The 55759-nt window shown below is 64.2% G+C and carries 53 protein-coding genes, 1 tRNA gene and 1 pseudogene (2 of these 55 only partly in view); 22 read left to right on the top strand and 33 right to left on the bottom strand.

Translation table 11 applies throughout. The annotated features are described in order from the left end of the window. The 4 genes from ACZ1JW_RS09965 to ACZ1JW_RS09950 form a co-directional block, all read left to right on the top strand. Window positions 1–415 carry the 3' portion of a Crp/Fnr family transcriptional regulator gene (locus ACZ1JW_RS09965; RefSeq protein WP_465140452.1) on the top strand. Its footprint begins 281 nt before the window's first position, so the window shows 415 of its 696 coding nt (coding positions 282–696); its start codon lies beyond the left edge, outside the window; its stop codon occupies window positions 413–415. Between the two features lie 93 nt (window positions 416–508). After that, complete coding sequence (locus tag ACZ1JW_RS09960) at window positions 509–700, top strand: YgaP family membrane protein (RefSeq protein WP_465123722.1); 192 nt, start codon at window positions 509–511, stop codon at window positions 698–700. 42 nt (window positions 701–742) lie between these two features. Then, window positions 743–2023, top strand: coding sequence for a serine--tRNA ligase (serS, locus tag ACZ1JW_RS09955; RefSeq protein ID WP_465123723.1), 1281 nt, complete (start codon window positions 743–745; stop codon window positions 2021–2023). Then, a complete protein-coding gene (locus tag ACZ1JW_RS09950; protein ID WP_465123724.1) occupies window positions 2023–2784 on the top strand; it encodes a peptidoglycan DD-metalloendopeptidase family protein in 762 nt (253 codons plus the stop codon). Before serS ends, ACZ1JW_RS09950 begins: the two co-directional genes overlap by 1 nt. Before the next feature lie 10 nt (window positions 2785–2794). Here ACZ1JW_RS09950 and ACZ1JW_RS09945 read toward each other — a convergent pair whose 3' ends face one another. Continuing rightward, a complete protein-coding gene (locus tag ACZ1JW_RS09945; protein ID WP_246415479.1) occupies window positions 2795–3223 on the bottom strand; it encodes a DUF1761 domain-containing protein in 429 nt (142 codons plus the stop codon). An 88-nt stretch (window positions 3224–3311) separates the two neighbouring features. On the opposite strand from ACZ1JW_RS09945, the gene rimO reads away from it, so the two are divergent. Continuing rightward, entirely contained in the window at window positions 3312–4718 is a 1407-nt protein-coding gene (gene rimO, locus ACZ1JW_RS09940) for a 30S ribosomal protein S12 methylthiotransferase RimO (RefSeq protein ID WP_465140451.1), read from the top strand. Here rimO and ACZ1JW_RS09935 read toward each other — a convergent pair. The 3 genes from ACZ1JW_RS09935 to ACZ1JW_RS09925 all read right to left on the bottom strand — a co-directional run bounded on the left by ACZ1JW_RS09935 (window position 4715) and on the right by ACZ1JW_RS09925 (window position 8854). After that, window positions 4715–6007: an HD-GYP domain-containing protein gene (locus tag ACZ1JW_RS09935; RefSeq protein WP_465140450.1), complete on the bottom strand. Its 1293-nt coding sequence runs from the start codon at window positions 6005–6007 to the stop codon at window positions 4715–4717. The genes rimO and ACZ1JW_RS09935 overlap by 4 nt on opposite strands. Before the next feature lie 130 nt (window positions 6008–6137). Continuing rightward, window positions 6138–7757 carry a M20/M25/M40 family metallo-hydrolase gene (locus tag ACZ1JW_RS09930; protein ID WP_465123727.1) on the bottom strand — a complete coding sequence of 540 codons (1620 nt, stop codon included), beginning with the start codon at window positions 7755–7757 and terminating at the stop codon, window positions 6138–6140. A 74-nt stretch (window positions 7758–7831) separates the two neighbouring features. Beyond that, window positions 7832–8854 (bottom strand): SAM-dependent methyltransferase, encoded by a 1023-nt coding sequence (locus tag ACZ1JW_RS09925; protein WP_465140449.1) that lies wholly within the window; start codon window positions 8852–8854, stop codon window positions 7832–7834. A 155-nt stretch (window positions 8855–9009) separates the two neighbouring features. Here ACZ1JW_RS09925 and ACZ1JW_RS09920 point away from each other — a divergent pair, with 155 nt between their 5' ends. Then, window positions 9010–10311, top strand: coding sequence for an NAD(P)/FAD-dependent oxidoreductase (locus ACZ1JW_RS09920; protein ID WP_465140448.1), 1302 nt, complete (start codon window positions 9010–9012; stop codon window positions 10309–10311). Continuing rightward, window positions 10311–11069 (top strand): DUF1365 domain-containing protein, encoded by a 759-nt coding sequence (locus ACZ1JW_RS09915; RefSeq protein ID WP_465140447.1) that lies wholly within the window; start codon window positions 10311–10313, stop codon window positions 11067–11069. Before ACZ1JW_RS09920 ends, ACZ1JW_RS09915 begins: the two co-directional genes overlap by 1 nt. Here the strand turns inward: ACZ1JW_RS09915 and ACZ1JW_RS09910 are convergent, their stop codons facing one another. From ACZ1JW_RS09910 to ACZ1JW_RS09900, 3 genes are all read right to left on the bottom strand, one after another. After that, window positions 11070–12068, bottom strand: coding sequence for an anion permease (locus ACZ1JW_RS09910; protein ID WP_465140446.1), 999 nt, complete (start codon window positions 12066–12068; stop codon window positions 11070–11072). It lies immediately after the preceding gene. Between the two features lie 24 nt (window positions 12069–12092). Further along, window positions 12093–12740, bottom strand: coding sequence for a DUF47 domain-containing protein (locus ACZ1JW_RS09905; protein ID WP_465140445.1), 648 nt, complete (start codon window positions 12738–12740; stop codon window positions 12093–12095). Between the two features lie 129 nt (window positions 12741–12869). Beyond that, a complete protein-coding gene (locus tag ACZ1JW_RS09900) occupies window positions 12870–13844 on the bottom strand; it encodes a magnesium and cobalt transport protein CorA (RefSeq protein WP_465140444.1) in 975 nt (324 codons plus the stop codon). 173 nt (window positions 13845–14017) lie between these two features. On the opposite strand from ACZ1JW_RS09900, the gene ACZ1JW_RS09895 reads away from it, so the two are divergent. The 4 genes from ACZ1JW_RS09895 to ACZ1JW_RS09880 are packed head-to-tail and all read left to right on the top strand — an operon-like array spanning window position 14018 to window position 17507. Then, window positions 14018–15457, top strand: a complete 1440-nt coding sequence (locus ACZ1JW_RS09895) for a flavin-containing monooxygenase (RefSeq protein WP_465142757.1) — start codon at window positions 14018–14020, stop codon at window positions 15455–15457. Between the two features lie 40 nt (window positions 15458–15497). Continuing rightward, entirely contained in the window at window positions 15498–16259 is a 762-nt protein-coding gene (locus ACZ1JW_RS09890) for a competence/damage-inducible protein A (protein WP_465140443.1), read from the top strand. 2 nt (window positions 16260–16261) lie between these two features. Continuing rightward, window positions 16262–16960, top strand: a complete 699-nt coding sequence (locus tag ACZ1JW_RS09885) for a peptidylprolyl isomerase (RefSeq protein WP_465140442.1) — start codon at window positions 16262–16264, stop codon at window positions 16958–16960. Between the two features lie 13 nt (window positions 16961–16973). Then, window positions 16974–17507, top strand: a complete 534-nt coding sequence (locus ACZ1JW_RS09880; protein WP_465140441.1) for a hypothetical protein — start codon at window positions 16974–16976, stop codon at window positions 17505–17507. On the opposite strand, the gene ACZ1JW_RS09875 is transcribed toward ACZ1JW_RS09880, so the two are convergent. The 3 genes from ACZ1JW_RS09875 to rplK form a co-directional block, all read right to left on the bottom strand. Continuing rightward, the gene (locus ACZ1JW_RS09875; protein WP_465140440.1) at window positions 17488–17670 is read right to left on the bottom strand and encodes a hypothetical protein; all 183 of its coding nucleotides are present in this window, start codon (window positions 17668–17670) and stop codon (window positions 17488–17490) included. The two genes, ACZ1JW_RS09880 and ACZ1JW_RS09875, sit on opposite strands and share 20 nt — an antisense overlap. Before the next feature lie 91 nt (window positions 17671–17761). Then, entirely contained in the window at window positions 17762–18463 is a 702-nt protein-coding gene (gene rplA / locus ACZ1JW_RS09870; protein ID WP_465123739.1) for a 50S ribosomal protein L1, read from the bottom strand. Between the two features lie 4 nt (window positions 18464–18467). Further along, window positions 18468–18899 carry a 50S ribosomal protein L11 gene (gene rplK / locus ACZ1JW_RS09865; RefSeq protein ID WP_039331852.1) on the bottom strand — a complete coding sequence of 144 codons (432 nt, stop codon included), beginning with the start codon at window positions 18897–18899 and terminating at the stop codon, window positions 18468–18470. A gap of 197 nt (window positions 18900–19096) precedes the next feature. Here rplK and ACZ1JW_RS09860 point away from each other — a divergent pair, with 197 nt between their 5' ends. Then, on the top strand, window positions 19097–20584 hold the full coding sequence (locus ACZ1JW_RS09860; protein ID WP_465140439.1) for a S41 family peptidase: 1488 nt from the start codon (window positions 19097–19099) through the stop codon (window positions 20582–20584). Between the two features lie 28 nt (window positions 20585–20612). Here the strand turns inward: ACZ1JW_RS09860 and nusG are convergent, their stop codons facing one another. The 3 genes from nusG to ACZ1JW_RS09845 all read right to left on the bottom strand — a co-directional run bounded on the left by nusG (window position 20613) and on the right by ACZ1JW_RS09845 (window position 22091). After that, complete coding sequence (gene nusG / locus ACZ1JW_RS09855) at window positions 20613–21152, bottom strand: transcription termination/antitermination protein NusG (RefSeq protein WP_465123742.1); 540 nt, start codon at window positions 21150–21152, stop codon at window positions 20613–20615. A 35-nt stretch (window positions 21153–21187) separates the two neighbouring features. After that, window positions 21188–21382, bottom strand: a complete 195-nt coding sequence (gene secE, locus ACZ1JW_RS09850; protein WP_144905279.1) for a preprotein translocase subunit SecE — start codon at window positions 21380–21382, stop codon at window positions 21188–21190. Between the two features lie 633 nt (window positions 21383–22015). Further along, window positions 22016–22091, bottom strand: a tRNA-Trp gene (locus ACZ1JW_RS09845). A 68-nt stretch (window positions 22092–22159) separates the two neighbouring features. On the opposite strand from ACZ1JW_RS09845, the gene aat reads away from it, so the two are divergent. Continuing rightward, complete coding sequence (gene aat / locus ACZ1JW_RS09840; protein ID WP_465140438.1) at window positions 22160–22936, top strand: leucyl/phenylalanyl-tRNA--protein transferase; 777 nt, start codon at window positions 22160–22162, stop codon at window positions 22934–22936. A gap of 35 nt (window positions 22937–22971) precedes the next feature. Here aat and ACZ1JW_RS09835 read toward each other — a convergent pair. From ACZ1JW_RS09835 to ACZ1JW_RS09820, 4 genes and pseudogenes are all read right to left on the bottom strand, one after another. Beyond that, window positions 22972–23388: pseudogene (locus tag ACZ1JW_RS09835) on the bottom strand (DUF2155 domain-containing protein); the annotation flags it as partial. Continuing rightward, window positions 23388–23801 carry an NADH:ubiquinone oxidoreductase subunit NDUFA12 gene (locus ACZ1JW_RS09830; RefSeq protein WP_144905271.1) on the bottom strand — a complete coding sequence of 138 codons (414 nt, stop codon included), beginning with the start codon at window positions 23799–23801 and terminating at the stop codon, window positions 23388–23390. The gene ACZ1JW_RS09830 and the pseudogene ACZ1JW_RS09835, both read right to left, overlap by 1 nt. 79 nt (window positions 23802–23880) lie before the next feature. After that, complete coding sequence (locus tag ACZ1JW_RS09825) at window positions 23881–24378, bottom strand: DUF192 domain-containing protein (protein ID WP_465140437.1); 498 nt, start codon at window positions 24376–24378, stop codon at window positions 23881–23883. After that, complete coding sequence (locus tag ACZ1JW_RS09820) at window positions 24362–24949, bottom strand: regulatory protein RecX (protein WP_465140436.1); 588 nt, start codon at window positions 24947–24949, stop codon at window positions 24362–24364. The genes ACZ1JW_RS09825 and ACZ1JW_RS09820 overlap by 17 nt, the downstream gene beginning before the upstream one ends. Before the next feature lie 164 nt (window positions 24950–25113). On the opposite strand from ACZ1JW_RS09820, the gene ACZ1JW_RS09815 reads away from it, so the two are divergent. The 3 genes from ACZ1JW_RS09815 (at window position 25114) to ACZ1JW_RS09805 (ending at window position 29253) form a co-directional block, all read left to right on the top strand. Then, entirely contained in the window at window positions 25114–26871 is a 1758-nt protein-coding gene (locus ACZ1JW_RS09815) for a fatty acyl-AMP ligase (protein ID WP_465140435.1), read from the top strand. A 91-nt stretch (window positions 26872–26962) separates the two neighbouring features. Then, on the top strand, window positions 26963–27229 hold the full coding sequence (locus ACZ1JW_RS09810) for a hypothetical protein (protein ID WP_465140434.1): 267 nt from the start codon (window positions 26963–26965) through the stop codon (window positions 27227–27229). A gap of 86 nt (window positions 27230–27315) precedes the next feature. Next, window positions 27316–29253, top strand: a complete 1938-nt coding sequence (locus ACZ1JW_RS09805) for an alkyl/aryl-sulfatase (RefSeq protein ID WP_465140433.1) — start codon at window positions 27316–27318, stop codon at window positions 29251–29253. Between the two features lie 9 nt (window positions 29254–29262). Here ACZ1JW_RS09805 and ACZ1JW_RS09800 read toward each other — a convergent pair whose 3' ends face one another. Next, entirely contained in the window at window positions 29263–29652 is a 390-nt protein-coding gene (locus ACZ1JW_RS09800) for a c-type cytochrome (RefSeq protein WP_465123750.1), read from the bottom strand. A 164-nt stretch (window positions 29653–29816) separates the two neighbouring features. Here ACZ1JW_RS09800 and ACZ1JW_RS09795 point away from each other — a divergent pair, with 164 nt between their 5' ends. Next, on the top strand, window positions 29817–31220 hold the full coding sequence (locus tag ACZ1JW_RS09795; RefSeq protein WP_465140432.1) for an FAD-binding oxidoreductase: 1404 nt from the start codon (window positions 29817–29819) through the stop codon (window positions 31218–31220). Window positions 31221–31880: 660 nt separating this feature from the next. Here ACZ1JW_RS09795 and ACZ1JW_RS09790 read toward each other — a convergent pair. From ACZ1JW_RS09790 to ACZ1JW_RS09765, 6 genes are all read right to left on the bottom strand, one after another. Then, entirely contained in the window at window positions 31881–33902 is a 2022-nt protein-coding gene (locus ACZ1JW_RS09790) for an ATP-binding protein (protein ID WP_465140431.1), read from the bottom strand. Window positions 33903–33922: 20 nt separating this feature from the next. Then, window positions 33923–35206 carry an O-acetylhomoserine aminocarboxypropyltransferase gene (locus ACZ1JW_RS09785; RefSeq protein WP_465140430.1) on the bottom strand — a complete coding sequence of 428 codons (1284 nt, stop codon included), beginning with the start codon at window positions 35204–35206 and terminating at the stop codon, window positions 33923–33925. A 35-nt stretch (window positions 35207–35241) separates the two neighbouring features. Beyond that, window positions 35242–37383 carry a methylmalonyl-CoA mutase gene (scpA, locus tag ACZ1JW_RS09780; RefSeq protein ID WP_465140429.1) on the bottom strand — a complete coding sequence of 714 codons (2142 nt, stop codon included), beginning with the start codon at window positions 37381–37383 and terminating at the stop codon, window positions 35242–35244. 124 nt (window positions 37384–37507) lie between these two features. Further along, the gene (mce, locus tag ACZ1JW_RS09775) at window positions 37508–37948 is read right to left on the bottom strand and encodes a methylmalonyl-CoA epimerase (protein WP_465123755.1); all 441 of its coding nucleotides are present in this window, start codon (window positions 37946–37948) and stop codon (window positions 37508–37510) included. Between the two features lies 1 nt (window position 37949). Beyond that, entirely contained in the window at window positions 37950–39128 is a 1179-nt protein-coding gene (locus ACZ1JW_RS09770) for an acetyl-CoA C-acyltransferase family protein (protein WP_465140428.1), read from the bottom strand. Window positions 39129–39155: 27 nt separating this feature from the next. After that, a complete protein-coding gene (locus ACZ1JW_RS09765) occupies window positions 39156–40682 on the bottom strand; it encodes an acyl-CoA carboxylase subunit beta (RefSeq protein WP_465123757.1) in 1527 nt (508 codons plus the stop codon). Window positions 40683–40895: 213 nt separating this feature from the next. On the opposite strand from ACZ1JW_RS09765, the gene ACZ1JW_RS09760 reads away from it, so the two are divergent. Next, entirely contained in the window at window positions 40896–42305 is a 1410-nt protein-coding gene (locus ACZ1JW_RS09760) for a helix-turn-helix domain-containing protein (RefSeq protein ID WP_465140427.1), read from the top strand. 114 nt (window positions 42306–42419) lie between these two features. Here ACZ1JW_RS09760 and ACZ1JW_RS09755 read toward each other — a convergent pair whose 3' ends face one another. The 4 genes from ACZ1JW_RS09755 to ACZ1JW_RS09740 all read right to left on the bottom strand — a co-directional run bounded on the left by ACZ1JW_RS09755 (window position 42420) and on the right by ACZ1JW_RS09740 (window position 46040). Further along, window positions 42420–42800 (bottom strand): VOC family protein, encoded by a 381-nt coding sequence (locus ACZ1JW_RS09755; RefSeq protein WP_465123759.1) that lies wholly within the window; start codon window positions 42798–42800, stop codon window positions 42420–42422. A gap of 92 nt (window positions 42801–42892) precedes the next feature. Then, a complete protein-coding gene (locus ACZ1JW_RS09750) occupies window positions 42893–44041 on the bottom strand; it encodes a dipeptidase (RefSeq protein ID WP_465140426.1) in 1149 nt (382 codons plus the stop codon). 141 nt (window positions 44042–44182) lie between these two features. Further along, complete coding sequence (locus ACZ1JW_RS09745; protein ID WP_465140425.1) at window positions 44183–45520, bottom strand: MFS transporter; 1338 nt, start codon at window positions 45518–45520, stop codon at window positions 44183–44185. Between the two features lie 46 nt (window positions 45521–45566). Continuing rightward, complete coding sequence (locus tag ACZ1JW_RS09740; RefSeq protein WP_465123762.1) at window positions 45567–46040, bottom strand: MarR family winged helix-turn-helix transcriptional regulator; 474 nt, start codon at window positions 46038–46040, stop codon at window positions 45567–45569. Window positions 46041–46108: 68 nt separating this feature from the next. Between ACZ1JW_RS09740 and ACZ1JW_RS09735 the strand changes: the two genes are divergently transcribed. Both ACZ1JW_RS09735 and ACZ1JW_RS09730 read left to right on the top strand, forming a co-directional pair. Further along, window positions 46109–47593 carry a carotenoid oxygenase family protein gene (locus ACZ1JW_RS09735; protein ID WP_465140424.1) on the top strand — a complete coding sequence of 495 codons (1485 nt, stop codon included), beginning with the start codon at window positions 46109–46111 and terminating at the stop codon, window positions 47591–47593. Continuing rightward, window positions 47590–48051, top strand: coding sequence for a DUF3237 domain-containing protein (locus ACZ1JW_RS09730; protein WP_465140423.1), 462 nt, complete (start codon window positions 47590–47592; stop codon window positions 48049–48051). The genes ACZ1JW_RS09735 and ACZ1JW_RS09730 overlap by 4 nt, the downstream gene beginning before the upstream one ends. 99 nt (window positions 48052–48150) lie before the next feature. On the opposite strand, the gene ACZ1JW_RS09725 is transcribed toward ACZ1JW_RS09730, so the two are convergent. The 5 genes from ACZ1JW_RS09725 to ACZ1JW_RS09705 all read right to left on the bottom strand — a co-directional run bounded on the left by ACZ1JW_RS09725 (window position 48151) and on the right by ACZ1JW_RS09705 (window position 54612). After that, window positions 48151–49731, bottom strand: coding sequence for an MFS transporter (locus ACZ1JW_RS09725; RefSeq protein ID WP_465140422.1), 1581 nt, complete (start codon window positions 49729–49731; stop codon window positions 48151–48153). A gap of 22 nt (window positions 49732–49753) precedes the next feature. Next, on the bottom strand, window positions 49754–50809 hold the full coding sequence (locus ACZ1JW_RS09720) for an amidohydrolase family protein (protein WP_465140421.1): 1056 nt from the start codon (window positions 50807–50809) through the stop codon (window positions 49754–49756). 98 nt (window positions 50810–50907) lie between these two features. Continuing rightward, window positions 50908–52338: an NAD-dependent succinate-semialdehyde dehydrogenase gene (locus tag ACZ1JW_RS09715; protein ID WP_465140420.1), complete on the bottom strand. Its 1431-nt coding sequence runs from the start codon at window positions 52336–52338 to the stop codon at window positions 50908–50910. Between the two features lie 57 nt (window positions 52339–52395). Further along, window positions 52396–53136: a nuclear transport factor 2 family protein gene (locus ACZ1JW_RS09710; RefSeq protein ID WP_465123768.1), complete on the bottom strand. Its 741-nt coding sequence runs from the start codon at window positions 53134–53136 to the stop codon at window positions 52396–52398. A 72-nt stretch (window positions 53137–53208) separates the two neighbouring features. Next, complete coding sequence (locus ACZ1JW_RS09705) at window positions 53209–54612, bottom strand: MFS transporter (RefSeq protein WP_465140419.1); 1404 nt, start codon at window positions 54610–54612, stop codon at window positions 53209–53211. A 159-nt stretch (window positions 54613–54771) separates the two neighbouring features. Here ACZ1JW_RS09705 and ACZ1JW_RS09700 point away from each other — a divergent pair, with 159 nt between their 5' ends. Further along, window positions 54772–55692, top strand: coding sequence for an SDR family NAD(P)-dependent oxidoreductase (locus ACZ1JW_RS09700; protein WP_465140418.1), 921 nt, complete (start codon window positions 54772–54774; stop codon window positions 55690–55692). Further along, window positions 55689–55759: the beginning of an SDR family NAD(P)-dependent oxidoreductase gene (locus ACZ1JW_RS09695; protein ID WP_465140417.1), read on the top strand. Its footprint extends 850 nt past the window's final position; the window shows 71 of its 921 coding nt (coding positions 1–71); its start codon is at window positions 55689–55691; its stop codon lies off the right edge, out of view. The genes ACZ1JW_RS09700 and ACZ1JW_RS09695 overlap by 4 nt, the downstream gene beginning before the upstream one ends.

The raw sequence follows: 55759 nt of genomic DNA, 5'->3' as shown, positions 1-55759 counted from the left end.
CGGCCCGCGCCTCGTCACCGCCGTATGCGTTGAGCCAGCCGTTCTGCTGGAGCTGACCGAGACCGCAATCGAGCGCGTGGCCGCCGTGCATCCCGAAGTCTGGCGGGCTATTGCCGATTTCACGTATGCCAACGTCAGCCGGGTTCTGCGCATGGCAGCCGAGGCGATCTGCCTTGGGCCCCGCCAGCGCATAGCAGCGCGGCTTGTCGCAGCAGCCGAAGCCCAGGGCTTTGCAGGTCCAGCCGACATGACGATCCGCCTAAGTCAGGAACTGCTGGGCGAGATGACCGGACTGACGCGCAAGTCGGTCAACGGTCACCTGTCGGCGCTGGAGCGCGATGGGATCATCGACGTTCTCTATGGACGCATCCGCGTGATCGATCTTGAGCGGCTGAAGCAGGTGATCGAGAGCTGACATTTGCAAAGATCGATGATGGTTTGCGCGAAATCAAGGAAGTTCTAATATAAGGGGGTATGGTGGTCTTGTTCACCAGAAGGGACCAGACCCATGTTCAATACCAATGTCGGCGGAATAGACCGCGTGCTTCGCATCGTTGTCGGCCTCGTGCTGATTGCGCTCGTCTTCGTGGGACCGCAGACGCCGCTGGGATGGATCGGGATCGTGCCGCTGCTGACCGGCCTGTTGCGAACGTGCCCGCTTTATTCGCTGATCGGGCTCAATACCTGCCCCCGCAAGTAAGCCCGCTTGCCACTCGCGGGTCGAGGCGGCATAGCGCGGCCCATGCATGATATCCGCCTGATCCGCGAAAACCCCGCCGCTTTTGACGCTGCCCTTGCCCGCCGGGGCGTGGAGCCTGCGGCTGAATCGATCCTTGCGCTCGATGCGCGCCGCCGCGAGATCGCGACGCGGATGCAGGAGGTACAGGCTCGCCGCAACGAGGCGTCGAAGGCCATCGGTGCGGCCATGGGCAAGGGCGACACGGACACCGCCGAAGCCCTGAAAGCAGAAGTCGCAGCGCTGAAGGTGGAACTGCCTTCGCTTGAAGAGGAAGAGCGGCAGCTTACTGCGCAGCAGAATGCAGCGCTCAGCGCCTATCCCAATGCGCCTGCTGCAGACGTGCCCGACGGCGCGGACGAGAGCGAGAATGCCGAAGTGCTGCGCTGGGGCACCCCGCGCGAGTTTGCCTTCACGCCCAAGGAACACGCCGATCTTGGCCCAGTTCTCGGCCTCGATTTCGAGACGGGGGCGCTGATTGCAGGCGCGCGGTTCACCTTCCTCAAGGGCGGCATGGCGCGCCTGCACCGCGCGCTGGCTCAGTTCATGCTGGACCGGCAGACCGGCGAGAACGGCTACCTCGAATGCATCCCGCCGCTGCTGGTCAAGGACGAGGCGGTGTTCGGGACGGGGCAGTTGCCCAAGTTCTCGGAAGACCTGTTCAAGACCACTGACGGGCGCTGGATGATCCCCACCGCCGAAGTGAGCCTGACCAACGCCGTGCAGGGACAGATCTTGGGCGAAGCGCAACTGCCCTTGCGCATGACGGCCCTCACCCCATGCTTCCGTTCGGAGGCGGGCGCAGCCGGGCGCGATACGCGCGGGTTCATTCGCCAGCACCAGTTCGAGAAGGTAGAACTGGTCTCGATCACGCGGCCCGAAGACTCGGAAGCCGAGCATGAGCGGATGACCGCCTGTGCCGAGGGCGTGCTGCAGGCGCTGGGCCTGCCCTATCGCAAGGTGCTGCTGTGCACCGGCGACATGGGCTTTACCGCGCGCAAGACTTACGACCTTGAAGTCTGGCTGCCCGGACAGGGTGCTTATCGCGAGATCTCGTCTTGCTCCAACTGCGGCGATTTTCAGGCACGGCGGATGAACGCACGCTATCGCCCGGAAGGCGCAAAAGGCACCGAGTTCGTTCATACTCTTAATGGTTCGGGCCTTGCCGTGGGCCGCACGCTGGTGGCAGTCTTGGAAAACTACCAGCAGGAGGACGGATCGGTGGACGTGCCTGAAGTGCTGCACCCCTACATGGGCGGGCTGACACGCCTGATGCCGCCGGCTTGATGAAGCGGATCGCGGCCGCGCTGGCGCTGCTGGCCGCCGCGCCGCTTTGTGCGCAAGGCACGTCGCGCCCGCCGATCGTGGCGTGGAGCTACACCGTGCAGGCGGGCGATACGTTCTCTGACATCGCACGGCGCTGGGGCGTGGACATCGCGTCGTTGGGTGAAGCGAACGGAATTCCCAGCCCTTACGTGATCCGCATCGGCCAGGTGCTGAAAAGGCCCGAATTGTCCGGTACGCCATTGCCCGGCACGCCCAAGCCGCGAGCGAGCGCTACGCCGACAACGCCGGTCGAAACGCCAAAGGCCGTGCCCCGCCCTGCCCCGACCCTGCGCCCGGCCCCTCCGCCGCGCCCCGCGATTGCGCCGCGCGAATCCGATGCACCGCGGCTGCAATGGCCTACGGCGGGTGCCATCGTCAGCCACTTCCGCGACCGGGTATCGGGCATACCGTCAAACGGGATCGACCTCATTGCACACCCCGGCCAGAAGGTCCGCGCCGCTGCCACCGGCACCGTGCTCTATGCCGGAAAGGAACCGGAGCGCTTCGGCCAGCTGATCCTGATCGACCATGGTGGCGGCTTCGTCACCGCCTATGCCTATCTCGGCACGATGACGGTCAAGGAAGGCCAGAAGGTCATTGCCGGGGAGCGCATCGCACTGGTCGGCAAGAGCGGCGAGGCGAAGCGGCCGACGGTCCACTTCGAACTGCGCCGCAACAACGTTCCGCGCGATCCTGAATTGTACCTGCCACCGCGACTCTGAAGCGCCTTGTTCAGCCGAGCAGGAAGAAGGCGAGACCCATCGACAGGTAGGCGAAGAGCCAGAAGCCGCCATCGATCAGCGCCAGCCGCGTGCTGATGCGCTGCTGGCTGTAGCTGATCCACAGCGACGGAATCACGAAGGCGATGGCGAGGCCTCCAGACATCATGAAGTAGAGCCACCACTTCACATCCAGTGTCGCTTCGCCGACGCGGGCGAACATGTGGCCCATCATCGTTGCGGTGATCAGCAGGAGCGCTGCGGTGATCGCGGCCGTGCGTCCGGGCGAGCGGCGAATGCCCAATTTGCCGGGGCCGACTTCCTCCAGACGCGCACGACCGAACAGCGGCCCGTACCACAAGGTGGAGAAACCCAGCGCAACCAGAGTTGCAACAATGACGCCTATCCAGTTGACCGGGCCCATCTTTTCCTTCTTTTCCAAGCCCCCGCTGCAGATCTGTTGCTACGCCCCTGACCGACGCATTGCAACGCCACTCCCGCCACAGGTGACGCGGCGTGCATTTTAGCCTATGGGCCGCGCCATAATGGCAACCCAGACTCCCCCTCTCGAGATTCCCGAAGCCCCCAAGGTCGGCATGGTCAGCCTCGGCTGTCCCAAGGCGCTGGTGGATTCGGAACGCATCCTCACCCGCCTGCGCGCCGATGGCTATGCCATGAGCGCCGACTATGCAGGCGCCGACGTGGTGCTGGTCAACACTTGCGGCTTTCTCGATTCCGCCAAGGAGGAAAGCCTTGCCGCAATTGGCGAGGCGATTGCCGAGAATGGCCGCGTGATCGTGACCGGCTGCATGGGCAACGAAGCCGACGCGATCCGCGCCAAGTTCCCCCAGGTCCTCGCGGTGACAGGTGCGCATCAGTACGAAGCGGTGGTCGAGGCCGTGCACGAAGCCGCTCCGCCGAGCATGGGGCCGTACATCGACCTGATCCCGCAGGCCGAACCGGGCGACGTCAAACTGACCCCGCGCCACTATGGCTACCTCAAGATTTCAGAAGGCTGCAACCACGCCTGCGCCTTCTGCATCATCCCGAGCCTGCGCGGAAAGCTTGCCAGCCGCCGGATCGATGCCGTGCTGCGCGAGGCCGAGAAGCTGGTGGCGGGAGGCACCAAGGAACTGCTGGTGATCAGCCAGGACACCTCGGCCTATGGCGTGGACGTGCGGCATGAAGAGCGGATGTGGAAGGGCCAGCCGGTCCGCACCCACATGACCGATCTTGCCCGCGAACTGGGCAAGCTGCGCACGCCGGAAGGCGAGACGCCGTGGGTGCGCCTGCACTACGTCTATCCCTACCCCCACGTCGATGCCGTGATCCCCCTCATGGCCGAAGGGCTGGTGACGCCCTATCTCGACATTCCGTTCCAGCACGCCAGCCCCAGCGTGCTGCGCGCGATGAAGCGCCCGGCCAACGAGGCCAAGGTGCTGGACCGGATCAAGGCATGGCGCGAAGTGTGCCCGGACATCACCATCCGTTCGAGCTTCGTGGTCGGCTTCCCCGGCGAGACCGAGGCCGATTTCGAATACCTGCTCGAATGGCTCGAGGAAGCGCAACTGGATCGCGTCGGCGGGTTCCGCTTCGAGCCGGTGGCGGGGGCCGCTGCCAATGATCTGCCCAACCCGGTGCCTGAAGCGGTCAAGGAAGAGCGCTACGCCCGCCTGATGGAGAAGACCGAGGCGATCAGCGCGGCAAAGCTTGCCGCCAAGGTCGGCCGGACGATCAAGGTGATCATCGACGAGGTAGGCGAGCCCGACGAGGACGGCGATATCGGCGCGACGGCCCGGTCACAGGCAGACGCGCCCGAGATCGACGGCGCGGTCTATCTGCGCAACGTTCCTGCATCGCTGAAAGCCGGCGACTTTGCGCAAGTGCTGGTCGAGGATGCGGATGCACACGACCTCTATGGCGTGATCGAAGGCTAACAGGCCTCCTTGCAGGCCGTGGCGAACAGGGTCTCGCGCAGCTTGCCGACATCCGGCAAGTCGAGGCCCGAGAGGTCGGCAATGCCCTCGATGGCGTCGTCGCCGTAGCAGTGCGCCAGAGCGACTGTCTCGCCCTTGAGCCGTTTGCCTAACGGGATCGACCAGAAGGTGCGCACGGTCGGAAGCGCGGCATCGGCAGGGTCCTCATCGACCACCATCGCCAGCCGGTCAGACCTCAGACGGACAAACGAGCCGATCGGATAGACGCCCACCGTCTCGACGAAGCGCTCCAGGATGTCCGGATCGAACTTTTCGGGCTGGCCGCGAAGTTCGCGGATGACTTCGGCCGGGTCGAGCCTGCCTTCTGCATCGCCGCATGCGATTCGGGAATCGTAGACGTCGCAGATCGCCGCCATGCGGCTCAGCGTGTCGATCTCCGCACCGCCGATCCCTTGCGGATAGCCGCTGCCGTCGAGCCGTTCATGATGATGCAGAATGACGCGCAGCACTTGCGGGGGAATGTCGCCCGCCGCCTTGAGGAAGGAATACCCCAGCACGACGTGCTGTTCCCGCAAATCGGGACGCAACAAGGTATAGTCGCCACCAACCGACGTCAGATCGACTGGCATCTGCCCTACCCCGACATCCATCAACAATCCTGCCATTCCGGCATCGCGGATGTCGATAGGGGACATCCTCATATGCTTGGCCAAGGCGATCATCAGTGCGCTCACGGCAAGCGAGTGGCGATAGACCGGTTCGTTGTCGGTCTGGCAGCGCAGCAGGCCATTGAAGGCATAGAGGTTGCGCTGGACCGAAGCATAGACCGCATCGATCACCGGCTCGACATCATGTGTGCGAATGGCCTTGCCCAAACGCACCTGGATGAACGCTTTGCTGACGACCCGAAGTGCATCCCCGGCAGCACGTTTGGCACGGCCGAACTCTCGGGCAACAGGCATTGCGGCGGGTGGGCGGGCGAAACCTGCGCGTTGCGGGACCGGCGCCACTTCCGGCCGTCTGGCAAGAAATGGAACTGGCGCGGGCTCACCGGCATTGCGAGGCCCGGAGATGATCTGTGCGGCTCGATCGGGCAAATCGCCCGCAGACTTTCCCCGGCTGGTATCGATGACCACCCCGTCCACCGCACTGTCGCGCAGGATTTCGAGCATGGCCGGATCATCAAGCAGGAAGCGCCGCTTCCAGAAGGGATGCTTGAACCAGCTCCCTTCCAGCTTGTGGATGAACATCCCGAGTTCGATTTCACCGGTAGAAATACGCTTCAGCATGGCTTGCCCGTTCGAGTGACGGAATAGCCTAGGTTAGCAAGCGTATGTCTGGTCCGGACAAGGCCATCCGGAAAAACGCGTAGAGGACACGTTCCCCGCCCGAATCAGGTCGGACGGGGAACGCCGTGCCTTACTGATTGGGGTCCTGCACCTTGAACGGATCGGTCGCATCCGGCTTGGTCGGCAATGGCGAGCGCGGCAGTTCCTTGTCGCTCATCGCGGCCTGCAGCAGCATGCCTGCAAGGATCACCGAAGCCTGACGCATGTCGTCCGCGCGCATGTGGTCGAGCGTGTCGAGGCTCGAGTGGTGCACGCGACTATCGTAGTCGAGCGGGTCCTGGATGAACTGGTAACCGGGCAGGCCGATGGCCTGGAGATAGACGTGGTCGGTGCCCCCGGTCTTGCTCATCACCACCTTGTCGGCGCCCAGCGAATTGAACGGAGCAAGCCATTCGCGCAGCGTGGAAGCCGCACCGATGTTGCCCTCGGCATAGATGCCGCGGAACTTGCCCGAGCCATTGTCCATGTTGAAGTAGGCCTTGAGCTGCGAATACTCCGGCTTGGGCGTGATCGGGTAGGCATTGCGCCAGGCCGCATAGCTGTCGATCCCCTTCAGACTGGGGTCGACCGGGCGTGTGGCGAGGTGTTGCTCGATGTAGGCCTTGGAACCCAGCAGCCCCTGCTCTTCCCCGCTCCACAGCGCAAAGCGGATCGTGCGCTTCGGCTTCACGCCCAGCTTCGACAGAAGCCGTGCAGCCTCGATCACGGCAACGCTGCCCGCGCCGTTGTCCGAAGCGCCATCGCCCGCGATCCAGCTGTCGAAGTGCGCACCAGCCATGACATAGCCCGCCTTGGGATCGCTGCCGGGGATTTCGGCGATGACGTTGTCGGCCATCAGATCCTTGTCATCGAAGCTGGCATCGATCGAGAGCGAGAGTTGCGGCGCGACTCCGGTCTTCTCGAGGCGGACAAGGCGGCGATAGTCCTCCTGCGCCATGTCCATCGCCGGGATCGCGAGCGTCTGGCCGGGGATGAAATCATAGCCTTCGCCATGAACCAGCTTGCCGTCGCGATAGGTCATGCGGACCATCGCCAATGCGCCTTCGGCCTTGAGAAACTCGGAAAGCTTGCGCGCAAAGCCACGGCGAGCGGTCTGCATGGCGAGACCCTCGGGATCGTGGCGCGGCAGGGTGTACTTGTCGAGCTTGCCGATGTCCTCGCCCGAGAGGCGCTCGAACACCGGGTCTTTGGATTCGCTGGTTTCGCCGGGCAGGCTGACGAGCACGATCTTGCCCGCAAGTTTGCCCTTCCACGCATCGAAATTCTCGACCTTGCTCATCGGCGCGACGATGACCGGAGCGGTGATCGTGCCGCCCGTGGCAGGCGACCATGCCACCGGGAGGACGGTAAGCGGCAGGCTGCGCGGCGCAGTCATCGTGGCGGAGTAGCTCCTGAGGTTCCACCCCAGACCAAATTCGAACGGTTCGCGGTGGATGTTCTTCAGCCCGAAGGACGCGAACTTGGCGGTGGCCCATTCCTCGGCCTTGCGGTGGTTTTCCGAATTGGTCAGACGTGGGCCGATACGATCCATCAGTTCGGAAGCGGTCTCCATCACGTCGGAGCGATTGAGGCCTTCATCGAGCAACTGGGCAATAAGCTTGTCTTCGGCAGGACCTGCAAGAACGGGTGCTGCGGTGGCGCAAAGCGCAATGGCCGCAACGCCAATGGCGATGCGCGAACGGACGGTCATGTCTGGAAAGCTCCCCTGGGCAAGTTTCTATCGCAACCAGTCTTGCCGCTATGGCGCGGATTGCCAAGTGCTTTTTACGCCGGTTTGAGCAGCCAGTGACTGACTCCCCATTCCTTGCCGCCGCGATGGCCGAACAGGCCGGCGGTGGCGAGATAGAACAGACGCCATCTGCGGAGCCAAAGCGGGGTTTGCGCGCCATAGACATCGCGAAGCACCGGCTCGATCTCTGCGACTTTCGCATCGAACAGCGCCAGCCAGTCGAGCGCGGTCTTCTCGTAATGGGTGCCCTCCCACCACCAGTCCTTTTCCAGTGCGAACAGATCGGAAAACTGCCCGATCAGGCCGTGGCTGGGCATGATGCCGCCAGTGAAGAAGTACTGCGCGATCCAGCTCGACTTGTCGGCGGTGTCGAAACGGTACGGATACTGGCGGTGACTGAACACGTGGAGGAACAGACGACCGTCAGGCCTGAGCCAGCTTTTCACCCGTCCCAGCAGTTCACGCCAGTTGGCCATGTGCTCGAACATCTCGACCGAGACGACGCGATCGAACCGGCTTTCAGGCGCAAAAGCGTTCATGTCGGCTGTCAGGACGGTGAGATTGGTGATCCCCCGCGCTGCTGCCTTCGCCCGGATGTGCTCGCCTTGCGGGCGTGAATTGGACACGGCGGTGATCCGCGCGTTCGGGAAGCGCGCGGCCATGTAGAGGCTGAGCGAGCCCCAGCCGCAGCCGAGTTCGAGAATGTCCTGACCATCCTCGAGAGCAGCATGCTCGACCGTGGCAGCCAGCGCCGCCCGTTCAGCCTGCTCCAGCGTTTCGGTGCCGGTGGGATAGAGACAGCAGGAATACTTGGCGTTTGGCCCGAGGCTCAGCTCGAAAAAGCGCGGCGGGAGTTCGTAGTGCTGCTCGTTTGCGGCATCTGTGTGCTCGGCAACGGGGCGCTGTGCCATCCATGCAGCAAACCTGCCGTCCGTCGGCCGTTCCGTCAGCAGCGCTCGCAGGCGCTTCTCGCACATGAAGGTAACGCCCGCGCGAGTAAGTGCGTCGGGCAGCGGGGCTCGCTCGACGAGCGATATCACGGGGGCAAGCAGGCTCACGCAGCGGAACTAGCCATCCGGGTGTGACTTGTGTCAACCTGTCACGACGGGAGCGCTCTATAACAGATGATGGACGGGTAAGGACGCTACGGTATCGTTGCCGTGCGCGATGGGGATCTTGGGTTGTGAAGAGCCGTGGTGGCGTGCCGGGGGGCATGCTTGATATTGCCGTGGTCGGGAGCGGGATCTCCGGACTTTCTGCCGCGTGGCTGCTGTCGCAGCGACATCGCGTCACCCTGTTCGAGGCCGCGGACCGGCTCGGCGGGCATAGCAACACGGTCGAGGCTGATGGCGTGCCGGTGGATACCGGCTTCATCGTTTACAACGAGCGCACTTATCCCAACCTCACCGCGCTCTTTTCCCATCTCGGCGTGCCGACCCGCGAGACAGTGATGAGCTTTGGCGTCACGCTTGATCAGGGACGGCTTGAGTATTCCGGCGATCTGCGAGGTCTGTTCGCGCAGCGGCGCAATCTCGTCTCCCCACGCTTCTGGTCGATGCTGCGCGACCTGGCGCGGTTCTACAAGGCGGCCCCGCGCGACCTGCCGGACCTCGGCGATCTGGGCCTGGGTGCCTATCTCGATGGCCTCGGCTGCGGGCCTGCCTTTCGCGACGATCATCTCTACCCCATGGCCGCCGCGATCTGGTCGACTCCGGTGCGCGATATCCCGCACCACCCGGCCGCAGCCTTCATCCGCTTCTTCGAAAACCATGGATTGCTCCAGTTCCGCGAACGGCCGCGCTGGCGCACGGTCGATGGCGGCAGTCGGGAGTATGTGAAGCGTATCAGCGCTGACTTTGCCGAGCGCGTGCGGCTTTCATCGCCCGTGCGACAGGTTCGCCGCTTGTCTGATGGCGTGGACATCGAGGCCGGACGCGGATGGGAGCGCTTCGACCACGTCGTTCTCGCCTCGCACGCCGACCAGTCGCTCGCCATGCTGTCCGATGCCGACGCCGAGGAGCAGCGTCTGCTCGGTGCCTTCCCCTATCGCCACAACGAAGCCGTCCTTCACGCCGACCCGCGCCTCATGCCACGCCGACGCAAGGTGTGGTCGGCATGGAACTACGCGGCTGAGCGCGGTGCAGACGCGCACCAGCTTTCCGTGACCTACTGGATGAACCGCCTGCAGCACTTGCCGACAGACAAGGACCTGTTCGTCACCCTGAACCCGCTGGTCGAGCCGGACCCATCGCTGGTTTACCGGCGCGAGAGCTACGATCACCCGGTGTTCGACGTTGCGGCCGGCGCCGCGCAGAAGCAGCTCTGGTCACTGCAGGGCCGCCGCCGCACGTGGTTCTGCGGCGCATGGTTTGGTGCCGGCTTCCACGAGGACGGGCTGCAGTCGGGCCTGGCCGTGGCCGAGCAGCTTGGTGGTGTGCGTCGTCCGTGGAACGTCGAGGAAGAATCCGGGCGCATCCATGTGACGCATCAGGCGCGGGTACCGGAACTGGCGTGATGGAAGATGCGGCGCTCTATCACGGCCACGTCCTCCACCGCCGTCTGCGCCCAGCCGTTCACGTCCTGCGCTACCGCGTCCTTCACCTGCTGCTCGACATCGACAGGCTGGACGATCTCTCGGCGCGAATGCGCCTGTTCTCGCGCGGGCGCTTCAACCTGTTCTCGTTCCACGACCGGGATTGCGGCGACGGCATGGACCTGCGTGCCCATGCCGAACGCCTGCTGAGCTCTGCCGGGATCGAGCCGGACGGAGGGCGCATCCTGCTCCTGACCATGCCGCGCATGCTTGGCTATGCCTTCAATCCGCTCAGCACCTGGTTTTGCCATGGCGAAGACGGCGCGTTGCGCGCAGTGATCTACGAGGTCTCGAACACCTTCGGCGAACGGCACAACTACGTCATTCGCGCGGAGTCCGGCTCAAAAGCGCTGCATCAGCACGCTGCCAAGAGCTTCCATGTCTCACCCTTCCTGCCGATGGACATGGCCTACGCATTCCGGGTCTCGCCGCCCGGCGAAAGAGTGGCGATCGGCATCACCGTATCCGACGCTGCAGGACCGGTACTCGCGGCGGTCCACACAGCGCGGCGCGAGACATTGAGCGACGCCGCCCTGCTGCGCGCCGCGCTTGCCTATCCGCTCATGACGCTCAAGGTTACGGCAGGAATACACTGGGAAGCGCTCAAGCTGTGGCTCAAGCGCGTGCCGCTGTTTCGCAAGCCTCCGCCGCCGGTCCAGCCGGTGACAATCGGCCGCTGATCAGAACAGGCGGGTCAGCAGGTAGAAGGTCGCTCCCACGGTCGCACTCGCCGGGATGGTAATGAACCATGCCGTGACCACACGCTGCGCCACGCCCCAGCGTACCGCACTGGCGCGGCGAGCAGCGCCGGTGCCGATGACGCTGCCGGTGATCGCATGGGTGGTCGAAACCGGAATGCCCATCGCGCTCGCCCCGAACACCACGATCGAGCCTGCTGTCGACGCGCAGAAACCCGTATGGTGGTTCAGACGCGTGATCTTGGTGCCCATCGTCTTGATGATCTTCCACCCGCCCGACATCGTGCCTAGCGAAATCGCGGCGTAGCACGACAGCACGACCCATTCCGGGATGTGGAATTCGCCCTTCAGATATCCGGTCGAATAGAGCAGCACCGTGATGATGCCCATCGTCTTCTGGGCATCGTTGCCGCCATGGCTGATGGAATAGGCAGCAGACGAGATCAGGTGCAGGCCCTTGAACACGCCTTCCGCCCGGCGCGGCTGGAAGCCCTTGAACAGCCAGCTCGTGACCAGCACAAAGAACATCGCCAGCACGAAGCCGATCGTGGGCGAAAGGAAGATCGCGACGAATGTCTCGATGGTCTTCTTGGATTCGATCGCGTCAAACCCGCCATGCATCACGCCCGCGCCGAGCAGGCCGCCGATCAGGGCATGGCTCGACGAGGAGGGAATACCTTTGACCCAGGTGACGATGTTCCAGAACATCGCGCCGACCAGTGCTCCGAACACGACGGCGGGCGTCACGATGTCCTTGTCGATGATACCCTTGCCGATGGTATCGGCCACATGCAGCCCGACCAGCCAATAGGCGGCAAAGTTGCCGGCAGCGGCAAAAACAACCGCGGCGACAGGCGATAGCAGCCGCGTCGAGACAACCGTGGCGATGGAATTGGCCGCATCGTGCAGCCCGTTGAGGAAGTCGAAGGCCAGCGCCAGTGCGATGAGGCCGACCAGCAGCGGAAAGGCTAGCTCGTGCATCGGATCAGCTCCTGTCCCGCGCCGTCAGGCGTGGTCGATGACGAGCGCGTCGATCTCGTTCGCGACGTCCTCGAAGGCATCGGCGATCTTCTCGAGATGCTTGAATATCTCGCGCGAAACGATGAATGCGATGTGGTCGCCGTCGGTGCGGTGACGCAGGAAGTTGGCCTTGAGCCCTGCCTGATGGATCAGGTCCACCTCGCCCTCAAGCTTGACGATCCGCTCGGTCAGCGCGTGGAGGCGCCCGCCATTGCGCTCGATGTCGCGCAGCAGCGGCATGGCTTCGGCGATCAGGCCAACGGCTTCGACGATCTTGTCGGCCATTGCCTGCATCTCGGGCTCGAAGGCAGCAATCTCGTAGAGTTCGATGGCAGAGGCTGCTGCCTGCATCTCGTCGATGGTATCGTCCATCGCGCCGATCAGCGACGTGATCGCGCCGCGGTCAAACGGGGTCAGGAACGTGCGGCGCACTGTAAACAGGACTTCGCGGATCACGTCGTCCGCCGCATGTTCGCGGTCGCGGATCTTCCCCACCCACTGCGCGGCATCGCCTTGCGAGCGGGTGAGCTTTGCCAAGGCATCGGCTGCATCGACGCAGGCCGCCGCGTGGCGTTCGAACATGCCGAAGAAATCGCCCATCTTGGGCAGGAGACGCTGGAACCAGCCGAACATCGCTACGCTTCCCGAATTGCCGTCACGCACTAGGCGAAACGACTCGTTCCCGCCCACCGCGGCACTAGGCCAGTCACGGTTCAGTCACAATTGCCGAGCGCAGAATTGTCCACACCAGCGGCGCGGAACTCACAGCCAGCCGATGCTGCGGAACCGGATCCACAACCCGCCGCATATTGCTACAATCGCGCCCCACACTGCGAAGTAGCCGTAGTGCCACTTCAACTCGGGCAGATACTCGAAGTTCATGCCGTAGATTCCGGCAATCGCGGTCGGCACTGCCAGAATCGCTGCCCATGCCGCGAGCTGACGAGTCATCTCGCCCTGCCGATGCTGTTCGAGCAGGCTCGCGGTCTCGACAATCGCCGCCAGCGTTTCCTTCAGCCCTCGCATCCGCGCCATCGCCCGGCGCACATGGTCAAGCACGTCGCGAAACCAGATTCGTGCGGCTGGATCGATGCACGGCAGGTCAGCCACGACCAGGCGCTCGCAAACTTCCTCCATCGGCCCGATCACCCGTTCGAATCGACGCAAATGGCGGCGCAGGCGGAAGATGCGGCGGATCACGGATTGTTCGGGGAAAACGTCGATCGCTGCCTCTTCCATCTCCTGCGCCACTTCCTCGAGCTTCTCGAGCAGCGGCAGGTAACCGTCCACAATGAAGTCGAGCACGGCATGGAGAATGTAGTCCGGCCCTTCCGACAACCTGTCACCCTGTGCTTCCAGCTCCTCGCGCAAGGTCAGGTGCGCGCGCGTGCTGCCGAAACGGACACTGATCAGGAATCCGGGCCCGACGAAGAACGCGGTCTGTCCGTAGGCGATCTCCTCCCCCGCCTGCAGTTCCGCAGTGCGCGCCACAACGAACAGCGTCTTGCCGTAAACCTCAACCTTCGGCAGCTGGCGCGGATTGAGCGCATCCTCGACCGCAAGGGGGTGCAGGCAATACTGCCGCCGCACGAGGTCCATCTCCGCTGCGTCCGGCTCGCACAATCCGATCCAGTCGAAGGTGTGTGGTGGCAGCTCCGGCGCAGGTTCGCCGGTCAGATCGAGCACTTCCTCATTGGCAGTGCCATTGCTGTAGCGGCGGGCGGCGATCACGGTCATGCCAGCATCACTGGCAAACCTTGGAGCCACTGGCAATCGCGCGCGAGTGTGCTAACATCCCTGTAAATAGACAGGCATGGAGAGAGTGCGTGGGTGCAGAGCAGTCCACTTTTGCGGCAGGCAAGCCAGACGTCGACGTCCTGATCGTCGGTGCCGGCATTTCCGGCATCGGCATGGCCGCCCACATGAAAATGCTTTGTCCCGACCGCAGCTTCGCGATCATCGAGCGTCGCGCGCAGATCGGCGGAACGTGGGATCTCTTCCGCTATCCCGGCGTACGCTCCGATTCGGACATGCACACGCTGGGCTTCATCTTCGAGCCATGGAAGCACGAGAAGTCCATCGCAGACGGTCCGGCCATTCTCGAATACCTGAACCGCATCGTCGACGAACGCGACATCCGCCGCAACATCCGTTTCGAGAGCAAGGTCGTCAGCGCCGATTTCGACTGCGAAGCAGCGCACTGGGTGGTCACCCTCGAAGGCAACGACGGCCAGCGGAGCCGAGTGACAGCGGGCTGGATGTACCTCGGTTCAGGCTACTACGATTACGACAAGCCTTACGAAGCGCAGTTCGAAGGCCGCGAGGACTTCAAGGGCGAGATCATCCACCCCCAGTTCTGGCCAGAGAATCTCGATTATACCGGCAAGCGCGTGGTGGTGATCGGTTCGGGCGCAACCGCCGTCACCATCGTCCCTTCTATGGCTGCCAAGGCTGCGCATGTGACTATGCTCCAGCGCACGCCGACCTGGTATGGCATTCGCCCCGCGCGCGATGCCATTGCCAACTTCCTGCGCAAGATCCTGCCCGAGGAACTCGCCTATCGCATCACCCGCTGGAAGAACGTGCGGCTGCAGAACCTCGTGTTCAAGCGGGCAAAGACCAAACCCGAGCAGGTCAAGCAGTTCCTGACCAAGCGGATCAAGGAAGCTCTGGGCGACAAATACGACGAGAAGGCATTCACCCCGCCCTACGATCCCTGGGACCAGCGCCTGTGCCTGGTGCCCGACGCCGACCTGTTCGAGGCAATCAAGGCCGGAAAGGCCAGCGTCGTCACCGATCATATCGACCGCTTCGGCGCGACGGGTATCAAGCTCAAGTCCGGCAAGCACCTTGAAGCCGATATCATCATCACCGCAACAGGCCTCAAGATGGTCATGGCAGGCAAGATCACGATCAGCGTCGATGGCGTGCCGGTCGATTTTGCTGACCGCTACTACTACAAGGGCGTGATGTTCTCGAACGTGCCGAACCTTGCGACCGTGTTCGGCTATCTCAACGCCTCCTGGACACTGCGAGCCGACATCAACGCCCGCTACATCTGCAACGTGCTCAATGCGATGAAGGCGCGAAGGATGGAAGTGGCCGTCCCGAAGCTCGCCCCCAACCACCATCTCGACGACGACGACATCTACGCCCTGTCCTCTGGCTATATCGAGCGGGCCCGCCACCTCCTGCCCAAGTCGACCAGCGACATGCGCTGGCGCCTGAACCAGGACTACTTGCGCGACGTGGCATGGATGCGCGCGGATCCGGTCGAGGACGGCGTGCTGCAATTCGGCCATCCGCGTCCGGCAACCGTGCACAAGGAGCACATGGAAGCGGCGGAATAGCGCTTTTGCGGGGACAGGCCATGCGGTATCCCTCCCGCCCATGACCGACGAATCCCGCATCTGGACCGCCGCGCTTGTCGTGGTCGGAGACGAAATCCTCTCCGGCCGCACGCAGGACAAGAACATCGCGCAAGTCGCGACCTGGCTCGGCGTGCAGGGCATCCGCCTGCGCGAGGTTCGGGTCGTGCCTGACGACATGGTGGCGATCATCGAAGCGGTGAACGCGCTGCGCGCCCGCAACGACTATCTGTTCACCACCGGCGGCATCGGCCCCACGCACGACGATATCACTGTGGACGCGGTTGCCGAGGCCCTCGGCGTCGACGTCGTCATCCACCCCAAGGCCCGCGCCATTCTCGAAAGCTACTACGCCACACGCGGTGGCCTCAACGACGCTCGCCTACGCATGGCACGCGTTCCCGATGGCGCAGACCTGATCGAGAACCGCGTATCGGGTGCGCCGGGCATCCGCGTAGGCAACGTCTTCCTCATGGCAGGCGTCCCAGGCATCACCGCGCAGATGCTCGATGGCTTGACCGGCCAGCTCGAAGGCGGATTGCCCCTCCTGTCGACCACCGTCGGCTGCTGGGTCGCCGAAAGCGAGATTGCCGATCTTTTGCGCGAGACCGAACTGGCGTTCGATGGCGTGCAGATCGGCAGCTATCCGTTCTTCCGTGAGGGCAAGACCGGCGCGAACTTCGTGATCCGCTCCGTCAGCGAAAGCCAGCTCAAGGCATGTGCCCACAAGCTGGAAGAGGGCCTTGCTGCGATTGGGCGCTTCCCGGTCGCGGGCGGAATCTGAGCATGCTGACACGCCGCTTCGCCCTGCTGGCCCCGCTCGCCATCCTGTTGATTGCCGCGGCACCAGCAAAGAAGCGGGTGGCATCGCCTCGACCGCCTGCGCCAGCCTATCCTGCGCCCTCGACAGCCCCGTTGCCCGAAAAAGTTCGCGTCGCTCTGGATACCGAAGCAGGCCGCATCGTGGTCGAGCTGGACGTGAAGCGCGCTCCTGCCAGCGCCACGAACTTCGTCCGTTATGCCGAGACGAAGCGCTTCGACGGCACGGTCTTCTATCGCGCGATGCACCTGCCTTGGGGAGAGCAACCCAACGGCCTGATCCAGGCTGGCACGCGCGGCGATTCAAAGCGCAACATGCCACCCATCGCGCATGAGCCCACCGACGTGACCGGCATCCTGCACAAGGCCGGCACGCTTTCCATGGCGCGCTACGCGCCGGGTACGGCCACCGGCGATTTCTCGATCATGGTCTCCGACCAGCCTGGCCTCGATGCCCAGCCGGATTCCGCCGACCCTGAAGCCAAGGCCGGATACGCTGCCTTCGGACAGGTGGTCGAAGGCATGAACGTGGTGAAGGCGATCTTCACCGCCCCGATCTCGGAGACCGAAGGCGAAGGCATCATGCGCGGACAGATCCTCGCCAAGCCGGTCAAGATCCTGACGGCGCGCCGCCTTCCAGAGACTGCGCCTGCCCCTGCGCCCTGAACCTGCGCTTGCAATGGTTGCCTTGCTGCTGGCCGGATGCGCCGGATCGGCAGGCAGGTCGGGTCTGGAGCGAACGCTGGCGGCCAATGACAGTGCGACCGTGGCCCTTGGTCAATGGTGCGCAGCCAGACATATCGCCGATCCGCCAACCATCCGCGCCCTCGCGGACCGGTCGAAACGACTTCCGGCACCCCCGCAAGTCCGGACGGTCCTCGGCGTCGGCCCCGATGAACCGGTAGCCTATCGCCATGTCCGGCTGGCCTGTGGCGACACCGTCCTGTCGGTCGCCCACAACTGGTACGTGCAAGCCCGCCTGACCCCGGCGATGAACCAGATGCTCGAGAGCACCGACGTCCCGTTCGGCAAGGTCGTTGCGCCGCTGGGCTTTCGTCGCGAGCGCTTGGCGGGGATGCGCGGGGGCATGACGGAATGTCCCCCCGGCACGATCCTGTCGCATCGCGCCGTGCTCCGCCTGGCCGATGGCCGCGCGATCAGCCTTGTCGTCGAATGCTATACCCGCGAAAACATCAATCCCGCGAAGGGTTGACCGTCCAGTCGCCCACCGCGCCTTCCATGGCGGCTTCGGCATAGGCCTCTAGTTCGCGCCAATGCCGGTCCCAGCCGGGTCCGCGCTTTTCCGGCGGGATCAACGCCTCCACTTGGTGGCGGGCGACGGTTACCGGGTTTTGCGAGGCTTCAGATGCGGACATACCCCGCTCCTAGACGCCTTCCGCGAACAGAAAAAGGGCCGGAGAGGTTTCCCTCCCCGGCCTTCTTTTTCTTTGCCTAAGGCAGCTGAAATCAGCCGCCGTGGACCTGTGCCACGTCGACCTTGAGGCCGGGGCCCATCGACGAGGAAAGACCGATCTTGCGAACGTACTTGCCCTTGGCGCCGGCAGGCTTCGCCTTGACGATCGCATCGACGAAAGCGTCGAAGTTAGCGCGCAGCGCTTCGTCCGAGAACGAGAGCTTGCCGATGCCGCCGTGGATGATGCCGGCCTTCTCGACGCGGAATTCGATCTGGCCGCTCTTGGCTGCCTTGACCGCATCGGCGACGTTCGGGGTGACGGTGCCGAGCTTCGGGTTCGGCATCAGGCCCTTGGGACCCAGCACCTTGCCGAGGCGGCCGACGATGCCCATCATGTCGGGCGTCGCGATCACGCGGCCATAGTCGAGGTTGCCGTTCTGCATGTCCTCGAGCAGGTCTTCGGCACCAACCTTGTCGGCACCGGCTGCGAGAGCGGCTTCAGCCTTGTCGCCACGAGCGAACACGGCAACCTTGACATCCTTGCCGGTGCCCGAAGGCAGCACGACCATGCCACGGACCATCTGGTCGGCGTGGCGCGGATCGACGCCGAGGTTCAGCGAGACTTCAAGGCTCTCGTCGAACTTGGCGCTCTTGAGGTCCTTGAGCAGCGCGATGGCTTCATCGACGCCATAGAGCTTCTGGTTGTCGCCCAGCTTGGTGGCCAGGGCCTTCTGCTTCTTGGTCTGCTTGGCCATGGGATCAGCCCTCCACCACGGTGAGGCCCATCGCGCGCGCGGAGCCTTCGATGATCTTCGTTGCGGCGTCGATGTCGTTCGCGTTCAGGTCCTTCATCTTGGCCTGGGCGATTTCCGCCAGCTGCGAACGCTTGATCGAACCGGCCGAAGCCTTGCCCGGGGTCTTCGAACCCGACTTGATGCCAGCGGCCTTCTTGATGAAGAAGGTGGCGGGCGGGGTCTTGGTCACGAAGGTGAACGAGCGGTCAGCATAGACGGTGATCACGGTCGGAAGCGGCGTGCCCTTCTCGACTTCCTGCGTGGCAGCGTTGAACTGCTTGCAGAATTCCATGATGTTGACGCCACGCTGGCCGAGCGCGGGACCGATCGGCGGAGCGGGCTTTGCTTCACCGGCTGCAACCTGCAGCTTGATATAGCCTTCAATCTTCTTGGCCACAATGGGCCTCCTTTCTTCCTGTTGGCCGCGCCTGTTCAGCCCGGACCTCAGAGTGAGCGGTCAGACGCCCCGGAACCGGGACTCCCGCACGGACCTTTTGGACGGATTCGCCCGCAAGAGTGCGCGCCCTTAGCGGCAATGGCCCGCAAAGCCAAGCCCCGGCGGTTTTCTGCTGCAAATCGCATGCGGCGCTGGCGGTGAAGCGTGATAGCTTTCCCGCCATGAAGATCGACCGCCGCACGCTGCTAGCAACCGCCCCTGCCCTTGCCGCAACCCGCGCCTTCCCCGCCACTGGCCCCACTGCCGCAGTGTCATCTGCAGCGGTCCGACGGGATTTTGCCGTCTTCGCCGAGGCCTACGACCGGCTGCATCCGGGGCTGGATCGATACCTCGGGCGCACGCGGTTCCAAACCCTTGTCTCGCAGGAAGTAGCCCGCCTCACCAATGGGCCCTGCACGGTGCAGGATCAGTTCCTGACGCTCGCAAGGATCACCGCAGCCGTCAGGTGCGGGCACAGTTATCCCAATCCGGCCAACCAGTCGAAAGCGGTCGTGACGGACGTCGTGGGCACCAGTGCGCCCGTTCCCTTCGCTTTCCGCTGGATCGACGGGCAGATGGTGGTGACCGGAACTCTGCGCGACGACGTTCCCCTCGCCCCGGGCACCGTCGTCACCGCCGTCGATGGCACGGCCGCGCCCACGCTTCTGCGCCGCCTGATGCCATTGGCGCGTGCCGATGGTGGCAACGATGCCAAGCGACTGGCACTGCTTGGCATCGAGAACCAGTCGTGGCCCAATCCCTTTGACGTCTATCGCCCGCTGATCGCCCCGCGCGGAAAGCCAGACCGTGTACAGCTTGCGCTTGCCGACGGGCGCACGCTCGATCTTCCGGCCTTCAAGCGCGCCAACGGCGGTGGAGGGTCGCGGCGTACCGATCCTGCCAGCAGCGGTTGGCGCTTTGACATCAGCAAAGGCGTCGGGAGCCTGCGCATGGACACTTGGGCACTCTACGACGCCAAGTGGGACTGGAAGGCATGGCTGGACGCCGCATTTGACCGCCTGATCGCAGAAAAGGCGCAAGGCCTCGTCATCGACTTGCGCGCCAACGAAGGCGGCGTTGATTGCGGCGATGATGTGCTTGCCCGCCTGATTGAGCGTCCCATGCCTGTTGCGGTGATGGAGCGGCATGTGCGCTACAGGCGCATCTCCGATGCCCTGCGCCCCGTGCTCGACACCTGGGATCGCAGCTTCGACGACTGGGGAGATGCCGCAAGGCCATCGCCGCGCAAGGGGATGTTCCGACTGGTGCGCGGCGATTTCGATCTGCCCGGCGCAAAGATCGAACCTTCAGGGCAACGCTTTGGCGGCAAGGTCGCGGTGCTGGTCGGGCCTACCTGTTCGTCGGCGACCTTCCAGTTTGCCGAAACCATCAAGCGCAGCGGCATCGCCCGGCTCGTGGGTGAACCAACCGGCGGAAACCTGCGCGGCATCAATGGGGGCGCATTCTACTTCCTGCGCCTGCCCGAAACAGGGCTGGAAGTCGACCTGCCACTGATCGGCTATTTCCCCTCGACGCCGCAGCCGGACGCAGGCGTGCTGCCCGACGTAGCGGTCCGCACCACAGCGCTGGACCTCGCCTCCGGTCGCGATCCCGCAATGGAAAAGGCGCGCCAGCTGGTGAGCTGACGCGCCATTGCGAAGTGCTTTAAGCCGTTCAGCCGCGAACGAGTTCGACTTCCTCGAAGCCCAGTTCCACCGGCGTTGCGCGCCCGAAGATTGAGACCGAGACCTTCACGCGGCTCTTGTCGAAGTCCAGTTCCTCGACGATGCCGTTGAACGAGGCAAACGGGCCGGCGTTGACCTTGACCGAATCGCCGATCTCGTAATCGACCACCACGCTCTTGCGCGGCTCGGCAGCAGCCTGCTCGCGCGCGCCGAAATAGCGGGCGGCTTCCTTGTCGGAAATCGGCTGCGGCTTGTTGTTGGTGCCAAGGAAGCCCGTCACCTTCGGAGTGTTCTTCACGAGGTGATAGATGTCGTCGTTCATCGAAAGCTTGGCGAGGACGTAGCCCGGCATGAACTTGCGCTCGACCTGGACCTTCTTGCCGCGCTTCACTTCGGTGACGGTCTCGGTCGGCACTTCGACCGCCTCGACCAGCTGCGAAAGACCGATGCGCTCGGCTTCGGAAATGATCGCTTCCTTCACCTTGTTCTCGAAACCGGAATAGGCGTGAATGATGTACCAGCGGGCCATATCTTTGTTCTCTTTGGTCCTGGAGGTTGGTCTGATCAGGCGAGCGAAAGCAGGAAGCGGACGATTGCGCTGAACAGCGAATCGATGCCGAGGAAGAACACCGCGAGGATCAGCATCATGATGCCAACGAAGATCGCCGTCGTCGTCGTCTCCTGACGGGTCGGCCATACGACCTTGCGCGCTTCCGCCTTCACCTGGTTGAAGAACTCGCCGGGGCTGGTCTTGGCCATTGCTCTGGTGCCTTGCTTGTTGCGGGGAAATTCCGCGTGAAAACTCGTTTCTTCCAGCTAGGGGGCATCGCCACCCCGGACAAGTCCGGGAGGGGCTGGCGATTTTCCGATGTCGGAAGTTCCGTTCATTTAGTCCGCATGGGCCGCGATGGCAAGGGCACGCGTGGGATGGGGCGCTCCGCGTTCCCGACAGACGGACGTCTCTCACAGGAACGCCAGTCACCGGAATGGGTCACGCCAGTGGCGGACTTGGCAGCATAAGCCGAAACTGAAGCGCTTCGCCGCCAGGTGGCACGACAGGAGAGGCCCTCGCGGTTCGTCCCTTTTTGTGCCGAGTTCGTCGGCAGATCATCGGATCGACTGGCATTGCCGGATCGCAGTGATAGTCTTTGCACACATCTCAGGCGAACCAGACGCATGAGACGAACTCGGGGCGAGCGCCAAGGCTTTCGCCTCTTTTTTTGCGTCCGGTTTCCACAGGCGGACGAGCTCGCGCCTCGAACACCTTCTTGAAGAGAGCATGGCAGCAGGCATCAACCGCCATGTCACGCTCGCAGAAACTGCATCTGATGGAAATACGAAGCGCGGCGGAAGAAATCCGATCTGGCGCTTATGACTCGCCCTTGCGGCGAGTGGCAGGAGTGGGGGGACTCGAACCCACGGCCCTCGGTTTTGGAGACCGATGCTCTACCAACTGAGCTACACTCCTGTACTCTGACCGGCCCCTTAAAGGCTTGACGCCGGGAGCGCAACCGACCGAAACACATTATTGTCATCATGGCCCGAAATGATCCCCACACCATCCCGCCCGAGCTTCTGCTCAAGGCCTATCGCGCGGGCATCTTCCCGATGGCGGACAGCCGTGACGATCCCGAAGTCTTCTGGGTTGAGCCGCGCATGCGGGCGATCCTGCCGCTCGATGGCTTCCACCTGTCGAAATCGCTGGCGCGCACGCTACGACGCGGCAAATTCACGGTCACCTGCAACGCCGCCTTCGAGGCGGTGATCGATGCCTGCGCCGCCCCGCGACCGGGGGCCGACGAAAGCTGGATCAGCACCCGGATCCGCGAAAGCTACATCGGCCTGCATGAACACGGCCACGCCCATTCGATCGAATGCTGGAGCGAGGGACGCCTCGTCGGAGGCCTATACGGTGTAGGCTTTGCCCGGGTCTTCTGCGGCGAATCGATGTTCAGCCGCAAGACCGACGCGTCAAAGGTCGCGCTGGCCTGGCTGGTGGCGGCATTGCGGCGAATCGGGGCGGAACTGCTCGATTGCCAGTTCACCACCTCGCACCTCGCCTCGCTGGGCGCAGTGGAAATTCCTCAGAGCCAGTACCTGCAACTCCTGTCGCAGGCGCAGCGGCCTTATTCCTCGGGCGAAGTGTCGGCGGCGCGGGCGCTGGCCGACGCAGTGGGCGACGGGCTTGCGACGGGCGCAGGCGAAGCGGCCTCGCTCGGGCTGCCCGCAGGATTCGCCGCGTTGCGCGCCGATGCCAGCGGCTCTTCCTCGCCAGGGAACCTCATCGCGCAGTCCTTGACCCAGACGTCATAGACCGGATGCTCGACGACGTTGAGCGACGGCGCATTCCTGAACAGCCAGCCCGAAAAGACCTTGTGCCAGGCCAGCGGCTGCTCGGTGGTCGCGCGTTCTTCCACGAACAACTGGACGAAGGCCCCGATCTCCGGCGGGTCCTCCCACGGCGCGGTCTTCTCGCAGGTGGCAAGCTTGACGATGGCATTGCCGATCCGACGCGATTCGCCGCTCTTGAGGACGATGTCCTGCGTGATGTTGTTGCGCTTGTTGAGAAAGCCCAGCGTCGCCACGCGGTCCTTGATCGGCGTGCCGAACTCGCTTTCCACGGCCGCACCCGATGCGCTGGCGATGGCAGAGCCGGTCTCGGTCGCCTCGGGCGGTGGTGGGGGAGCCTTGTCGTCGCAACCGGCAAGCGCCAGCAGGCCCGCAAATGCGAGCGCCTTACTGGCCGCCGATGCGACCGATGGCATCAGGCTTCCGGAACCCAGGCTTCGTAGTCGCCCGTTGCCGCAGCGCGCTTGCCGCCACGCTCCAGTGCGCCTTGCGGGCGATAGGCGTTGACCGTGCCGGTGGCGTTGGGGGTGTAGTCCACTTCCCAGATGCGGGCAGGGGGCAGGTTGCTTTCGGGCACACCGTCAAAACTGCCGTGCAGCCAGCCGTGCCATTCCGAAGGAACGCGGCTCGCATCGTTTGCGCCGTTGTAGATCACCCAGCGGCGCTCGCGCCCGGCAAAGGGGTGGCCCTTGGGATAGGGCTTCTTCGCGCGGAAGTACTTGTTGCCTTGCGCGTCGGTGCCCACCTGCTCGCCGTTCAGCGCGCTGAACAGCATGGTGGTGACGGTGGCGCCATTCCACCATGTGAAGATCTTGCCGAGGATGCTCATGGTACCTGCCTTGGATATTGGGCGCGCTTAGCCGCTGATGGGGGGAGTCGGCAAGCGCGTTGATGCGCCTGCCTGTCGGTTACCATTCAACCTTGTCGCCCGCCTTGATCCCGAGCTTGGCCGCAAGCCCGCCATTGATCTCCAGCACGGCCAGCGTCGGCCCCGCGGCCGGAAGCGGCGTCTCGTCATAGGGCACCGCATTGGCGGCGATGTTCAGGATACGATGGTCGGTGCCGATGAAGATGATGTCGAGCGGGATCACCGTGTTGCGCATCCAGAATGCCGCGATGTCGGGCGGATTGCGCAGGAAGATCATGCCTTCGTCATCGCCGATCGCAGTGCGGAACATCAGCCCCTTGGCCTGCTCGGCAGACGTGCGCGCGACTTCCGACTTGAAGACGTGGGCGATCTTGCCGCTCGTCACCGTCACCGGCTGCACCTGCAGGCCCGAAACCGGATGAACCGCAGGCGTTGCCGTCTGCGCTGGAGCCTTCGCCCCGGCGTCTGCCGCACCGGGCGAGCAGCCCGCGATCAGCGCGAGGGCGGCAAATGCAATGATTCTAGTCACCTGCTTCATCGGTCCACTCTTCCAGAGCCTCTTGGCTCAACGCATTCACCACCTCGCGCGCATGCGCAAGGGGGTGTCCCGCCCTAAGCATGGCTGCGACCTGCTTTTCGCGCACCGCCGGGTCAAGCCTACCCCCGGTGCCGAACGGGCCGAACAGCCGCTTGCGCGCCATGACCAGAGCCGCACGCCGACGCTCCGCCTCGCTGCCACGCGCATCTTCCCGCAAGGGCTCGGCTATGCCTGCCGCACCCAGAGCCTGATCGATCCGCCGCGCGCCATAGCCCCGCCGCAGCAGCCCTTGCGCCTTGCCGCGCGCAAACATGGCATCGTCTATGTATCCGAGTTCCACGAACCGCGCGACGATTCCGGCAATGTCGGCCTGGCCCTCGCCTTCCCAGCCCCGCTCGCGCAGCTTGCGCCGCAGATAGTCCGAAAGCTTGCCCGCACTCGTCGCAAATCGCGCGACATAATGCAGCGCCAGATCATCCAGACGCCGCGCATCAAGGGGCTTGGGCACCCTGCGCTCCCGACTCGGGCGCTCCCGGCGTTCTCCGCCACGATCTGGGGAATTGCGATCCATTCGCCACATTCGTGCCACAGTCGCGACTAAATGAGAACGTCCGTACCGTGGTGGCGTTGTTTTCGCGTCACGGACCAGTAATGGGCCGTCCGAAGCTAATGGACCGTTCATCGGCGGGCACGCAAAGGCCCGCAGGACGAATGAAAAGAACATCGGGGTATCGCATGACTGTTTCGAACGCTGTCGCTGAAAAGGCGGCTCTCGTTCCCACACCCAATCTCGACGTGCAGCCACGTCGGTATTCGGAGTTCGACACGTTCTGTGATGCGCTGGACTACGCCGCAAAGGGCGTGCTCGGCTTCAACTTCCACGATCCGCGCGGCACCCTTTCCCGCGTCTATCCCTATTCCGAACTGCGGTCCGATGCGCTCGTCGCCGCCCGCCGCCTCGTCGACATGGGCGTTGCTCCCGGCGATCGCGTTGCCCTCGTGGCAGAGACCGGGCCTGAGTTTGCCGCGATCTTCTGCGGGGCGATGTACGCTGGCGCATGGCCGGTCCCGCTCCCTCTGCCCACCAGCTTCGGCGGCAAGGAAAGCTATATCGACCAACTCGCCGTGCAGCTCGGCAGCTCGGACCCGAAGATGCTCGTCTATCCCGGCGAGATTGCCGAGATGGCCGGTGCCGCCGCCGCCCGCCAGGGCTGCAAGGGCCTGTCATGGGCCGAATTCGACGCAGGCGAACTGTCGGACGCGCCGCTGCCCACGCCCGACCCAGACGCGATCAGCTACCTGCAATACTCGAGCGGCTCGACCCGCTTCCCGCACGGCGTCGCCGTCACCCACCGTGCCCTGCTCGCCAATCTTGCTGGCCACGCCCACGGCATGAATATCGCCGATCCTGACCGCGCGGTCTCATGGCTGCCGTGGTATCACGACATGGGCCTCGTCGGCTGCTTCCTCTCGCCGATCGCGAACGGCGTCTCGGTAGACTATCTCAAGACGGAAGACTTCGCCCGTCGCCCTCTGGCATGGCTCGATCTGGTAAGCCGCAACACCGGCACCACGCTCTCCTATTCGCCCACCTTCGGCTACGACATCTGCGCCCGCCGCATCTCGAGCCAGAGCCATGTCTCTGACCGTTTCGACCTGTCGCGCTGGCGCGTGGCGGGCAACGGGGCTGACATGATCCGCCCTGACGTTATGCAGAACTTCGTCAATGCCTTTGCCGAAGCCGGCTTCAAGGCCGAGGCGTTCCTGCCCAGCTACGGCCTTGCCGAGGCGACGCTGGGCGTCACCATCATGCCGCCGGGCGAAGGCATCCGCGTCGAACTGGTCGAAGAAGAACGCCTTTCAGGCACCCCGCGCGACTTGTCGCGCCCGGCCCGCTATCGCGCGATGGTCAATTGCGGCGTGCCGATCAGGGGCATGGAACTGGCCATTCGCGGGGAAAAGGGCAACGAACTGCCGCACCACCATATCGGCAAGGTGTGGTGCCGCGGCTCGTCGGTGATGCACTCCTATTTCCGCGATCCCGAAGCGACCGCCGAATGCATGGTCGATGGCTGGCTCGACACCGGCGACATGGGCTACGTGGACGAGAAGGGCTACCTGTTCATTGTCGGTCGCGCCAAGGACATGATCATCATCAACGGCAAGAACCACTGGCCGCAGGACATCGAGTGGGCCGTGGAACAGCTTCCCGGCTTCCACCAGGGTGACATCGCCGCCTTCTCGGTCGAGACGGAAAACGGCGAGGAAGCCCCAGCCGTTCTGGTCCACTGCCGCGTCTCCGACCCTGCCGAGCGCGTGAAGCTGCGTGACCAGATCCGCGACAAGGTCCGCTCGATCACCGGCATGAATTGCGTGGTCGAACTCGTGCCACCGCGCACCCTGCCGCGCACCAGTTCGGGCAAGCTCAGCCGCGCCAAGGCCAAGAAGCTCTACCTTTCCGGAGACATCGCGCCCTACCAGTTGGCCGCCTGATCGTTCCGAACCGGTACGGGTCTCTTTCTTAAAAGCTTGACGAATTTGTCATCTTCCGATTCCCTATGCTCCGGGCAGAGGGAGAAGAGAGATGGCAACCGCAGGTTTGCCGAGCGATGACACGCCGCACGAGCTTTCAGGCGTGGTCATCGGCTGGAAGCATCGCGACTTCGCACGCAACATCCATTTGACGGTGCAATCAACAAGCAAGTCGCGCCCGACGCCCGAAGCGGTCGACACGCACCACCTGTTGATGACCCGCAACCAGGCCATGCTCCTCGCCAACTACCTGATGCGCGCGACCGGACAGGAATTGCCAATGCGGCGGCGCAGCTGGTGGCAGAGGTTGTTTGGATAGGCCTGCCTTTTTGCCGCTTCCCTAATCGCGCGATTAAGGCCACTCTGGCTCGCGGAACTCCACGAAGATCGGAGCCGGGAGAGGACATGCCTTCATCACACTTTCGCCGTGCGCTTGTCGCCGGTGCCCCGCTTCTGCTGCTCGCCGGTCCGGCCAGCGCAGACACGCCCACCGACGCAACCCGCAAGGCCAATGCCACAGCCCTTGCCGAACTGCCGATGGCCGACAAGCGCGACTTCGATTTCGCCTCGCGCGGTTTCGTCGCCACGCTCAAGGACCCGGTGATCCGCGATGCGGCGGGCAAGCCGGTGTGGGACACGGCGGCCTTCGCCTTTGCCAAGGGCGAGGCTCCGGCCACCGTCAACCCCAGCCTGTGGCGTCATGCGCAGGTCCTTGGCAAGGCGGGCCTGTTCAAGGTCACCGACCGCATCTGGCAGGTGCGCGGGTTTGACGTCTCCAATGTGACGTTCGTGCGTGGGGACAAGGGCTGGATCGTGATCGATCCGCTGACCGCCACCGAGACCGCTGCCGCGGCCTATGCCCTGATCTCGGAGAAAGTGGCGAAGCTGCCGGTCACCGCGATGATCTACACCCACAGCCACGTCGACCATTTCGGCGGAGCAGGCGCGCTCACTTCGGCGATGGCCAAGGACGCGCCGATCATCGCGCCCGTCGGCTTCACCCGCGCGGCGGTCAGCGAGAACGTCATCGCAGGGCCTGCCATGGGACGCCGCGCAGGCTACCAGTTCGGCCTCACCCTGCCCAAGGGTCCGGAAGGCTCGATGGGCTCCGGCATAGGCATGGGCGTAGCAGCAGGCGGCCGCAGCCTGATCCCCCCAACACGCGAGATCAGCGAGACCGGCACCGAACTCATGCTCGATGGCGTGCGCGTGCGCTTCCAGATCACGCCGGGCACCGAAGCGCCGGCCGAGATGAACTTCGGCTTCCCCGACTGGAAAGTCGCCGATCTCGCCGAGAACGCCAACGTCAGCCAGCACAACATCCTCACCCCGCGCGGCGCGGTGATCCGCGATGCCAAGGCATGGGCGCAAGGCCTGACCGAGGCGATGGATTTCTTCGCCGGGGCCGAAGTACTGATCACCAGCCATGGCTGGCCCCGCTTCGGCGCTGCCGAGATTACCGACTATCTTGGCAAGCACCGCGATGCCTACGCCTACCTCCACGACCAGACCGTGCGCCTGATGAACAAGGGCCTGACCGGGCCGGAGATCGCCGCCAGGCTCACCCTGCCCCCGGCGCTTGCGCAGCAGTGGTATGACCGGCCCTACTACGGCTCGTACAGCTTCAATTCCCGCGCGGTCTATCAGTTCTATATGGGCTGGTACGATGGCAACCCGGCCCACCTCGCGCCATTGCCGCCCGAGGAAGGTGGCCGCCGCTATGTCGAGGCGATGGGTGGGGCGGCGCGTGTCAAGGCGCTGGCCGAAGTGGCCTTTGCCAAGGGCGATTATGCCTGGACCGCAGAACTGCTCAACCGCGTGATCTTCGCCGACGGGACGGACACGGCAGCCAAGGCACTGCTCGCGCGCACCTACCGCCAGCTCGCTTACCAGAGCGAGAATGCCCTGTGGCGCAACATGTACCTGACCGGCGCGGGCGAACTGGACAACGGCGTAGCCGCCACCGACCCAACGGGCGGCGCCGGGCTGATCAGCCAGCTGCCACCCTCGGACTTGTTCGAAGTGCTTGCTGTCCGGCTAGACCCTGCCAAGGCGGCCGACGGCTCGGCATCGCTGGGCTTCGTCTTCCCCGACAAGGGGCAGGACTGGACCGTGACCATCGCCAACGGCGTGCTGGTCCATCGCAAGGGACTGCGCGATGGCAGGCAGGCGACGCTGACGGTGCGCTATGCCGATCTGTTGGCATCCCTGTTCGCGGGCCAGCCCTTGGCCGCAAAGGTCGCTTCCGGGGAAGCGAAGATCGAAGGGGACCCGGCTGCCTTCGCCCGCCTCGTCGGCTGGCTCGACAAGCCGGATCCCGCCTTCAACATTGTAACGCCCTGAGAAGCTTATTCAGTTGGGCTTCTTCAGGTATGCGATCACGTTTGCACGGTCTGCCGGGTTCGGCAGACCGGGGAACGCCATCGAGGTGCCGGGAACGAGCGCGGAAGGCTTGGTCAGCCACTTGTCGATCGTGGCTTCGTTCCAGGTCAGCTTGGCCTTCTGCATCGCCGCCGAATACTTGAAGCCTGCAGCCGAGCCGGACTTGCGCCCGACGACACCTGCAAGGTTCGGCCCCATCTTGGCGCCAGCGCCAGGCTGGACAGCGTGGCAGGCCACGCAGCGCATGAAGATCTTCTTGCCCGCAACCGGGTCGCCCTTGGCCTGCGCGAAGGCGGTACCGCCCGTCAGCGCCGAAGCCGCAAGACCCGCAACGATCATCGCACCCGTAAACTTCTTCATCGATACACCCTGCCTTGTTTCAACGTACCAAAGGTTCGTCAGAGCCCCACGCCCGAACGCCCGGGGATCATTCTGCATTCGCGCTTTATCCCGCCTGAACGCGCATGCACCATAGCAATTGGGGTACACCTGCAAAAAAGGTGGCAATGCGCTAGGACAGGAACATGGACCAGATGATCGCGCACTGCCCTCGCCCGCTGCCCGCCGACTTTCTCGATCGGATGTCCGCCCGCTTCGGCCCGGCCTGCCAGACCGGCGAGGCGATCCGCAACCAGCACGGCGCGAGCGAATCGCAATATCCCACCGTCCTGCCGGACGCAGTGGTCTTCGCCGCATCGACGCAGGATGTCGTAGATTGCGTCAACCTGTGCCGCGAGGCCGGGATTGCCATCGTCCCCTATGGCGCAGGAACCTCGCTCGAAGGCCATACCCTGCCGCTGGAAGGCGGCATCAGTCTCGACTTGTCGCGCATGGATGCAGTCCTGAGCGTCAACCACGCCGACTTCGACTGCACCGTCCAGCCCGGCATCCGACGCGAGGCCTTGAACGCACACTTGCGCGACAGCGGCCTGTTCTTTCCGATCGATCCGGGCGCCAACGCCACCATCGGCGGCATGGCCTCGACCCGCGCATCGGGCACGAACGCCGTCCGCTACGGTACCATGCGTGAAGCCGTACTCGGGCTGGAGGTTGTCACGCACCAAGGCAAGGTCATCCGTACCGGCAAGCGCGCCAAGAAGTCTGCTGCCGGGTATGACCTGACGCGACTTTACATCGGTTCGGAAGGGACGCTCGGCGTGATCACCGGCGTGACCCTGCGGCTCCATCCGGTGCCCGAGGCGATCATGTCGGCGGCCTGCCCGTTCGAAAGCCTCGCCGGTGCCATCGAAACGGTGGTGCAGGCCTTCCATAGCAGCGTGCCGATGGCGCGGATCGAACTGCTCGACGCGATGCAGGTGCGCGCCGTCAATCTGCGTTCAAAACTTGGCCTGCCCGAAGTGCCGACCCTGTTCTTCGAATTCCACGGCACGCCTGCCGGTGTTGCCGAACAGGTCGAGACGGTAAAGGCACTCGCTGCGGCCAATGGCGGCGGGGAGTTCCAATGGGCAACGCTGGCCGAAGACCGCAACCGCCTCTGGCGCGCGCGGCACGAGGCCTATTACGCCGCGGTCAACCTGCGGGCGGGCGCCATCGGCCTGACGACCGACGTCTGCGTGCCGATGAGCCGACTTGCCGAATGCATCCTCGCCACGCGCGCCGAACTGGACGAATGCAGCGTGCCCGCCACCATCGTCGGCCATGTGGGTGACGGCAACTTCCACCTGATTTTCTCGATCGACCCGAACGCGCCGCACGAGATGGCAGAGGTCGAAGCGCTCAACCACCGCATGGTCGCCCGCGCCCTTGCGATGGACGGCACCTGCACCGGCGAACACGGCGTTGGGATAGGCAAGCAGCAATGCCTCGTCGATGAACTGGGCGAGGATGCGGTGAACGTGATGCGCACTCTGAAACGCGCGCTTGACCCGGAAAACCTGTTCAATCCGGGCAAGATTTTCTCGCTCTGAACCGAAGGCAGAATCCTCCCGTCAAAGCGGTAAATGCCGGGAGCCATCACGCCTCGGTCTTGCGCGAGAGGTCATGGGCCCCGGCCTGCGCCGGGGCGACGGTTGAAGGCGCACATGACTGGCGTGGGCCCGAACGCCATAGCCCCAACCTCGTCAGCCCGGCGAAGGCAGGGAGCCATCACGCCTCGGTCTTGCACGAGAGGTCATGGGCCCCGGCCTGCGCCGGGGCGACGGTTGAAGGCGCACATGACTGGCGTGGGCCCGAACGCCATAGCCCCAACCTCGTCAGCCCGGCGAAGGCAGGGAGCCATCACGCCTCGGTCTTGCACGAGAGGTCGTGGGCCCCGGCCTGCGCCGGGGCGACGGTTGAAGGCGCACATGGCTGGCGTGGGCCCGAGCGCCATAGCCCCAACCTCGTCATCCCGGCGAAGGCAGGGAGCCATCACGCCTCGGTCTTGCACGAGGGGTCATGGGCCCCGGCCTGCGCCGGGGCGACGGTTGAAGGCGCACATGGCTGGGGTGGGCCCGAGCGCCATAGCCCCAACCCCGTCATCCCGGCGAAGGCCGGGATCCATCACGCCTCGTCTTGCACGAGAGGTCATGGGCCCCGGCCTGCGCCGGGGCGACGCTAGGATCTTGATTTGGCGTCACGCCGAAGCCTCACTCCATTTCGAGAATGATCGCATCCACTGCCAGGCTGTCACCCGCCTTGGCGTTGACCGACTTCACCTTGCCTGCCTTCTCGGCGCGCAGGATGTTCTCCATCTTCATCGCTTCGACCACGGCGAGCGGCTGGCCTGCTTCCACGGTATCGCCCTCGCCCACGTTGAGCGAGACGAGCAGACCCGGCATCGGGCAAATCAGGAACTTCGAAAGATCGGGCGGGATCTTTTCGATCATGTGCTGCGTGTAGGACGCGATGTGCGCGGGCAGGACCTGCACCTGATGGATCGCGCCGCGCGTGGTCAGCTTGAACCCGGCGCGCGTGAGCTCGACCTTCACCGACAGAGGCGCGTCGTCGATCTCGCAATGCACGATCCGGTCGCCCGGCGTGTATTCCAGCGCAAGGTCGATGGCCTTGCCGTCCACCGTCACTTCGTCCTCGTCGAGCGTCACGGCAAAGGTATCGCCGCCGATCTTCACCGCCCATTCGTAAGGCGGATCGAGTTCGTCACCCAGTTGCTGGTCCACGCGGCGAGCGCGGTCGGCCCGAGCCGTGGCGAGGAAGCCTGCCAAGGCCGCCAGCGTCTGCTTCAGTTCGTCAGACGTTGCAGCGCCAGTGAACCCTTCGGGATATTCCTCGGCGATGAAGCCGGTGGTCAGTTCGCCCGAGCGGAAGCGCGGGTGCTGCATGATCGCCGAGACGAAATCGATGTTGTGGCCAAGCCCCTCGATCTCGAACGCATCCAGGGCTGCGATCTGCTTGTCTGCCGCCTCGTCGCGCGTCGGCCCCCAGGTGATCAGCTTGGCGATCATCGGGTCATAGAACATCGAGACTTCGCCGCCTTCATAGACGCCATCGTCCACGCGCACGCCATCCACGCCGCGCCGACCGTTGGCCTGGCCGTCGTCAGTCCAGCCAGCCAGCGGCGGGTTGTAGCGGACCAGACGCCCGGTCGAGGGCAGGAAGCCGCGATAGGGGTCTTCGGCATAGACGCGGTTTTCGATCGCCCAGCCGTCGATCTTGATGTCGTCCTGCGTCATGGCGAGCTTCTCGCCATAGGCGACTCGGATCATCTGCTCGACGAGGTCGATCCCGGTGATCGCCTCGGTGACGGGGTGTTCCACCTGCAGGCGGGTGTTCATCTCGAGGAAGTAGAAGCTCTCGCCCGTCGGGTCAGCGCCCGAGACGATCAGTTCCACGGTGCCTGCCGAATAGTAGCCGACCGCCCGGGCCAGCGCGACGCACTGTTCGCCCATCGCCTTGCGCATCTTGGGCGTCACGAAGGGCGAAGGTGCTTCTTCGACCACCTTCTGGTGGCGGCGCTGGATCGAGCATTCGCGCTCGTTCAGGTAAAGAATGTTACCGTGCTTGTCGCCGAGGATCTGGATCTCGATGTGGCGCGGGTTGAGGATGAACTTCTCGATGAACACGCGGTCATCGCCGAACGAATTGAGGCCCTCGCGCTTCACCGCTTCAAAGCCCTCGCGCACGTCCTTTTCGTTGTAGGCAAGGCGCATGCCCTTGCCGCCACCGCCGGCCGAGGCCTTCATCATCACCGGATAGCCGATCTCGTCCGAGATGCGCACCGCATGCTCGGTATCCTCGATCTCGCCGACGAAGCCGGGGACAACGTTGACGCCCGCCTGCTTGGCCAGCTTCTTGGACTCGATCTTGTCGCCCATCGCGGCAATCGCGCCGACCGGCGGCCCGATGAACGCAATGTTCTCTGCCGCCAGCGCCTCGGCAAACGAGGTGCGCTCGGACAGGAAGCCATAGCCCGGATGCACCGCTTCCGCACCCGTCTGCTTGCACGCCGCGATGATCTTGTCGGCGATCAGGTAGGACTGCGCGGCAGGCGCAGGCCCGATATGCACCGCCTCGTCCGCCATCTGCACGAACGGCGCCCGCGCATCGGCATCGGAATAGACCGCCACCGTCTGAATACCCATCCGACGCGCCGTCTTGATCACACGGCAGGCAATTTCACCACGGTTGGCGATGAGGATTTTCTTGAACATTGGCGATTGCTTTCCGTTTCTCAAATCTGTTCGAGCGCCTGCGCGAGGTCGGCCACGATGTCGTCGATGTGCTCGATCCCAACCGACACGCGTACCGTGTCCGGCCCGGCGCCTGCGGCCACCAGTTCTTCCTCGCCCAGCTGGCTGTGCGTGGTCGAGGCGGGGTGGATGATCAGTGAGCGGGTGTCGCCGATGTTGGCGAGGTGGCTGAACAGCTTGACCGACTGGACCAGCTTGACGCCAGCCTCGTAGCCGCCCTTCACGCCGAAGGTGAACACAGCGCCGCCCTTGCCGCCGAGGTACTGGCGGGCAAGCTGGTGGTAGGGGTCTTCCGGCAGGCCTGCATAGCTGACCCACGCAATCTTGGGATGGTTCTGCAACCACTGCGCCAGATGCAGCGCGTTGCTGCAGTGCCGCTCCATGCGCAGCGCCAGCGTTTCCATGCCGGTCAGCGTGAGGAATGCGTTCATCGGTGCCATCGACGGCCCGAGGTCGCGCAGGCCCAGCACGCGGCAGCCGATGATGAAGGCGATCGGGCCGACAGGCTTCAACGCCTCGGTCAGCACCGCGCCGTGGTAGCTCGGGTTGGGCTGGGTGAGCGAGGGGAACTTGTCACTCGCCGCCCAGTCGAACTTGCCCGAATCCACGATCAGCCCGCCGATGGAATTGCCGTGGCCGTTGAGGAACTTGGTGCACGAATGGACGACGATGTCCGCGCCATGCTCGATCGGGCGACACAGCGCGGGGCTCGCCATTGTGTTGTCGACGATCAGCGGCACGCCGGCCGCGTGGGCGACTTCGGCAATCGCCGCGATGTCCTGCACCACGCCGCCGGGGTTGGCGAGGCTTTCGATGAATACGCCGCGCGTCTTGTCGGTGATCGCGGCGGCAACGGCTGCGGGATCATCGGCATCGACGAACACCGCCTTCCAGCCGAACTTGGCAAAGCTGTGCGCGAACTGATTGAGCGTGCCGCCATAGAGCTTCTTGGCCGCCACGATCTCGCAGCCCGGCTCCATCAGGGTATGGAAGACGATGAACTGTGCGGCATGGCCCGATGCCACGCCAAGCGCGCCGACGCCCCCTTCCAGCGCCGCGATCTTGGCTTCGAGCGCGGCATTGGTGGGGTTCATGATGCGCGTGTAGATGTTGCCGAACTCGGCCAGCGCGAAGAGATTGGCCGCGTGCTCGGCAGAGTCGAACACATAGCTTGCCGTCTGGTAGATCGGCGTGATCCGCGCCTTGGTGGTCGGATCAGGCTCGCACCCGGCATGGATCGTGAGCGTCTCAAGCTTCTGCGTCATGGCATCTCTCCTCCACAAATGTGGCGTGCACTCTATCAGCCGGCTTCGATCTCGCTACCCAGTGGAGGCATGTTGTGCCCCAGCAGGCGCAGCATGTCGGCTGCACATTCCACCACGTTCGAGCCCGGACCGTAGATGCCCTGTACGCCTGCCTCGCGCAGGAAGTCGTAGTCCTGCGGCGGGATCACGCCACCTGCCACGACCTTGATGTCAGAGCGGCCCGCTGCGCGCAGGTGCCCGATCAGTTCGGGAATCAGCGTCTTGTGCCCGGCGGCGAGCGAGGATGCACCGACCGCGTCGACGTCCTTCTCGATGGCGAGCTGCGCAGCTTCCTCGGGCGTCTGGAACAGCGGGCCGCTGGTCACGTCAAAGCCCATGTCCGAGAAGGCCGAGGCGATCACGTTTGCCCCGCGATCATGGCCGTCCTGCCCCATCTTGGCCACCAGCATACGCGGCGTGCGTCCAAGGCGGCGGGTCACGGCCTCAACGCCATCGACAACCTGCTGATAGCGGTTGTCGCCAGCATAGGCGGCGCCATAGACGCCCTTGACCGGCGTCGGGAACGTGCCGTGGCGGCCGAACACGACTTCCATCGCATCCGAAATCTCGCCCAGCGTGGCGCGATGGCGCGCAGCCTCGACCGCGAGTTCGAGCAGGTTGCCGCCCGTCTTCGCGCCCTCGGTCAGGGCATTGAGCGCTGCGCGGCACTTGGTCTCGTCACGCGTCTCGCGCACCCACTTGAGGCGGGCGATCTGGCCCTGGCGGACCTTGTCGTTATCGACTTCGAGCGTTTCGAGCAGGTCTTCGTTGGCAAGGCGATACTTGTTGACGCCGACGATCACGTCCTCGCCACGGTCGACGCGTGCCTGACGGCCAGCAGCGGCTTCCTCGATCATCGCCTTGGGCCATCCGGCCGCCACGGCCTTGGCCATGCCGCCTTCGCTCTCGACGCGCTCGATAATCTCCCACGCCTTGTCGACCAGTTCCTGCGTCAGGCTCTCGATGTAGTACGACCCGCCGAGCGGATCGACCACGTTGCACATGCCCGTCTCTTCCTGGATCACGATCTGCGTGTTGCGCGCGATGCGGGCGGAGAAATCGGTCGGCAGCGCGATGGCTTCGTCAAGCGCATTGGTGTGCAGCGACTGCGTGCCGCCCAGCATCGCGGCCATCGCCTCGATCGTGGTGCGGATGACGTTGTTGTAGGGGTCCTGCTCCTGCAACGACACGCCCGAGGTCTGGCAGTGGGTGCGTAGCATCTTCGAACGCTCGTCCTTCGCGCCGAGCTTGGTCATCACGCGATGCCACAGCACGCGCGCGGCACGCAGCTTGGCCACTTCCATGAAGAAGTTCATGCCGATGGCGAAGAAGAACGACAGGCGCCCGGCAAACTTGTCGATATCCAGACCACTCGCCACGCCGTACTTCACATATTCCATGCCGTCGGCGATGGTGAAGGCAAGCTCCTGCACCTGCGTCGCGCCCGCTTCCTGCATGTGATAGCCGGAAATCGAGATCGAGTTGAACTTGGGCATCTCGCGGCTGGTGTAGCCGAAGATGTCCGAGATGATCCGCATCGAAGGCTCGGGCGGGTAGATGTAGGTGTTGCGGACCATGAACTCCTTGAGGATGTCGTTCTGGATGGTCCCGTCGAGCAGCTTGCGGTCGACGCCCTGCTCTTCGCCCGCAACGATGAAGAACGCGAGGATCGGGATCACCGCGCCGTTCATGGTCATCGAAACCGACATCTGATCGAGCGGAATGCCGTCGAACAGAATCTTCATGTCCTCGACGGAGTCGATGGCCACACCCGCCTTGCCGACATCGCCGACGACGCGCGGATGGTCGGAGTCATAGCCACGGTGCGTCGCAAGGTCGAAGGCGACCGAAAGGCCCTTCTGCCCTGCCGCCAGATTGCGGCGATAGAATGCGTTCGATTCCTCGGCGGTCGAGAAGCCGGCATACTGGCGGATCGTCCACGGACGCCCCGCATACATCGAGGCGCGCACGCCGCGCGTGAACGGCGCAAAGCCCGGCAGGCCCGGATCAACGGTCACGTCCTCGGCCGTGTAGAGCGGCTTGACGGCAATGCCCTCTGGCGTCTGCCATGTCAGGTCCTTACCCTTGACTTCCTTGGCGGCAGCGGCCTGCCAGTCTGCCAGTGTCTTCTCGCTCATCGTTCTTTCCTTCGCGTGAGGAGACAACCGCTCCTCTCCACAACCGTCATCCCGGCGCAGGCCGGGATCCATTACCTCACCGTCATGGGCCCCGGCCTGCGCCGGGGTGACGGCGTATCTGCGATCAGTGGTGCCCGCCCTTCGGCGTCTCCATGATCTCGGTCAGCTGCCCGCCCATGTCCTTGGGGTGGACGAAGAAGATCAGCGTCCCATGCGCCCCGATCCGAGGCTCGCCGAGAACGCGCTTGCCCTGCCCTTCAAACCACGCCTTCGCCTCATGAATGTCAGGCACTTCGTAACAAAGGTGGTGCTGACCCCCGAGCGGATTGGCCGCCAACCACTTGCCCACCGCGCTGTCCGGGCTGGTCGGCTGGATCAGCTCGATCTGCGTACCAGCGGTCCCGTTTTCACCCGGCGTGTTGACGAAGCACACCCGCACCTGCTGGCTTTCCAGCACGAACGGCTCGGTAATGTCGTCAGCCCCCATCACGTCGCGATAGAACGCGATGGAAGCGTCGATATCCGGCGTTGCTACGCCGACGTGGTTCAGGCGGCCGAGTTTCATATCAGACCTTCTCGATAACCATGGCGATGCCCTGACCGCCGCCGATGCACATCGTGATCAGGCCATACTTGCCGCCCGTGCGGTGCAGTTCGTACATCGCCTTGATCGTCAGGATCGCACCGGTCGCGCCGATGGGGTGGCCCAGCGAAATGCCCGAGCCGTTGACGTTGGTCTTGGCCGGATCGAAGCCCAGCTCCATGGCCACGCCGCATGCCTGGGCCGCAAACGCCTCGTTGCTCTCGATAATGTCGATCTGGTCGAGCGTCAGCCCTGCGCGCTGCAGCGCCACCGGCACGGCCTTGACCGGCCCCAGACCCATCACGTTCGGTTCCACGCCAGCATGACCCCAGCCGAGGATCTTCGCCATCGGCTTCAGCCCGTGCTCTTCAACAGCCTTCCCGCTGGCGAGCACAATCGCCGCAGCACCATCGTTGATGCCCGAGGCGTTGCCTGCCGTAACCGTGCCGTCCTTCTTGAACACGGGCTTGAGGCCTGCGAGCGATTCCACCGTGGTCTCGCCACGCACGTGCTCGTCGGTGTCGAACACCGTCACGCCCTTGCGCGTCTTGATCTCGACCGGAACGATCTGTTCCTTGAAATAGCCTGCCGCGATTGCGGCAGCCGCGCGCTTCTGGCTCTCGGCCGCCAGCGCGTCCTGCGCTTCGCGGCTGATGTCCAGACGCTCGGCCACGTTCTCTGCCGTCACGCCCATGTGGATGCCCTCGAACGGATCGTGCAGCGCGCCAAGCATGGCGTCCATCAGCACCTGATCGCCCATCTTCTGGCCGTTGCGCGCCGTCAGCACCATGTGCGGCGCGTTCGACATGCTTTCCGCACCGCCGCCGATGGCAATGTCCTGCTCGCCCAGTGCGATGCCCTGCGCCGCCGAGACGATCGCCTGCAGGCCCGACCCGCACAGGCGGTTCACGTTCATGGCCGGAGCCTCGATCGGAATGCCGGCGTTCACCGCCGCCACGCGGCTGACATAGGCGTCCTTGGGCTGCGTCGGCACGACGGTGCCGATCACCACGTTCTGCACCTTGTCCGGCGTGATCCCGGCGCGGGCAATGGCTTCCTTGATCACGATGGCGCCCGTCTCTGCCGGACGCAGCGAGGCAAGCCCGCCACCGAACGAGCCAATGGCGGTACGCGCGCCCGAGACGATGTAGATGTCGGTCATGTCAGTTCTTTCAGACTGAAGCGCTCGTCAGAGCGGAATGTTGTCGTGCTTCTTCCACGGATTCTCGAGGCTCTTGGTCTTGAGCTTGCGCAAGCCCAGAGCCACGCGACGGCGGGTCGAATGCGGGTGGATCACTTCATCGACGAAGCCCTTGCTCGCCGCCACGAACGGGTTGGCAAAGCGGTCCTCGTATTCCTTGGTCTTCACCGCCTGCTCTTCGGCCGAAAGCCCGCGGAAGATGATCTCGACAGCGCCCTTGGCCCCCATCACCGCGATTTCGGCGGTCGGCCAGGCGTAGTTCAAGTCGCCGCGCAAGTGCTTGGAGGCCATAACGTCGTAGGCGCCGCCATAGGCCTTGCGGGTGATCACGGTGATCTTGGGCACGGTGGCTTCGGCATAGGCGAAGAGCAGCTTGGCGCCGTGCTTGATGATGCCGTTGTGCTCCTGCGCGGTGCCGGGGAGGAAGCCCGGAACGTCGACGAAGGTCACGATCGGAATGTTGAACGCATCGCAGAAGCGCACGAACCGCGCGGCCTTCTTCGACGAGTTGATGTCGAGCACGCCTGCCAGAACCATCGGCTGGTTGGCGACGATGCCCACGGTACGGCCTTCCACGCGGCCGAACCCGACGATGATGTTGCCCGCATGCTTGGGCTGGACTTCGAAGAACTCGCCCTCGTCCACCGTCTTGCGGATGACTTCGTGCATGTCATAGGGCTGGTTGGCCGATGCTGGCACGATGGTGTCGAGGCTGTGCTCGAGCCGGTCATAGGGGTCCGACGTCGGCCGCTCGGGCACGTCGTGGCGGTTGGACAGCGGCAGGTAATCGAAGAAATCGCGCGCCGCCAGCAGCGCCTCGATGTCGTTCTCCAGTGCAAGGTCGGCCACCGAAGTCTTGGTCGTATGCGTCACCGCGCCGCCCAGCTCTTCCTGCGTGACGACTTCGTTGGTCACCGTCTTCACCACATCGGGGCCGGTGACGAACATGTAGGAGCTGTCCTTCACCATGAAGATGAAGTCGGTCATCGCGGGGCTGTAGACCGCGCCGCCCGCGCAAGGCCCCATGATCAGCGAAAGCTGCGGCACCACGCCCGAAGCCAGCACGTTGCGCTGGAACACTTCGGCATAGCCGCCCAGCGATGCCACGCCCTCCTGGATGCGCGCACCGCCCGAATCGTTGAGCCCGATCACCGGCGCGCCGACCTTGAGCGCCATGTCCATGATCTTGCAGATCTTCTGCGCGTGGCGTTCCGAAAGCGAGCCGCCGAATACGGTGAAGTCCTGGCTGAACACATAGACCAGACGGCCGTTGATCGTGCCCGAACCGGTCACCACGCCATCGCCGGGAATGACCGTATCGGGCATGCCGAAGTCGACGCAGTTGTGTTCGACGTACATGTCGACTTCTTCGAAGCTGCCTTCGTCGAGCAGCACCTTCAGGCGCTCGCGCGCGGTCAGCTTGCCCTTGGCGTGCTGCGCGTCGATGCGCTTCTGCCCGCCACCCATGCGTGCCGCCTGACGGCGCTTTTCCATCTCGGCAATATTGGCGGACATGCGTGGCTACCCTCTCTTCAACCGTGGAACCCGGATCTGCTGCGGGCTCCGGCACGCTTCTCCTCCCCGAGCCGCGTACCGGAGCCGCACCCACGACCTGACCATAGGCCAAGGATCGCGGATCGGTGCACCAACTGCGCCACGCCGGTTGCCAAGTCCAATGTTATTCTGCAAACTTGCGAAGGATCACTTTGCAAAACAGGACCGACAGAAATGGCCAGACGCCGCCTCTTTGCGGGCGAACAGCTCAAAGGCCTGCGCACCGCGCGCAAGCTGCGCCAGGGTGAGATGGCGGCCCTGCTCGGCATCAGTGCCTCGTATCTCTCGCAGATCGAGAACGACGAACGCCCGCTCACCCCGGCGCTGACCGACCGTTTGCAGCAGAGCTTCCCGGTCGAATGGCAGGATTTCGCCGCCGACCGCGTGGAACCGGTGCTCTCCGCCCTGCGCGATGCCACCGCCGATCCGATGCTCGGCCAGATGCTGCCGGGCGATCAGGTCGAGCGTGTGGCCGAGCAGTACCCCGCCTTCGCGCAGGCATTCGCCCGGCTGTGGGACCAGCACCGCCGCTCGGTCCAGCGGCTCGAGGCGATTGACGAGGCGCTGGGATCGGACAGCATTTCCGGCGGCCGCCTCCCGTGGGAGGAAGTGCGCGACTGGTTCCACCACGCCAACAACTACGTCGACAGCATAGATCGCGCCGCCGAACGCCTTGCCGTGCGCCTTTCGGGCACCGGCATGTCGCCTACCATGGGCCAGATGGCGGTATGGCTGGAAAGCCGGGGCATCGCGGTGGAGCAAGTCAGCGGCGGCGCGATGCGCAGGTTCGATCCCGAAGCGCGCCGCCTCACCCTCGATCCCAACCAGCCCATCGAATCCGGCCGCTTCCAGATGGCCTACCAGCTCGCCGCCGAGGGCCTGCGCGAGGAAATCGCCGCCATCGTCAGCGAGGCGACGCTGCAGTCCGATGCCGCGCGCCAGTTGCTCACCGTCGGGCTCGGCAACTATGCGGCCGGCGCGCTGATCATGCCCTACGAATGGTTCCGGGCCCGCGCGCGCGAGTTGCGCCACGATATCGACCAGCTGCGCCAGCTGTTCGGCGCCAGTTTCGAGCAGGTCTGCCACCGTCTCTCGACGCTGCAACGCCCGCAGGCGCGCGGAATTCCGATGTTTTTCTGCCGGGTGGACATGGCGGGCAACATCACCAAGCGTCACTCCGCCACCCGCCTGCAGTTCGCCCGCTTTGGCGGCGCCTGCCCGCTATGGGTGGTGCACGAAGCCGTGGCGATTCCCGATCGCATCCACGTGCAGGCCGCCGAAATGCCCGATGGCGTGCGCTATGTCTCGATTGCCAAGGGGCTGGTGAAGCCCTCGGGCAGCTACTACCGCCCGCCGCGCCGCTATGCCGTGGCGTTGGGTTGCGAGGCAGCACTGGCCGACGAGTTCATCTATGCCGACGGGATCAATCTGGCCCGGCCCGAAGCGGTCACCCGCATCGGCATCTCCTGCCGCATCTGCCCGCGCGACAAGTGCGACCAGCGCGCCTTCCCGCCAAGCGACCGCGCGATCGTGGTCGATCCCCACGCGCGCGATCTGGTGCCTTACGGGATTACCGATCTGTAGGTCTTGGCTCAGAGGCAATGGGTCCCGGCCTGCGCCGGGACGACAAAAAGTTACAGATCATCAATAACTTGGCCGTCACCCCGGCGAAGGCCGGGGTCCATGACCTCTCAACACTCAGGCGTTGGGATTGGGCGCGAAGGCGCAGATCTTGTTGCCATCAGGATCGCGCAGATAGGCGCCGTACTGCTGACCGGGCGCATTGACGCGCACGCCGGGCTCACCCTCGCAAGTGCCGCCATTGGCAAGGCCCGCTGCGTGCCAGGCATCGACCACCGAGGAATCCGCAGCCTTGAAGCCAAGCGTGTAGCCGTTCGAGACGGTGTGCGGCTCGCCATTGCCGGGCCTGGCCACGATCAGCGAGCCATTGGCCGAGGGGAATGCGGTGCCGTGCGGCAGCGGAACGGCGGTGGTGTGGCCGAGCGTTTCCATCACCGCGGTGTAGAACTTGCGTGACTTTTCAATGTCATTGGTGCCGAGGAAGGTATGGGTAAACAAGGCTGCTCTCCGTATGGATTGTTATTCAACCGAACTATCTAACCCGCGCCGTCCGAGGGCGTCGAGAGGGAATGCGCTGGCAGAATGAAACGTCAGAACGTCGTCGGGCTTTCCTGCGGCAGATCAGCGCGATGCGCCGCCGCATAGACCTCTGCCGCCTTCATCACGCGCATCATGTTGCCGCTGGCAAGCTTGGCGAGATCGCCCTTCGACCAGCCGCGCCGGGCGAGTTCGGCGAAAAGCGCGGGGTAGGTCGAGACGTCTTCCATACCCGCCACTGTTGCTTCCACGCCATCGAGATCACCGCCGAAGCCGACGTGGTCCGCGCCGATGAATTTCGCAATGTGATCAATATGATCGGCGACATCGCGGACGCTGCCGCGCGGCATCGGGTTGGCCTTGTCCCATGCCGCCATCGCCGCTTTCTCAGCCTCGGGATCGCCGCGATTGAGCGCCTTGGCCCGCGCGGCCTCTGCATCGCGGGCAGCACTCCATTGTCGTGCTGCTTCAACGACATAGGGCGGATAGAAGTTGACCATGACGATCCCGCCCGCCGCGCCGATCTGGCGCAGGGTCTCGTCCGAGACATTGCGGGAATGGTGGTTGATTGCCCTTGCATTCGAATGGCTTACGATCGGCGGCGGACCACCCAGCGCAAGCACGTCACGCATCGTCGCCTCGCTGACGTGGGCGAGGTCCACGAGCATGCCAAGCCTTTGCATTTCCTTGACAACCTGCACTCCGAACGGCGTCAGGCCGTCGTGTTCCGGGGCGTCGGTGGCGCTATCGGCCCAGGCGTTGTTCCTGAAATGCGTCAGCGTCATGTAGCGCGCGCCGAGGCCATACATCTGGCGCAGGACACCCAGCGAGCCGCCGATGGAATGGCCGCCTTCCATGCCGATGAGCGAGGCTATCTTCTTTGATTTCCACGCTTTTTCGACGCAGGCCGTATCGGTGCAGAACTGCATCTCAGCCGGGTGCCGCGCGATCAGGCGTTTCATCACATCGATCTGTTCGAGCGTTGCCTGGACCGCCATCGGCTCAGGCAGATCGGCCGAGACATAGACCGACCAGAACTGCGCGCCGACGCCTCCAGCCCGCAGGCGCGGCAGGTCGGTCATCATGCCCGCGGCACGTGAGTCGTTGAAATCAAAGCCTTCCAGCACGTCCTTGCGGCGTTCGCGGAGCTGTTCCGGGACGTCATTGTGGCCGTCCCAGACCAACGGAGAGGAACTTTCCAACTCTCGCGAACTCTTGGGGGACTCTGCGGCAACTCCCCCGCAACTCCCCCACCACAAGGCCATGCAAACGAGGGGCGAAACGAGGCTTTGGGTCACGCGCATTCCGTCCGCTCCGATCCGGTCAAAGATCCTGAAGTGATCCTATGCGGCAGGCTGTTCCGCCATCACGTCGTCGCCATCGCGCTCGGGCAGCATCAGAAACAGCGCGAGGCTGACAACCGAGCCCATCGCCATGATGATCGACACCGTCAGCAACTGGTCGTCTCCCAACCAGCCAAACAGGGTGCCCGCCAGCAACGGACTTCCCGCAGCGCCCAGCCGCCCCACGCCCAGCGCGAAACCTGTGCCGGTGGCCCGCGCATAAGCCGGGAAGCCCCGCGCAAAGGCGGCATAATAGCCGCTGATCGCCGCATTGGTGAAGAAACCAGCGATCATCGTCGCCCATTGCCACGCATTCAGCGTATCCCGCCCGGTGCCGAACCATGCCACCATCATCGCGCCGATCAGCAACATCAGCGCGGTCGGCCACCTGACCCCCAACCGCGCCATCACGAAGCCGAAAAGCGCGCTGCCCAGGAACCCGCCGATGTTTGCGTATGTCAGCACCGTGGCCGCTTGCGCCGGAGGATAGCCCGGCGGATAATCGGACACGATCTGCACACCAAACTTCAGGATGTAATAGAAAGTGATGCAGTGGAATGTGTAGCCGAACGATAACAGCAGGGTGACCGGGCGCAGTCTGGGGTTGGACAGGATATCGGTTACGCGCGGCTTGGCGGCGCTCGCCACGATCGCCGGCAGATCGCCGATGGCAGGCTTGCCGAAAGCGGCGAGCGTGCGGTTCACGCCCGCGAGATTGCGCTTCGTCGCCAGATAGGCCGCCGTTTCAGGCACCAGCACCAGAATGATGGGGATCAGAACTGCGGTCACCACCGCGCCGAACACGAACACGGCGTGCCAGCTGAACGTGGGTAGCAGCCATTCCGATGCCACGATTCCGCCGACGATCGCGCCCAGCGGATAGCCCGCCACATAAACCGCGATGGAGACCGAGCGCCAACGGCTGTTGGTGCTTTCGGCGACAACCGCGTTGGTGGTGGTGAGCATCCCGCCGATGCCGATGCCGGTGAGGAACCGGTAGGCAACCATCGGCTCAACCGCCGCCGCGATGCTTGCCAGATACATGCCGATCGCCATCAGCACGAGACAGAAAAGCATTGTAAACTTGCGGCCATATCGGTCTGCCGCGCCGCCCAGGAGCACCGAACCGAAGCCCATGCCGATCAGTTCGGCCGAAAGCACCACGCCCAGCGCCGGGCGAGCGATGCCCCAATCGGCGGTGATCCCCGGCGCGGCAAAGGCGCTCGACAGCACGTCAAACCCGTCAAGCGCGTTCAACAGCACCATCAGGACCACCACGATCCACTGGCGAACGCCCATTGGCGTCTGCTCGATCACCTCGCGCGGAGTTTGTGACATGCGGCCCGATTCCTCTCCAGTTACGCTTATTGCTATCTGATATAACTTATTCGTGGATTCTGGAAAGCAGTTCGATGAGCTGCCGCACTTCCTTGTCGGTGAAGCGGCTTTTCACCCAGGCTTCGTGCTCGCCAATGGCCGTCTTGGCACGGGCGAGCATTTCGACGCCCTGCGGTTCAAGGAACAGCGCCTGCTTGCGCCCATCCTTGGGCGACCGGTCCCGGCGCAGGAAGTGCTTGGCCTGCAAGCGGTTGATGATCGCCATCGTCGTGGCCCGGTCCATGCGCAGGCGCTGCGCCAGATCGGTCTGCGCGATGCCGGGATGATCGTCGACCAGCCAGAGCACCGAGACCTGCTTCTGCGTGAGATCGAGATCGGTGAAGGTTTCGGTGAAATGCCGAAGGCACGCACCGTGCGCGAGGCGGATGTGGAATCCGAGAATGTCGTTGATAGCGCCGACGTCATCCTCATCGGTGTGGCCGACGGGCGCGATGGCGTCGGCGAATTTGTCCTTGATCAATGCCCTGCCCCCAACGAATGCGCTTGTCTAATTGTTAGCAATACATACAATATCGCGAGGAGGATGCCATGGCTCAATTTCCGAACACCCCCAGCTTCACGGGATTCAACACGCCATCGCGGATTGAGGCGGACATTGCCGACCTCGCGCACGAGGGCACGATTCCGCAAGGATTAAACGGCGCATTCTATCGCGTCCAGCCCGACCCGCAGTTTCCTCCGCGCCTGGCCGATGACATCGCCTTCAATGGCGACGGCATGATCACCCGATTCCACATCCACGACGGCCAGGTGGACTTCCGCCAGCGCTGGGCGAAGACCGACAAGTGGAAGCTGGAAAACGCCGCCGGAAAGGCCCTTTTCGGCGCCTATCGCAATCCGCTGACCGACGATGACGCGGTGAAGGGCGAGATCCGATCCACAGCCAATACCAATGCCTTCATCTTCGGCGGCAAGCTCTGGGCGATGAAGGAAGATTCCCCTGCCCTCGTCATGGACCCGGCGACGATGGAGACTTTCGGGTTCGAGAAGTTCGGCGGCAAGATGACCGGCCAGACCTTCACCGCGCATCCCAAGGTCGACCCTGTGACCGGCAACATGGTCGCCATCGGCTATGCCGCGAGCGGACTGTGCACCGACGACGTGACCTACATGGAAGTGAGCCCGACAGGCGACCTGATCCGCGAGGTTTGGTTCAAAGTGCCCTACTACTGCATGATGCACGATTTCGGCATTACCGAGGATTACCTCGTGCTGCACATCGTGCCTTCGATCGGCAGCTGGGAGCGGCTGGAAAAGGGCATGCCGCACTTCGGCTTCGACACGACCAAGCCGGTTCACCTTGGCATCATCCCGCGCCGCGACGGGGTGCGACAGGAGGACATCCGCTGGTTCACCCGTGACAACTGCTTTGCCAGCCACGTGCTCAACGCCTGGCAGGAGGGCACCAAGGTCCACTTCGTGACCTGCGAGGCGAAGAACAACATGTTCCCGTTCTTCCCCGACGTCCATGGCGCGCCGTTCAACGGCATGGAAGCGATGAGCTACCCGACCGACTGGGTGGTGGACATGGCCAGCAACGGCGAGGACTTTGCCGAGATCGTAAAGCTATCGGACACGATGGGCGAATTCCCGCGTATTGACGACCGCTTTACCGGACAGAAAACACGCTACGGCTGGTTCCTCGAGATGGACGTAAAGCGCCCGGTGGAGCTGCGCGGCGGCAGCGCGGGCGGGCTGCTGATGAACTGCCTGTTCCACAAGGACTTCGAGACGGGCCGCGAGCAGCACTGGTGGTGCGGGCCGGTGTCGAGCCTTCAGGAGCCGTGCTTCGTGCCGCGCTCCAAGGATGCCCCCGAAGGCGATGGCTGGATCGTGCAGGTGTGCAACCGGCTTGAAGATCACCGCAGCGACCTGCTGATCTTCGACGCGCTCGACATCGAGAAAGGCCCGGTGGCGACCGTCAACATCCCCATCCGCCTGCGCTTCGGCCTGCACGGCAACTGGGCCAACGCGGATGAGATCGGGCTGCTGGAAAAGGACCTGGCGGCATGATCCAGCCTGGGCTCGAGTTCGTCTATGAGGCCACGGGCGAACTTGAGCCGCCGGTGGCGATTGGCGAGACTTTTGACGGGACGCGGCGGATCATTCCGATTGTCGGCGGCGGGCGTGTCGAGGGGCCGTTGATCAAGGGCAAGCTGATCGGCAATGCGGCGGACTGGCAGGTGATGCGGCCCGACGGGGTGACCGTGGCCGATGCGATCTATGCGCTGGAGACCGATGACGGGGTGGTGATCCAGATCCGCAACCGCGGGCTGCGGCACGGGCCTCCCGAGGTCATGCAGCGGCTGGCTTCGGGGCAGGAGGTCGATCCTGCGGAATACTACTTCCGCACGGTGCCCGAATTCATCGCGCCCAAGGGGAAGTATGACTGGATGAACCGGTCGATCTTCGTTTGCTCGGGCGCGCGCTATCCGCTGGGGATCAAGCTGTGGGTCTGGCGGGTGACTTGAGCGAACCTTGCACCCCCGCGAAAGCGGGGGTCTCCATCGGTTTGCGCTCACGTTCCGCAACAACAACGAGGCCCCCGCCTTCGCGGGGGCGCAGATATGCTAGGCAGCCCGCTCCAGCAATGCCGCCTCGTCCCGCTCGGCGCGCTTGGCGATGATCAGCATCAGGACCACGATCGGGATCGCCACGGTGTTGATCGAGAGCATCGCCGTGCGCAGGGAGCCGGTGGCGTCTGACAGGAGGCCCACCACGTAAGGGCCGATGCCCATGCCAAGGATGGTCATGACCAGCAGATAGAGGCTGGAGGTGAGGCCTCGCATGCGCGGCAGGACCTGATCGTACATGATCGCATAGAGCGGGGGCAGCCAGCCGGTGAGGATGAAGCTGTAGATCAGGAAGCGGGCGTAGAAGCTGCCGGGATCGGCGGCGTAGTAGACCCAGAACGACATGATCGGCGAGATGCCCATGGCAAAGAGCGCCACCCATGCGCGCCCTGCTCCGGGGAAGCGCTGTTGCAGCCAGTCGGACAGCGGGCCCCAGACGAGCGGTCCGACGATGCCCATGCCGGCCGACAGCAGGCCGAACTGCAGCGCGGTCTCCTGCATCGTCAACCCGTAGCTGCGGATCAGGAAGCTGGGGTTGAAGGCCATCATGCCGTAGTTCAGCACCGACTGCAGCGTGCCGACCGCCATGCACATCATCACTGTGGGCGAGCGCGAGATGACGCGGAAGGCCTGCGCGTCGCCGAGCTTCATCCCTTGCATCAGGTTGACGATGACGAAGACGCCGAGGCCGATCACGCTCCATTGCAGGGCGTGAGGATTGATCGACAGGCCCCCGAGTACCATCGCAGGCTTGGGGCTGATCGCGTTGCTGAGCTGCGTGAGCGCGTAAGCGGCAGTCGCGATGAGCGCGAGCGCGAGCAGGTTGCCGCGCACCATGGCGGGGCTGGCGCCCCTGCCCTTCATGCCGATCCAGTGGAAACCGGGGGTGACCGAGCCGAGCAGGGCTAGGCTCTTGCGGAAGGGGTTGGCTTCGGGCGCGGTTTCGATGCCGTCCATCTGGCCGCGCGTGGGCTCCTTCAGAAACCACAGGAACGCGGCGAGGACGAAGCCGGGGGTGGCGGCGACGAGGAAGGCGAACTGCCAGCCCTTGAGGCCTCCTGCGGCGTGGTGGGCATCCCACCAGCCTGCAGCGACGCCGCCCAGCACCAGCGATCCGCCAAGGCCCAGCGCGATGGCCGAGGCCATGACCGACATGACAAAGCCACGCCGGTGCTTGGGCCAGAAATCATAGAGCAGCGAGGTGCCTGCAGGCGACGTTGCCGCCTCGCCGATGCCGACGCCGAGGCGCGACAGGGCGAGCATGGAGAAGCTGCTGGCAAAGCCTGCAAGGCCTGTAGCAGCAGACCAGAACAGCAGGCTGATCGCCAGCAGGCGGGTGCGGATCCAGCCATCCGCGAGGCGCCCCACGGGAAGCGAGAACAGCGCGTAGAACAGCGCGAAGACGGTGCCGTAAAGCAGGCCCATCTCGGCATCGCCAATGGCCAGATCCTTCTTGATCGCCGGGGCGAGGATCGCGAGGATCTGGCGATCGAGCAGGCTCATCGCATTGGTCAGCGCGACGAGGATCAGCGCGTACCATGCGCCGGGTGCCAGGCTACGGCGCGGTTCTGTGGTCATTGGCTCTCCCTCCGGGCGCGGGTCAAAGCTTGAACCACTTCTCCGCATTCGTCTGGAAGAACTTCTTCTTGGTTTCCGCGCTCATGTCCATGGCGTCCATCGCTCGGACTTCGTCGGCGACGTACTGGTAGGGGTAGTCCATCGCGTACATCACGCGGTCCTCGCCCATGACCTGCTGGCAGAACTTGATCGCCGGTTCCCACGCCACGCCCGAATTGGTGACCAGGACGTTGGACTGGAGGTAGCCCGCGATGGTCTTCTTGAGCGGCTTCATGCGCTCGTAGCGCTGCGAGCGGACGCCGGCCTGGTGCATGTAATCGAGGCGGTAGAGCCAGTAGGGCAGCGCTTCGCCCATGTGGCCGACCATGATCTGCAAGCTGGGGTACTTGTCGAAGATGCCGATGGTGATGAGGCGCAGCAGGTGCATGCCCGTCTCGACGCCGAAGCCGAAGATCGCGCCATCGAGCCCGGCATCGAGCATCGGGCCGATCATCGAATCCGGCGAAGTGGCGGGGTGGATGTAGAGCGGCTGGTCAACCTCGACGAGGGCGCGGAAGATCGGGTCGAAGAATTCCTCGTCGAGATAGCGGCCTTGCGTGTGGCTGTTGATCTGGATGCCCTTGAAGCCCAGTTCCCTGGCGCCGCGATGGATTTCACGGGCCGACCATTCGGGGTCCTGCGGGGCCACGGTGCCCATGCCAATGTAGCGATCCGGATGCTTTTCGCAGGCGGCGGCGAGTGTGTCGTTGGCGCGGGTGGCGAGGGTTTTCGCTTCCTCGACGTCGAGCAGTGGTTGCACCCCGGGCGAGGTCAGCGCGAGGATTGCCTTGTCAATGCCGGTCGAATCCATGTCGGCGATGCGGCGATCGCCAAGGTCAAGCAGACGATCCATGATAAGTGTCGCGCGTTCCGAAGGCGATTGCGCATAGAAGCCCCAGAGCGAAACCATGCCCTTGTCGGCGGTGCCATCGCGGATCATGCGCAAGTAGACGTCGATGATCTCGCGTGTGGCGAAGGCTTCCTCGGTGGCGATGCGCAGGTAGCCTTGGCTCCCGCCAGTTTTCAGTTCTTGCGTCATTTTCTCTCCGATCCTCGCCACATACCTAGCGCTTGCGGAAGGTGCCCCTCCCCCATGCTTCGCATGGTCCCCCTCCCCGTGCCGGGGAGGAATGAAATTCAGCCCTCGTGCACGGCCTTGGTGACCATGCAGGCGAGGACGCCTTCGGGGCCGTCTTCGGCGCCGTGGCCGGACCACTTGACGCCGCCGAAGGGGGAATCCGCGCCGCCGATCATGGTGGAGTTGAGGCCGAGCATGCCGGTCTCGATATCGTGGGCGAGACGCTTCTGGCGGGCGGCGCTGTCGGTCCAGGCGTAGGCGGCGAGGCCATAAGGCAGACGGTTGGCTTCGGCGATCATCGCGTCTTCGCCGCTGAACGGGTTGATCAGGGCGACGGGGCCGAAGGGCTCCTCGTTCATGATCGTGGCATCGAGCGGGACTTCGGACAGGACGGTGGGGGCGTAGAAGTACCCGGCGTTGCCGATACGCTCACCGCCGGTGTGGAGGCGTGCGCCGCGCGTGACGGCATCGCCGATCAGGCGGTCCATTGCCTCGGGACGGCGGGGGTTGGCCATCGGACCCATCTGCGAGCCGTCTTCCAGACCGTTGCCGACCTTGATCCGGCCCACGCGCTCGGCAAAGCCATCGCGGAAGCGTTCGAAGACGTTTTCCTCGACGATGAAGCGGGTGGGCGAGACGCAGACCTGGCCTGCATTGCGGTACTTCGACGCGGCCATCGTATCGAGGGCCTTGTCGATATCGGCATCGCCGAAGATCAATACCGGGCCGTGGCCGCCCAGTTCCATCGTGGTGCGCAGCATGTTGTCGGCGGCAAGGCGCATGAGGTGCTTGCCGACGACGGTCGAGCCGGTGAACGACAGCTTGCGGATGACGGGCGAGCCAAGCAGGTGGCGGCTAACTTCATCGGGCACGCCGAACACGGCTTGCGCGACTTCCTTTGGCAGCCCGGCATCGAGCAGGCACTGGAGCACGCCAAGCGCCGAGGCGGGCGTTTCCTCCGCTGCCTTGAGGATGACCGAGCATCCGGCGGCGATGGGCGCGCCAAGCTTGCGTCCCGGATTGCCGAGCGGGAAGTTCCATGGCGCAAAGGCGGCGACGGGGCCGACCGGTTCGTGCGTGATGGTGCTGCGTTGTCCGGCGGGGCGGACGAGCGTGCGGCCATAGATGCGGAAGACTTCGCCCGCGTAGAAGTTGAACAGGCCGACGTTCATCATGACTTCGATCCGCGCCTCGGGAAGGGTCTTGCCCTCTTCCATCGTGGCGATGCGGGCGAGATCCTCCTGCCGCTCCATCATCAGGCGCGCTGCGCCTTGCAGCACGGCGGCGCGCTGCTGGGGCGTGCTGGTCCGCCAGATGCGGAAGCCCTTCGCCGCGACTTCGAGCGCGCGGTCGAGATCGGCGGCTTCGGCCAGCGGCAGTTCGCCAATGGTCTCGCCCGTGGCGGGATTGACGACGGCGTGGGTGCGCCGGCCTGCGCCGCTCACGCGCTCGCCGTCGATGATCATGTGAAGCGTGGGATAGGTGGTCATTTTCATTCCAGTGCTGCCGACGGGAGCCGGGAGGAAGTGGCTCCCGCCAGCATTCGTTTAGCCGCGCGCGTTCTCGCGGTCGATGTCGCCCTGCCAGCGCTGGGCGACCATTTCCTCGCCCGTCACCGGGTGCTTCATGTGGAAGGCGTTGAGCTTGTGCGTGGGCCACAGCCAGTGGTCCTTGATCAGCTCGTCCGGGCCGGTCGGATCTTCGGGATAGGTGACCTTGGGGAACGGCACGTATTCGTGCGGGGTGTGGGCCCAGCCGTGTTCGAAATCGGCGTGCCAGATCGGCATGTAGTTGAGGATATGCATCCGCCACACGCCGTCCACCTTCTTGTAGGTGTTCTCGTAGATGCCGCCTTCCCACCACTGGCGCGCCTTGAGGTGCGGGGCATCGCCTTCGTAGTCCTTGTGGCGCCCTGCCTGCATCATCGAGCGCGCGCGACCAAAGGCGATTTCGCCGCCGGGCTGGACGTTGATGATGTCCTGCAGCTGCGGGTGATCGAGCAGGAAGCCGTCGATCGGGCCGTTGTTGCCGTATGTGAAGCGCTTCTGGAAGCGTTCGACGTAGAGGCGGCGCACGCCTTCCTTGCCCTTCCAGACGCCGCCGAAGAAGCGCACTTCGCCGTCGTCGGTGAACAGGTCCACCGTCTCGTTATACATGCACTTGTCGATCAGGTAGCCGTAGAGGTGCTGCAGCTTGCGGATATCAAGCTCGTCCTCGCGGACGGTGAGGCGCTTTTCGAGATCGGCAAGGCGGCTTTCGAGCGCGGCAATCTGGCTGCTATCGGACACGTTCAACTCCCATGTATTTTGCCAATTTATTTGTAAGTCTTACTAACAATCTGGCCAAGTCGAACGACGCTGTCAACGCCCCTCGGCTTCAAGCCGTTCAACTTCCTCGCGATAGGGCTTGATCGCCCGGAACATGAGGAAGGTGGCGAGCGGCATGAGCACGCTGGCGGTGATCAGCATCGCTTTCCAAAGCTGCGTGGGATCACCGATCAGCACATCCTGCACCTTGCCGACGACGTAGCTGCCCATCGCGCCGAAGAAGGTGAACATGAACAGGTAGAAGGCGGTGACCTGCCCGCGCATGTCGTTGGGCGCGACGCGCTGTACGGCGGCGTTCTGCGGCACGGCCCCTGCTATGCCGAACATGCCCGAGAAGCCGAACATGATCAGCGAGCCCCATGCAGTGGGCATCAGGATGGCAGTGATCGTACAGACGGTGACACCGGCGGCGCAGCATGTTGCGGCGCGGACGTTGGCGTCCTTGTAGCGCTTGGCCAGCCATTCGACGAAGATACCGCCGAGCAAGAGGCCCGAAAGCGAGGCGACGAGGATCGTGCCGCCAAGCGCTGCGCCGATCTGCCCCTCGTTCCAGCCGAAGGTGCGGACCATGAACGGCACGCGCCAGAACTGCAGGCCGAAGGTCTCGATGGCGCTGAGCGCGAGGGCTCCGAACAGCGGGTAATAGACGCGCGGCTTGGCGTTGATCGCGCGGAAGGCATCGAGGCCCATGAAGGTCAGCACCTTGCGGCCGAACGATGCGTCCTTGGGCACTTGCGGGCCATCAGCAGCAGGCGCGAGGCGCGGCGGCTCCTTCACGGTGAGGAACAGCAGGCCGACCAGCAGCGAGGGGATGCCCATGAACACGAGAATCCACTGCCAGCCGAGGATCGTCAGCGGCCCAAGGTGCGTCGGCCCCCAGGACGCGGTCATCATCACCAGCATGCCGCCGATCAGCGGGCCAAGGGTGGTGCCGCCGATGAAGCCGAACTGCAGCAGGGCGAAAGCGCGGGTCAGCTTTTTCGGCGGAAAGGCGTCTGCCAGCAGCGAATAGGACGCGGGTGCGTGGGCGGAGCCACCAGCCGCAAGAAACACGCGGCTGCCGACGAACTGGCCGAAGCTCTGGGCAAGGCCTCCCGCCGAGATGATCACGCCGACCAGCGCCGCCCCTGCCCCCAGCACGTACTTGCGCGGATAGATGTCCGCTAGGCGCGCCAGGGGAATGCCGACGAAGAAGTAGCAGATGATGCTGGCGGGCCCGGCGAGGAAGCCGAGCTGCGAATCGGTGAGGCCGAAATCGTGCTTGATCCGCTCGGCCAGCATGCCGAAGGTCACGGCATCGAAGAAGGTGAGGAAGGTGGCGAGGATGATAACGGTCAGCGCCCAATAGGCGGCGCCCGCCGGGTGGGATTCGCGCTCGTGCACGGCGTTCCGATCGGGATTTGCGGCCAGTTCCGCTGGCGCGACGACACCTGCCATGACTTCTCCTCTCCTGCCGCGCCCTGCCCTTTGACGGACCTTTTCGAAGCGGCGATATTGTTAGTCTTGCATACAATTCTCTGCTGGTGAATACAAAAGGCGAAAAATGATTCCCGCTCCCGTTCAAGGGATGACGGACAGGCAAGAATGGAGAGGCAAATGCAGAACCTGCCGGGCAAGACGGCTTTCGTGACGGGCGGCGCCAGCGGCATCGGTCTTGGCATCGCCAAGGCGCTGCTGGGCGCAGGGATGAACGTGACCATCGCCGACATCCGGCAGGATCACCTCGATTCCGCGGTCGAGGAGCTGGCGGGCGGCGACCGCGTGCTGGCGGTCAAACTCGACGTGACCAACCGCGAGCAGTTTGCAGCTGTGGCCGATGCGGTCGAGGCGAAGTTCGGCAAGATTCACATCCTCGTGAACAACGCAGGCGTCGCCGTGGTCGGGCCAATCGAGCTTGCGACCTTTGCCGATTGGGACTGGGTCATGGGCGTGAACGTTGGCGGCACGATCAACGGCATCGTCACCATGCTGCCGCGCATCTTGGCGCACGGCGAAGGCGGGCACATCGTGTGCACCGCATCGATGAGCGCGCTGGTGCCGGTGGGAATGACCACGATCTATTCCTCGGGCAAGGCGGCGGTCACTTCTATGATGGAATGCATGCGCCCAGAACTCGAACCGCGCGGCGTGATCTGCAGCGCCTTTTGCCCCGGCGCAGTGCAATCGAACATTGCCGATGCTGCCAAGACCCGGCCTGCAGACCTTGCCGACACCGGCTATGCCGAGGCCGACAAGCGCCGCGCATCGGGCGGCAACTTCATGCACCTCTACCAGACCAAGGAGCAGGTGGGCGAGCGCGTGCTGGAAGGCATTCTCAATGACGAACTCTACATCCTCACCCACTCCGAATTCCTGACCGGCGTGGAGGAGCGCGGCCTTGCAACCACCGCGGCGGTGCAGACCCACCTGCCCGAGAACCCGGAGTACAAGGAAACCTTCGCCATGCTGTTCCGCAACCCGGCGATCACCGCAGAGATCGCGCGGCAGAACAAGCTGAAAGAGGCGCGCGGCGCATGAAGAACTTTGCAGGACGCACCGCCTTCGTGACCGGAGGCGCGAACGGCGTGGGCATCGGGCTGGTCCG

This window comes from Novosphingobium sp. BL-A-28-Hi1-0D, from assembly GCF_055521755.1.
The sequence above is the reverse complement of the archived record's forward strand: the minus strand, read 5'-3'. Positions and strand labels throughout refer to the sequence as shown.

Coding starts and splice junctions, on each gene's coding strand:
- ACZ1JW_RS09960 (WP_465123722.1), top strand. CDS start 509: ATGTTCAATACCAATGTCGGCGGAATAGACCGCGTGCTTCGCATCGTT.
- serS (WP_465123723.1), top strand. CDS start 743: ATGCATGATATCCGCCTGATCCGCGAAAACCCCGCCGCTTTTGACGCT.
- ACZ1JW_RS09950 (WP_465123724.1), top strand. CDS start 2,023: ATGAAGCGGATCGCGGCCGCGCTGGCGCTGCTGGCCGCCGCGCCGCTT.
- rimO (WP_465140451.1), top strand. CDS start 3,312: ATGGGCCGCGCCATAATGGCAACCCAGACTCCCCCTCTCGAGATTCCC.
- ACZ1JW_RS09935 (WP_465140450.1), bottom strand. CDS start 6,007: ATGCTGAAGCGTATTTCTACCGGTGAAATCGAACTCGGGATGTTCATC.
- ACZ1JW_RS09930 (WP_465123727.1), bottom strand. CDS start 7,757: ATGACCGTCCGTTCGCGCATCGCCATTGGCGTTGCGGCCATTGCGCTT.
- ACZ1JW_RS09920 (WP_465140448.1), top strand. CDS start 9,010: ATGCTTGATATTGCCGTGGTCGGGAGCGGGATCTCCGGACTTTCTGCC.
- ACZ1JW_RS09915 (WP_465140447.1), top strand. CDS start 10,311: ATGGAAGATGCGGCGCTCTATCACGGCCACGTCCTCCACCGCCGTCTG.
- ACZ1JW_RS09910 (WP_465140446.1), bottom strand. CDS start 12,068: ATGCACGAGCTAGCCTTTCCGCTGCTGGTCGGCCTCATCGCACTGGCG.
- ACZ1JW_RS09905 (WP_465140445.1), bottom strand. CDS start 12,740: ATGTTCGGCTGGTTCCAGCGTCTCCTGCCCAAGATGGGCGATTTCTTC.
- ACZ1JW_RS09900 (WP_465140444.1), bottom strand. CDS start 13,844: ATGACCGTGATCGCCGCCCGCCGCTACAGCAATGGCACTGCCAATGAG.
- ACZ1JW_RS09895 (WP_465142757.1), top strand. CDS start 14,018: ATGGCCGCCCACATGAAAATGCTTTGTCCCGACCGCAGCTTCGCGATC.
- ACZ1JW_RS09890 (WP_465140443.1), top strand. CDS start 15,498: ATGACCGACGAATCCCGCATCTGGACCGCCGCGCTTGTCGTGGTCGGA.
- ACZ1JW_RS09885 (WP_465140442.1), top strand. CDS start 16,262: ATGCTGACACGCCGCTTCGCCCTGCTGGCCCCGCTCGCCATCCTGTTG.
- ACZ1JW_RS09880 (WP_465140441.1), top strand. CDS start 16,974: ATGGTTGCCTTGCTGCTGGCCGGATGCGCCGGATCGGCAGGCAGGTCG.
- ACZ1JW_RS09875 (WP_465140440.1), bottom strand. CDS start 17,670: ATGTCCGCATCTGAAGCCTCGCAAAACCCGGTAACCGTCGCCCGCCAC.
- rplA (WP_465123739.1), bottom strand. CDS start 18,463: ATGGCCAAGCAGACCAAGAAGCAGAAGGCCCTGGCCACCAAGCTGGGC.
- nusG (WP_465123742.1), bottom strand. CDS start 21,152: ATGGCCCGCTGGTACATCATTCACGCCTATTCCGGTTTCGAGAACAAG.
- secE (WP_144905279.1), bottom strand. CDS start 21,382: ATGGCCAAGACCAGCCCCGGCGAGTTCTTCAACCAGGTGAAGGCGGAA.
- aat (WP_465140438.1), top strand. CDS start 22,160: ATGGCCCGAAATGATCCCCACACCATCCCGCCCGAGCTTCTGCTCAAG.
- ACZ1JW_RS09830 (WP_144905271.1), bottom strand. CDS start 23,801: ATGAGCATCCTCGGCAAGATCTTCACATGGTGGAATGGCGCCACCGTC.
- ACZ1JW_RS09825 (WP_465140437.1), bottom strand. CDS start 24,378: ATGAAGCAGGTGACTAGAATCATTGCATTTGCCGCCCTCGCGCTGATC.
- ACZ1JW_RS09820 (WP_465140436.1), bottom strand. CDS start 24,949: ATGGATCGCAATTCCCCAGATCGTGGCGGAGAACGCCGGGAGCGCCCG.
- ACZ1JW_RS09815 (WP_465140435.1), top strand. CDS start 25,114: ATGACTGTTTCGAACGCTGTCGCTGAAAAGGCGGCTCTCGTTCCCACA.
- ACZ1JW_RS09810 (WP_465140434.1), top strand. CDS start 26,963: ATGGCAACCGCAGGTTTGCCGAGCGATGACACGCCGCACGAGCTTTCA.
- ACZ1JW_RS09805 (WP_465140433.1), top strand. CDS start 27,316: ATGCCTTCATCACACTTTCGCCGTGCGCTTGTCGCCGGTGCCCCGCTT.
- ACZ1JW_RS09800 (WP_465123750.1), bottom strand. CDS start 29,652: ATGAAGAAGTTTACGGGTGCGATGATCGTTGCGGGTCTTGCGGCTTCG.
- ACZ1JW_RS09795 (WP_465140432.1), top strand. CDS start 29,817: ATGGACCAGATGATCGCGCACTGCCCTCGCCCGCTGCCCGCCGACTTT.
- ACZ1JW_RS09790 (WP_465140431.1), bottom strand. CDS start 33,902: ATGTTCAAGAAAATCCTCATCGCCAACCGTGGTGAAATTGCCTGCCGT.
- ACZ1JW_RS09785 (WP_465140430.1), bottom strand. CDS start 35,206: ATGACGCAGAAGCTTGAGACGCTCACGATCCATGCCGGGTGCGAGCCT.
- scpA (WP_465140429.1), bottom strand. CDS start 37,383: ATGAGCGAGAAGACACTGGCAGACTGGCAGGCCGCTGCCGCCAAGGAA.
- mce (WP_465123755.1), bottom strand. CDS start 37,948: ATGAAACTCGGCCGCCTGAACCACGTCGGCGTAGCAACGCCGGATATC.
- ACZ1JW_RS09770 (WP_465140428.1), bottom strand. CDS start 39,128: ATGACCGACATCTACATCGTCTCGGGCGCGCGTACCGCCATTGGCTCG.
- ACZ1JW_RS09765 (WP_465123757.1), bottom strand. CDS start 40,682: ATGTCCGCCAATATTGCCGAGATGGAAAAGCGCCGTCAGGCGGCACGC.
- ACZ1JW_RS09760 (WP_465140427.1), top strand. CDS start 40,896: ATGGCCAGACGCCGCCTCTTTGCGGGCGAACAGCTCAAAGGCCTGCGC.
- ACZ1JW_RS09745 (WP_465140425.1), bottom strand. CDS start 45,520: ATGTCACAAACTCCGCGCGAGGTGATCGAGCAGACGCCAATGGGCGTT.
- ACZ1JW_RS09735 (WP_465140424.1), top strand. CDS start 46,109: ATGGCTCAATTTCCGAACACCCCCAGCTTCACGGGATTCAACACGCCA.
- ACZ1JW_RS09730 (WP_465140423.1), top strand. CDS start 47,590: ATGATCCAGCCTGGGCTCGAGTTCGTCTATGAGGCCACGGGCGAACTT.
- ACZ1JW_RS09725 (WP_465140422.1), bottom strand. CDS start 49,731: ATGACCACAGAACCGCGCCGTAGCCTGGCACCCGGCGCATGGTACGCG.
- ACZ1JW_RS09720 (WP_465140421.1), bottom strand. CDS start 50,809: ATGACGCAAGAACTGAAAACTGGCGGGAGCCAAGGCTACCTGCGCATC.
- ACZ1JW_RS09715 (WP_465140420.1), bottom strand. CDS start 52,338: ATGACCACCTATCCCACGCTTCACATGATCATCGACGGCGAGCGCGTG.
- ACZ1JW_RS09705 (WP_465140419.1), bottom strand. CDS start 54,612: ATGGCAGGTGTCGTCGCGCCAGCGGAACTGGCCGCAAATCCCGATCGG.
- ACZ1JW_RS09700 (WP_465140418.1), top strand. CDS start 54,772: ATGCAGAACCTGCCGGGCAAGACGGCTTTCGTGACGGGCGGCGCCAGC.